The sequence below is a fragment of the Salinivibrio sp. PR919 genome (genome assembly GCF_001995355.1).
Classification (GTDB): domain Bacteria; phylum Pseudomonadota; class Gammaproteobacteria; order Enterobacterales; family Vibrionaceae; genus Salinivibrio; species Salinivibrio proteolyticus.
Genome location: NZ_MUFL01000002.1, coordinates 1 through 57671 on the forward strand (window position 1 = coordinate 1; position 57671 = coordinate 57671).

Sequence of the window (57671 nt, forward strand, 5' to 3'; positions counted from 1 at the left end):
CACTTGGCCCAAACAGTGTTGGTCTTGGCTGCGCACCCCATCGCCGGGTGTGCTCTATGATCGTCAACTTGTTTGGGTATCACTGTTATTGATGGTGATTGGTCTGGTGATGGTGACGTCGGCGTCTATCCCGGTCGCCCTTCGCTTGGCCGATGCCCCATTTTTATTTGCGAAACGGCACGCGATTTATCTCACGGTAGCCGTGATAGCGGCTGTGGTGGTGATGTATATTCCCGTGCGGCTTTGGCAAAAATACAGTGGTTGGATGCTATTGCTGTCATCGGTGTTGCTGTTGGCCGTGTTAGCCATCGGGCGCTCGGTCAACGGCGCAGCGCGCTGGATCTCCATTGCTGGGATCAATGTTCAGCCTGCGGAGATTGCCAAGTTATCTCTATTCGTTTTTTTGGCAGGATACCTCGTCCGTCGTCATGGTGAGGTGCGCGAGCACTTTCGTGGCTTTGCGAAGCCGCTTGCGGTGCTGTTGTTATTTGCAAGCTTACYCCTTGCCCAGCCCGATTTAGGCTCAGTGGTGGTGATGTTTGTGACCACGGTGGGTATGTTGTTTATTGCTGGCGCCAAATTGTGGCAATTTATCGCGCTGCTGGTGGCAGGGCTTACGCTGGTGGGAGGCTTGATCATTGCAGAGCCTTATCGGGTGCGGCGTGTTACCGCTTTCCTTGACCCTTGGCAAGACCCGTTTGGCAGTGGCTATCAGCTCACCCAATCGTTAATGGCGTTTGGACGCGGTGATTGGTTTGGGCAAGGCTTGGGCAACTCGATTCAAAAATTGGAGTACTTGCCAGAAGCGCATACCGACTTTGTTTTCGCCGTGATTGCCGAAGAGCTAGGGCTGGTGGGCGTTAGTGTCATTTTGGTTTTAATTTTCTGCTTGGTCTTTAAAGCCTTATTTATTGGCAGACGTTGCCTTGAACAAGAACAATTGTTTGGTGGCTTTCTCGCCTTTGGTATCGGGATTTGGTTTGCGTTTCRAACCATGGTGAATGTGGGCGCTGCCGCGGGCATGCTACCGACCAAGGGGCTGACGCTGCCTCTGATCAGTTATGGCGGTTCCAGCCTTTTGATCATGGCAATGGCGGTCGCCCTGCTTTTACGCATCGACCATGAGTACCGTTTAGCCACGGCCCAAGCCCATCAAATCAAGCATTATCAGGATAAAATTCAACACGATGAGCAGTAAACGTTTATTGGTAATGGCGGGGGGAACCGGTGGACATGTGTTTCCCGGCCTCGCGGTCGCCAAATATTTAGAGCAACAAGGCTGGCAGATCCGTTGGTTGGGTACTGCGGATCGCATGGAAGCGGATCTGGTTCCCAAACACGGCATTGATATTGAGTTTATTCGTGTCAAAGGCTTGATCGGTTCGGGCCTGATCCGCAAGCTGCGTGCGCCGTGGATGATCCTCAGCGCCATTTGGCAAGCACGCCAAATCATTAAGCGCTACCAACCCGATGCGGTGTTGGGCATGGGCGGATATGTGAGTGGCCCCGGCGGCATCGCTGCTTGGCTCAGTGGTGTACCTGTGGTGCTTCATGAACAGAATGCGGTGGCTGGGTTAACCAACCAATGGTTGGCGAAAGTGGCTAAGCAAGTACTGCAAGCCTTTCCGGGAGCGTTTGAGGGTAAGCCTGTGGTCGGCAATCCGGTGCGCCGTGATGTGTGCACCTTGCCCTCACCGACAGCACGCTTTCGTGACCGCAACRGACCATTGCGTATTCTGGTGATGGGCGGCAGCCAAGGTGCGCGCATCTTAAACCAAACCGTGCCTGTTGCGGTGGCAAAAACGGCGCAGCCGGTCATGGTGCGACACCAAGCCGGGAAAGGAAACGCGCAAAGCACAGAAGCGGCGTATCACGCCGAGGGCGTTACCGATGCGACCGTGACCGAGTTTATTGATGATGTTGCTAGTGCTTATGCTTGGGCCGATGTGGTGATTTGTCGCAGTGGCGCTTTGACGGTCTCGGAACTCGCGGCAGCCGGTGTGGGGGCGATATTTGTGCCCTTTATGCATGCCGACCGTCAGCAAGCACTAAACGGTGATTACTTGGTTGAACGTGATGCGGCACTGATGATTGAACAGCCATCACTGACAGCCGCCACGCTGGCTGAGACAATTGACGGCTTAGACCGAGCGCGCCTCCTTACGATGGCGAACGCCGCGCGTGATGCCGCGATCATTGATGCGGATGCACGTGTGGCACAAGTGATTGCCGAACAAGCAAAATAATAGAGAAAAGATGAATGGGTAAATTGGATAATCAGCAGCTAGAAAAACTTCGCACCATGATCCCGGAAATGCGTCGGGTGAAACGGATCCACTTTGTGGGCATTGGCGGTGCGGGGATGTGTGGTATTGCTGAAGTGCTGATTAACGAAGGTTACCAAATAACCGGCTCGGATCTTGCACAAAATGTGGTCACCGAGCGTTTGGCGTCCATGGGGGCAGAGATCTTTATCGGTCATCAAGCCAGTCACATCGAGAAAGCAAGCGTGGTGGTGGTCTCTACCGCCATCAAGCCCGATAACCCGGAAGTGGTCGCGGCAAAATCTCTCCGCATTCCGGTGGTTCGTCGTGCCGAAATGTTGGCTGAATTGATGCGATATCGGCACGGTATTGCCGTTGCCGGCACCCATGGTAAAACCACGACCACCGCATTAGTGACCCAGATCTATTCGGAAGCCGGTTTAGATCCCACTTTTGTCAATGGTGGATTAGTCAAAAGTGCTGGCACCAACGCGCGTTTGGGGAGTAGCCGATATTTGATTGCGGAAGCGGACGAAAGCGATGCCTCTTTTTTGCATTTACAACCTATGGTCGCCATCGTCACCAATATTGAAGCCGACCATATGGATACCTACGGCGGTAACTTTGAAACGCTAAAGCAAACCTTTATTGATTTTCTTCACAATCTGCCGTTTTACGGGTTAGCGGTGGTGTGTATTGATGACCCTGTGGTGCGCGCCCTGATCCCATCGATTGGTCGTCAAGTGATCACCTATGGCTTTTCTGATGATGCCGATGTGCGTTTGCACGATTATCACCAAAAAGGTCAGCGCGGGATTTTTAAAGTCACCCGTCCGGGACGCGAGACCTTGACCATAGAGCTCAATATTCCGGGACAACACAACGCATTAAACGCCAGTGCCGCGATTGCTGTCGCGACCGAAGACGGTGTGGATGACGCTGCGATTGTGCGTGCGCTTGCCAGTTTTGAAGGAACAGGACGTCGTTTCGACCAACTGGGCGAATTCCCTGTCGAGCAAGGAACGGCGTTATTGATTGACGATTATGGTCACCACCCGAGTGAAGTGGATGTCACCATTAAAGCGGCACGCGCTGGCTGGCAAGATCACCGTTTGGTGATGATCTTTCAGCCGCACCGGTACAGCCGTACCCGCGATCTCTATGATGATTTTGCCAATGTGCTGGAAAACGTGGATGTGCTGTTGATGTTAGATGTCTATTCCGCGGGAGAAACACCGATTGCCGGGGCTGACGGTAGAAGTTTGTGTCGCAGCATTCGGGCGCGAGGCAAGCTCGATCCGATTTTTGTGCCAAATGCCGAGGCGTTACCGGCCGCACTGGCCAATGTGCTGCAAGCGAATGACTTAGTTTTAACACAAGGCGCGGGTGATATTGGTAAAGTAGCGCGAAATTTAGCGGCAATGGCGCTGGATAAAGCAAAAATGGCACAACAAAAAACAAACTGATGTGATAAAAAGCTGTGTCATAATCGGACGATCCGAATAAAAAGACGGCTTTTTTCGCATCACAGAGCAAAATTGCTCGGAACAGATCTCAGCTTATTGATACAAAGCGTCAATCAAGTTGGAGCACGAGGCGCGGGATCGCTATAATCAGTCGGTTTTTTCGCTGGACGTGTCAAGCTTGCTCGACACAAGGCGATAACAAAGGTATGAGCATGGTAAATGCGCTCACACGCATACAAGAAACAGTGAACCTTGAACGTCAGCAATGGGCGGGATTGGTGTTTCTTACCGCAGTCATTCTTTTGATGGTGACCGGCTTTGTGCGAGTGATCGATTGGATGAGCGACGAGCAGCAGCTGCCTTTGTCTCAGTTGGTCATCGAAGGCGATCGGACTCAGGTCAGTGATCAGCAAGTGCGCGATGCAGTGTTGTCGGTCGGCACCCTGAAAAGTTTTATGTTGCAAGATGTGAATAGCATCCAGGCAAATATCGAGGCGCTGCCTTGGGTTAAGCACGTGGCGGTTCGCAAACAGTGGCCGAACACCTTGAAAGTCCATATTACCGAGTACCAAGCGCGGGCTATCTGGAATGGACAGAAGCTGTTAACGCCTGAGGGTGAGATTTTTGATGGCACGCCGGCGGATGTCGCAGGACAGGATCTGGTGTCTTTGCATGGTATACCAGAGAGTGCAAAAGAGGTACTTGCCGCCAGTGAGACTTTGAATGCGCAGCTCAATCGCATTGGCTTGTCGATTCAAGCCTTATCACTGAACGAGCGACGCTCTTGGCGTATCGTGACACGTAGCGGTATACGGATTGAGTTGGGTCGAGAAGCACGCGAAGAGCGCTTAGCGCGGTTCGTGCACCTTTACCCTGAGATACAGCAACAACAAACACCGATCGCTTACGTGGACTTACGCTATGACACAGGTGCTGCCGTAGGTTGGAAAACTGAGACGGAAGAGACGACTAGCCAAGATTAAGAGATGGTGTGAATGAATAAAGCGACAGATAAATCACTGATTGTTGGACTGGATATCGGTACGTCCAAAGTGTCTGCGCTGGTCAGTGAAGTGCTGCCAGACGGCACCATCAACGTATTGGGCGTGGGGACCAGCCCGTCTCGTGGCATGGATAAAGGTGGCGTCAACGACCTAGAATCTGTGGTCAAATCCGTCCAGCGTGCGGTGAATGAAGCAGAAATGATGGCGGATTGCCAAATCAGTTCTGTATATCTTTCTTTGTCAGGAAAGCACATTCACTGCCAGACTGAAAGAGGGATGGGTACGATTTCCGATGAGGAAGTGACCCAAGATGACGTTGACAATGTGATCCACACTGCCAAGTCAGTGAAGATTAGTGATGAGCAACGCGTGCTCCATGTGATCCCACAAGAATATAAAATTGACTATCAAGAAGGGATCAAAAACCCAGTGGGGTTGTCAGGTGTGCGTATGGAAGCCAGTGTGCACCTCATCACATGTCACAATGACACGGCAAAAAATATTGAGAAAGCGGTTGAACGATGTGGTCTTAGAGTTGATCAACTGATTTTCTCCGGCTTGTCAGCAAGCCATGCGGTGATTACACCGGACGAACGTGAGCTGGGTGTCTGCGTTGTCGATATCGGCGGTGGTACCATGGATCTCGCAGTTTGGACGGGAGGCGCGCTGCGCCACGCAGAGGTTATCCCTTATGCGGGGAACGTGATTACCAGCGACATTGCTTACGCGTTCGGAACACCGCTTGCCGACGCAGAAGACATTAAAGTGAAGTACGGCTGCGCACTTAGCGAATTGGTCAGCAAGGATGCCAAAGTCAATGTGCCCAGTGTGGGCGGACGCCCATCACGGACATTGCAGCGCCAGACTCTGGCAGAAGTGATTGAGCCACGCTGCTCTGAGCTGTTGGGATTGGTCAATCAGAAACTGGTTGCCATTCAAGACAAGCTACGCAGCGAAGGCGTGAAGCACCAGTTAGCCGCAGGCATTGTACTGACTGGCGGTGCGGCACAGATGCACGGTTTGGTCGAATGTGCTGAGCGTGTATTTCAGAATCAAGTACGAGTTGGGCAGCCTGTGGGTGTCACCGGATTAACCGACTATGTACAAGCACCATGTTATGCAACAGCGGTTGGGCTTTTGCATTACGGCAAAGAAAACTTGCTGACAGAAACGAGTGAACCAGAGCAAAAGCGGGCTGTTGCCAGTTGGGTAAGCAAGCTGAGTAGCTGGTTTAAGAAAGAATTTTAACCCTGATGCGAACAGGAAGGACGGAGAGAACTCATGTTTGAACCGATGATGGAAATGTCTGACGATGCGGTAATTAAAGTCGTTGGCATTGGCGGTGGCGGCGGTAACGCTGTCGAGCATATGGTACGTGAGTCAATCGAAGGCGTTGACTTCATTAGTATTAACACTGACGCCCAAGCGTTGCGTAAAAGTAGCGTTGGCACCGTCATTCAAATTGGTGGTGACATCACCAAAGGCCTAGGCGCGGGCGCAAACCCTCAAGTAGGTCGAGATTCTGCCCTTGAAGATCGCGATGCGATTAAAGCTGAGCTCGAAGGTGCCGATATGGTATTTATCGCAGCAGGAATGGGCGGCGGTACTGGGACAGGTGCAGCACCTATCATCGCAGAAATTGCGAAAGAAATGGGTATCCTCACCGTTGCAGTGGTCACCAAACCATTTAGCTTCGAAGGTAAGAAGCGACTGGCCTTTGCTGAGCAAGGAATTGAAGAGCTGTCTAAAAATGTTGACTCGCTTATCACGATTCCTAACGAAAAACTGCTCAAAGTACTGGGTCGTGGCATAACCTTACTAGATGCGTTTGCGAAAGCGAATGATGTACTTCGTAACGCGGTGCAGGGTATTGCTGAGCTGATTACCCGTCCGGGCCACATCAACGTCGACTTTGCGGATGTCCGCACTGTGATGTCAGAGATGGGGCACGCCATGATGGGAAGCGGGGTTGCTACGGGAGAAGACCGAGCAGAAGAAGCGGCTGAAATGGCCATTTCTAGCCCGCTACTTGAGGACATCGACTTAGCAGGCGCACGCGGTGTGCTGGTGAACATTACCGCTGGTTTCGATATGCGTCTTGATGAATTCGAGACGGTTGGTAACACGGTTAAAGCGTTCGCCTCTGATAATGCGACTGTCGTGATTGGTACCTCGATGGATCCGGAAATGAGCGACGAGCTGCGAGTGACTGTGGTGGCAACGGGGATTGGCAACGAACGTAAGCCAGATATTACCTTGGTGACCAATGCACAGTCTGGGCAAGCACCGGCCGAGCCGAAAAAGGCACAGCCTTTGCAAGAAAAACCTCAGGCGGCAACGCCTGCGGCAAAAGAGCAGCCAGCTGCGTCGTCGTCAAACGCGGCGCCAAAATCGCAGACCGAGCATGATTATCTCGATATTCCTGCGTTTTTGCGTAAGCAAGCTGACTAGTGCCAGTGCTTGGTTTGTAGCCAGCGATGTGCTATCATCACGCTCCCCTTGTCTAAGGTGACAGGGTAATGAGTGACGCAGAGCACACTTTTTTGAGAAAAAGTTGAGATAAGCCGATGATAAGACAGCGAACATTAAAAAGTATTGTCGAAACGACCGGTGTGGGCCTCCACTCTGGGCGTAAGGTTACGCTTACTCTGCGTCCGGCTCCTGCGAACACCGGCGTGATTTATCGCCGTACCGATATGGAGCCGCCGGTTGACTTTCCGGCTGATCCAGCGGATGTACGCGACACCATGTTGTGTACCGCGCTCGTCAATGATGAAGGCGTGCGTATCTCGACTGTCGAGCACTTAAGTGCCGCGATTGCCGGTATGGGCATCGATAACATTATTATCGAGGTCAATGCGCCAGAAATTCCGATTATGGATGGTAGCTCAAGCCCATTCATCTTCTTGCTGCAATCTGCCGGCATTGAAGTACAAAACGCACCAAAACGATTCATTCGCATCAAAAAACCTGTTCGCATTGAAGACGGCGACAAATGGGCAGAGCTGGTGCCGTATAACGGTTTCCGCCTCGATTTTGCCATCGACTTCAACCATCCTGCGATTGAATCAGAGCAACAAAATTTGGTGATGGACTTCTCGACGCAGTCGTTTATCAAAGATATCAGTCGTGCGCGAACCTTTGGGTTTATGCGCGACATTGAGTACCTGCAATCACAGAACCTATGTTTGGGCGGCAGCTTTGACTGTGCCATTGTTCTGGATGACTACCGCATCTTGAACGAAGAAGGTCTGCGCTTTGATAACGAGCTCGTGAAGCACAAAGTGTTGGATGCAATTGGCGACCTATACATGTGTGGTCATAGCATCATCGGTGAAATGCGCGCCTATAAATCGGGCCATGCACTGAACAACCAGCTGCTGCGTGCGGTATTGGCGGATCAAGAAGCGTGGGAGTGGGTGACGTTTGAAGAAACGGAAAAATCACCGGTTGCGTTTGCTGACCCAGATATGGTGCTTGCATAAGACTTGCACCTAAATAGGGCAGAGTTGCCTCATTGTGGTAAGTTGCTCAGCACCCTGTTAAATAAAGCCAGAGTCACGACTCTGGCTTTTTTGTGTCTGTCGCTAGCTTGGCTAGAGCTTCTAAACGCGCTTTTAACTTCGGCGAGGCACTTTGCCCCAGCTCATGCAGTAACTCACCCGAGGCTTTGCTCAAATGGCGTGCGGGTGTGGTGGCATCTTCTTCTCTATCCACGGCGGCCAAGGCTGGATTAATTTTCACTTCAATGGTGGTGAGACTGGCGAGGCCTTTTTGCCGTAATACAGACAAAAGGTGTTGGCGCTCGTAATTGAGCCGCATAGCCCAAGCAGCGCTGCCAGCTTCAACCACAAGTACGCCCTCACGATAGTTGGCTACCCGGCATGCCTTGGAGGTTTCGCCTGGCAACAAGGCCAAGATCAGCTTATTCAACTTGGCGAGCTCAACTGCGCGTTGAGCGATATTGTTGTTGTCGCTCTCCAAGAGGTGCAACGTAGAGCGGGGTCGGTGATCTCGCATGGCTATTGTCTTTTTTATCGTCAATTCGGTGCGTGAACAGTCGCACAGCGTCTAATTTTTCCTAATTGATCCTATCTGTCCCTGATTATTCATAGGATGTCGGTCCAATTTCCCTTATTATAAGTGACCGAATCATTCACAGGTAAGTGTCGCATGGGTAGAGCGACAGGCATAGTGTTTTCAATGCAGCCTGTTAATTTCACAATCAGCTTCGCGGAAAATAAGTTGTTAAGCGGCACTGTCCGCCCTTGAATTCTTTCCGATTTGGCTCCACCTAATAAAGATGCGCGCATTGGCATCTTCTGTCGAATCGATGAACCATAGCCTATCCGCGTTGAACTGAATGCACACCAGCATCATTGCTGTGCAGCTGCCGCCCATGTGGGAAGACCATTAAAAAGAGTACCGGCAACGCCATGTTATCGAAAATCCTGACTAAAGTTATCGGAAGCCGTAATGACCGCACTTTGCGTCGGCTGCGAAAAGTCGTTGATGAAATCAACAAGCTAGAGCCCCAATTTGAATCCCTCAGTGATGATGCGCTAAAAGCGAAAACCGTCGAATTCCGTGAGCGTCTCGACCAAGGCGCGAGCTTGGACGATCTGCTTCCTGAAGCCTTTGCCACCGTCCGCGAAGCATCTAAGCGTGTGTTTGGTATGCGTCACTTCGATGTTCAGCTGATCGGGGGCATGGTACTGCACAGTGGCCAGATTGCAGAAATGCGCACCGGTGAAGGTAAAACCCTGACCGCGACCTTGCCGTCTTATTTGAATGCACTGACAGGCAAGTCCGTGCACATCGTTACCGTCAACGACTACTTGGCGCAACGTGACGCGGAAACAAACCGCCCGCTATTTGATTTTCTTGGTATGACGGTCGGCGTGAATGTGCCGAACATGCCACCGGAAGCGAAGAAAGCCGCTTACGCGTGTGACATTCTTTACGGTACCAATAACGAATTTGGTTTCGACTACCTGCGCGACAACATGGCGTTCCGTGCGGAAGATCGCGTGCAGCGCGATCGCTACTTCTCAATTGTCGATGAGGTGGACTCCATCTTGATTGATGAGGCGCGTACACCACTGATTATTTCAGGGCCTGCAGAAGATAGCTCAGAAATGTATCAGCGGATCAACGCCTTGATCCCTCAGCTCGAAAAGCAGGACGAAGAAGACTCAGAAGAATACCGTGGCGATGGTCACTACACCGTCGATGAGAAAGCCAAACAGGTCTACATGACCGAAAACGGCCAAGAATTTGTCGAAGAGCTGCTAAAGAAAAACGGCTTGATGGCAGAAGACGATACGCTGTATTCGCCCGCGAACATCAGCTTGTTGCACCATATTAACGCTGCACTCCGTGCCCATGTACTGTTTGAGCGCGACGTCGATTACATTGTTAAAGAAGACGAAGTGATCATCGTTGATGAGCACACCGGCCGCACCATGCCGGGACGTCGTTGGTCTGAAGGATTACACCAAGCGGTGGAAGCCAAAGAAGGGGTGAAAATCCAAAACGAGAACCAGACGCTGGCCTCGATCACCTTCCAGAACTTCTTCCGACTCTATGAAAAGCTGTCAGGGATGACAGGGACCGCGGACACCGAAGCGTTTGAGTTCCAGTCGATTTATGGATTGGATACCGTGGTTATTCCGACCAACCGCCCGATGGTGCGTAAAGATCATGCTGATCAGGTTTATATGACCGAGCGTGAGAAATTCGCCGCGATTATTGAAGACATTAAAACGCGAGCGAAAGCTGGCCAGCCGGTACTTGTCGGAACCGTCTCGATTGAAAAATCAGAGCTTCTTTCTAATGCGCTGAAAAAAGATGGTATCAAGCACCAAGTCCTCAACGCGAAATTCCACGCCCATGAAGCCGAAATCGTCGAACAAGCCGGTTATCCGGGCACCGTGACGATTGCAACCAACATGGCCGGTCGTGGTACGGATATTGTTCTAGGCGGTAGCTGGAAGCAGGTACTGGGTGATATTGACGAGCCAACAGACGCACAAGTCGAAGCGGCGAAAGAGAAATGGCAGCAGCTCCACGACCAAGTGGTTGAGGCGGGTGGCCTGCACATTATTGGTACGGAGCGTCACGAGTCACGCCGTATTGATAACCAGCTTCGTGGCCGTGCCGGTCGTCAAGGTGACCCAGGTTCGACGCGTTTTTATCTGTCGATGGAAGACTCACTGATGCGCATTTTTGCCTCAGAAAAAGTCTCTAACATGATGAAACGCCTCGGGATGGGTGAAGGTGAAGCGATTGAACACCCTTGGGTGAACAAGGCAATTGAAAACGCGCAACGTAAAGTAGAGGGGCGTAACTTCGACATTCGTAAGCAGCTGCTGGAATTCGATGATGTGGCCAACGATCAGCGTAAAGTGGTCTACGAATTGCGCGACGCACTACTGGTTTCTAGCGATATCAGTGAAATGATTGAGCATAACCGTGAAGTGGTGAATGCGCTGGTTAGCCAATATATTCCGCCGCAATCGTTGGAAGAAATGTGGGATATCGCCGGCCTAGAGCAGCGCTTAAAAGCAGACTTTGATATCGAATTGCCTATCCAACAATGGTTGGATGAAGACGACAAGCTGTATGAAGAGTTACTGCGCGAGCGAATTCTGTCATCGCTGATTGATGTCTATAAGAGCAAAGAAGCGGCGGTGGGTGCTGAGACACTGCGCAACTTCGAAAAAGCGGTCATGCTGCAAACGTTGGATACGCTGTGGAAAGAGCATTTGGCGGCGATGGATCACCTGCGCCAAGGCATCCACCTGCGCGGCTATGCGCAAAAGAATCCGAAGCAGGAGTACAAGCGTGAATCGTTCGAGCTGTTTGAAGACATGCTAGAAGCGCTAAAAACCGACGTGATCACCACACTCAGCCGCGTTCGTGTGCAACAGCCTGATGACGTTGAGCGTATGGAAGCGGAGCGTCAAGCACGTGCCGAGCAAGCGGCTCGCCAACAGCAAGTAAACCACGCCAAAGCCGATAATCCACTCAGTGACGGCGAGGCGAATGCTTCAGGCAACGAAACTGTGGTGCGCGATGGCCGAAAAGTTGGCCGTAATGAGCCGTGTCCATGCGGATCAGGGAAGAAATTTAAACAATGTCACGGTAAAATCTAACCCTGACTATGTATGACTAAAAAGGCCGTTTTAGCGGCCTTTTTTTATACCCCAAGACGCGCGTTCGCCGACGTGTTTGTCATCGATATTGACAGACAGTGGATAGCGCGTAGGCGGTAGTAAGTAGGAGTATTCATGAAACGGGTTAATATTGCCGCTGGTGTGATTGTTAATGCCGCGCAAGATAAGATATTTATTACACGTCGCCATGCGGATGTGCACCAAGGCGGAATGTGGGAATTCCCCGGCGGAAAAATTGAAGCCAACGAAACCCCGCGCCAAGCCGTGGTGCGCGAGTTGCGTGAAGAAGTGGGGATTGATGCCACCGACGTCAGCCCCTTTATTTCGCTAGACTTTGATTTTCCAGACAAAGCGTTAAGCTTTGATTTTTTCTTAGTCAGTCGCTTTGAAGGGGAGCCGCAAGGGCAGGAAGGTCAGCATGGTGAGTGGGCACCGATTGCGCGTTTATCCGAGTACACTTTCCCTGAAGCGAATGACGCGGTGCTTGAGAAAATCCGTGCTCGATTTTAAGCACGGATCGTTCGTCTTGGCAGGTGGAGATTACTCCGCCTGTCCTTCTGACCATAGGTCGTCATCAGAGCTGTCTGGTGCGCCGGGAATCGCCTTTTCTTCATTGGCCCATTCCCCTAAATCAATCAACTGACAACGTTTGCTGCAAAACGGGCGATGCGGGCTGATTTCGCCCCAAACAACAGGTTGTTGGCAGGTTGGACATTTCACCACCGCGGGGGTATCACTCACGCTCATCTCCTTAACAGACACTGATAAATACCGGCATATTGTCGGCGACCTCGCGATCATCGTCAAATGGCATAAAACGGATCGCAAAACGGTTTTTGTGTCCTGAAACCAACGGATAAACGCCCAGATCGGGGTTGACCTGAATCCGGATCAGGCACGCGCCATCAGTGTCTTGTTGATAGAAGCCTTGTTTAACCTCGACATGCCCACCTTGTGCGCTTTCTCGGGTCAGTTGCAACCAAAATGCTAAGGCATGACGCAGCGGTGATAGCGTGGCGAGCCAGCCATTAATCGCGTTTTGGCGGGCGGCCAAAGGCTGATGTAACCAATGGTGGAAAATGGGCAAATCAAAACTACAGCTGCCACCGGGAATGGAGAATCGCTGTTTGATGCTGGTCAAGAAGCGATCTTCGCGTAGTGCTTGGCCAAAACGCTTGGCTTGTAAGACCGCACGTTGGTGCTCGGCCAATTGCTCAAGCAGTTGTTGCAGCTGCTGTTGGTCGACTTGGGGCACATTGGCCCATGCGTTGAGCTTTTTCTTGAGCTTATCCAAATCCTTGGCAAGATCCGCTTTTACTTGCACTTGTTCTAATATTTCCAGCAAATCAAACAGACTGCGGAAAAATTGAATATGGTGGCAAGGGGCCGATAATCCGCTCACTTCGTCCAATTGATCGAGCAGGTACTCTAGGCGCAAATAAATTCGCACCTGTTCATTGAGTGGGTGTTCATACAAAGTGAGGCTGGTCATAAATGTTTTGCGATCCTATCCGGTTACTCCCCGGTGTGATGTTGGGCGGCCAAGGTTAAATACGTCTGGTGTAAGGCATCAATCTGGTGTTGGAGTTCCGTCTCTGGTTGATCATTGTTGATGATGTCGTCGGCGACCGCAAGTCGCTGTGCACGGGTTGCTTGGGCTGCCAGAATGGCATCGACTTGCTGGCGGCTCACGCCGTCTCGCTTTAATGTCCGTGCAATTTGGGTTTGCTCATCAACATCGACCACCAAAATACGGTCTGCTAATGCCATGAGGTTATTTTCCACCAATAACGGCACCACAAGCAAACAGTAGGAAGAGCGTGCTTGCGCGCAAGCGCTGATCATCCGGGTGCGGATCATTGGGTGCAGTAAGTCATCTAACCAACGTTTGTCGTCAGGGTGAGAAAAGACCCGCTCTCTGAGCCAAGCGCGATTCAATTGCCCATCGGACTGCAAGGCTGATTCACCAAAGCGCGCGGCGATTGCCGCCAGCCCTTCACTGCCAACCGCCACCACATCGCGTGCAATCACATCAGCATCAATCACCTCAATGCCTTTGGCAGCAAACTGGTTGGCAACCGTGGTTTTGCCGCTACCGATACCGCCAGTCAGCCCGATCACTAATCCCATTAACCTATACTCCCAATACTTGTGAAAGATACCAGTGTAACAGGCCATCACCCCACAGGAGGCAGACCCAGCCGGCGATCGCAATAAAAGGACCAAAGGCAAACGGCTGTTGCAGTCCTTGCTGCTGTCGGCGGAGTACGATCGTGCCAATCACGGCGCCACTCAATGAGGCCAGCAGGATCAATAGCGGCAGTACTTGCCATCCCAGCCAAGCCCCCAAGGCGGCAAAAAGCTTAAAGTCGCCATAGCCCATGCCTTCTTTGCCGGTGATGAGCTTAAAAGCCCAAAAGAGGCTCCAAAGGCTGACATAACCGACCATGGCGCCAATCACACTTTCACTGAGGGTGACTGGGCTGATGCCGATTAGCGCAAGGCCGATGCCGGCCCACATCAAAGGTAAGGTGAGTTGATCGGGCAGCAACAGGGTTTCCCAATCAATCAAGGTTAGGGCTAGCAAGACTAAACTGGCCGCCATCACGGCGATGGCCCATGTCGGGGAGGCGAGAAGCCAAGCGGGGAGCATGCAAAGTATTGCGCTGGTCATCTCCACCAACGGATAGCGTTTACTGATGGGGAGCTGACAATGGCGGCAGCGGCCTTTTAAAGCCAGCCAACTGAGCAGCGGAATATTGTCATACCAGCGAATGGTTTGCTCACAGGCCGGACAGTGAGACGCGGGGAGACACAAATCAAAACGCTGCCCGTCAGGGGCGTCAATATTAGCATCGGGAAACGTGGCCAAGCATTCTTGGCGCCAACGACGCGCCATCATGATTGGCAAACGTGCGATAACCACATTTAAAAAGCTACCGATAATCAGGCCGAATAGGCCGGCAAGAACGATGAATAACGGCGATGAGAATATCAACATGGGACCTTCTGGGTATAAACCTTGTGCGCATCATAGCGCCTTGTGGCGAGAGACTCTATCTTGGCTAGCCAAGAACGGACATCAGATTGAAAATCGGTAAATACATGGCCACCACCAAGCCGCCAATCAATAGTCCCAGCACTAAAATTAACAGGGGCTCGATGATTTTACCGAGGTTGTCCACGGTGTTATCGACTTCGGCTTCATAGATTTGCGCGATGCGGTTGAGCATATTATCGAGTGATCCCGACTCCTCGCCAATCATCACCATTTGCGTCACCATTACAGGGAAGCTGTCGCTGTCACGCAATGCTTGGTGGAGTGGAATACCGGTCGCGGTGTGCTGGTAAACTGCGTTGAGCGCGTGAACATAATAGGCGTTGGTCATGGATTTCGTGGCCGCTTGTAAGCCAGAAAGTAACGGAATGCCGGCACTAAAGGTGGTGGCGAGGGTACGAGAAAACTTGGCAATGCAGGCTTTACTCACCACTTCACCGATGACGGGCAGTCGCAGTAGCCAGCGGTCATAGTAATATTGGTAGGTCGCGTTTTTACGCTGCAGTAGTTGGTGGGCAGCGGCAAGGCCCGCCATTATCAATGTGATGGTCAATGCGTGCTGGCTCACGATGTCGGATAAGGCGAGGACTTGTTGGGTCAGCCAAGGTAGCTCGGCGCCGAAGGAGTCAAAAATATGTTTAAATTTCGGGATCACGAATACCAGCAGATAGGCACTCACTCCCAAGGCCACGCTGATCACGATGGTGGGATAGATCATGGCTTTAATCACTTTACTACGAAGCTGCGCCTGCTTTTCACGATACAAGGTTAACCGGGCAAAGACCTGCGGCAATTGCCCGGTTTGCTCACCTGTTGCGACCAGATCGCAGTAGAAGCGATCAAACAAGGGAGTCGCTTGCGCCAACGCATCACTCAAACTGGTACCGGCTTCGAGTTGCTGGCGAATATGACGCACCAGCAAGCGCATCTCGGCTTTGACCTGATTGAGCGCGATGAGGTTGAGGGCTTGTACAATGGGGATCCCAGACTCAAGCAGGGTGGTGAGATCGCGGGAAAACTGAGTGATATCCGCCGCGTTGGCTTTGTGACGGCGCTGCTGAAAGCTCGATAGCCGACGGCGAATGATGCGTGTGGGCAAGATCGATTGGCTCGCCAACTGTTGGCGAGCATCCTGCTCGGTATAGGCGAACACCTGACCTTTTTTGTCGCCGCCTGCAGCGGCTTGGCGCCAATGAAAGAGAAACAGCGTGGGTTTGGCCATGAAGACTCCTTAGGCAAGCTGAATAACGCGAGTAAGCTCTTGAATGCTGGTGATCCCTTGGTTGAGTTTGGCAATCCCGGATTCGGCTAATCGCCACATCCCTTCCTCCGTCGCCAGTTGGGTCAGTTCGATGGCACTGGCATTGCGGTAAATAGCGCTGGCAATGGTCTCGGTCACAGGAAGCACCTCATACACACCTGTGCGACCTTGATAGCCTTGATAACACTGATAGCAGCCGTGAGGATGGGCTTGGTACAAGGTGTTTGGGGTTAAAGTCGGGTAGAGGTTGGCTAAGTGCTGAAGGTGCGGGTCATCAGCTGGATGCGGCTGTTTACACATCGGACATAAACGGCGGACCAAACGTTGGGCCACCACCAAGGTTAGAGAACTAGCAAGGTTGTAGGGCGCAATGCCCATATGAGATAAACGGGTGATGCTCTCGGCGGCGGAATTGGTATGCAGGGTTGATAACACCAGATGAYCGGTTTGCGCGGCCTTGATCCCGATTTCAGCGGTGTCGAGATCGCGAATTTCCCCCACCATGACCACATCGGGATCTTGACGCAAAAACGCACGGAGTGCGGTGGCAAAATCTAAACCAATGGCCGTATTAACGTTGACTTGGTTGACGCCCTCTAGCTGGATCTCAACCGGATCTTCGACGGTGGCTATATTGCGCTCGGGCTGATTGAGATATTTTAACCCACTGTATAAAGAGACGGTTTTGCCGCTTCCGGTTGGGCCGGTAAACAAAATCATGCCTTGCGGTCTATCCAATGCGTCTTGATAGTGCTGGCGTTGCCACTCGGTTAAGCCTAAATCATGCAAGGTTAATTGCTGTTGGCCATTATCTAGCAGACGAACCACCACTTTCTCACCCCAAATGGTTGGCAAGGTAGAGACGCGCATATCGACGGTGTGATCGGCGGTGAGGGTCAGCTTGATGCGCCCGTCCTGTGGCAAACGTCGTTCAGCAATATTGAGTTGAGCTAAGATTTTGAGCCGGGTCGATAGCCGCCGCGAGACCCCAGCCGGAGGATGGGCATAGGTTTGCAATAAACCGTCTTGGCGAAAGCGAATCTGGTAGTGATGCTCAAAGGGCTCGAAGTGTACGTCGGAGGCTTTTTTGCGCACCGCATCCACCAAGATCTGCTGAATGTAGCGACTGATGGGCGCCTGATCGCTTTGTAGCTCGGCACTGTCCTCTTGTGGGCTATCGGTGACGGTCAGAGCCGCTAAGTCCTGATCACTGATGGTGATGCCATCGCCAGTGCCATCGATATCTGCCCCGTATAAGTGGCGCAACGCAGCATCCAAATCTGGCTGACTGAGCACCACCAACCGGACATTGAGCCCAGTAGAAAAGCGAAAGTCAGCGACAGCTTCTGCGTTATCTGGGTCACTGACCCCCAGTAATAGCTCTTGGCCTTGCTGAGCAAGCGGTAGCACTTGGTGACGCTGAATTAAATCACGCCGGTCGAGGGCATAGCAGGTGTCTTTAAACGGATACTGATGGCTTTCTGCAAATGGAAGATGATGCAGGTTAGCGAGGGTATGGGCGAGCGCGGTGGGGTCAACCCCAGCATCGAGTAAATGCGCAAGACTGAGCGAGGTATGTTCGCCAATGCCCAGCATATCGCGCTGGGCATCAGTCAATAAACCGGCTTGATACAACTGAGCGGTCGGGATCATAAATAACGCTTTTCAATGCTGATAAAACCTAGCACAAGCCTGTGCTAGGTTGCGGATTGATTAGTTAGACTTAGCCTTTGCTTGGATCACCGCCTGTACTACCGTCGTCACTCGGACAGCCATTAACTTCTATGGTTTTCGATGGTTGCGTGCATGTCCACTTGCCTTTCTCGCTCCGTGCGAGTATGACATTATTACCCTCCGGCATCCCCTGCACGGCTATTTTCATGTTTCCTTTAACGCCACTAATCTCAGTGAACTCTACATCACCAGGAATACCAAGATTTTCTTTGGTTTTTTGGTCGTTGTTTGGGAACGCGCCCGTTTCCATTATCTGCGCTTCTACCACGGAGCGCATATTGGTTAATGTGGCAATCGCGGCAGTGACTTTGGCTTTGTCTTGATACTTTTGGTATTGCGGAACGGCGATGGCAGTCAGGGCGCCAATAATGCCTAATACCACCAGTAACTCAATCAAGCTAAACCCTTGTTGCTTTTTCATCCTATTTCTCTCCTCGTAATCATGAGTTGCCGCAAAGTGAGTGGGCAACAATCAGTGCCAGCACTTTACGCTCGTGCGTGTGGCGCAAAAAAGAGGGGGAACATAAGTTTGAGAGTCAAGGATAAAACCTTGATGTAACAGCGGGTTTTTTCTGTTGCAGTGTTCGACAGACTACAAATTTTTTGTCACGAAATTGTTATAAAAAGGCCGCTTGTAAGAAGCGGCCTCATCATCTTGCCAACAGAAGGGTTATTGGAAGCGCATGGATAAGTCGAGCGCAGTAACATGCTTGGTCAGCGCGCCTACGGAAATATAATCCACGCCTGTGGCAGCATAGTCGGCGAGGGTGTCCAAGGTGACGTTTCCAGACACTTCGAGGGCGACACGGCCTTGGTTGAGCGCTACCGCTTCACGCATCATGGGAATGGTGAAGTTATCCAGCATCACCACATCGGCCCCCGCATCAATGGCTTGTTGCAGTTCGGCCAAGGTTTCTGTTTCTACTTCCACTGGCTTATCGGGGTTAAGGCGACGGGCTTCTTGCACGGCATTAGCAATGCCCCCACAGGCAAGAATATGATTTTCTTTAATCAAATATGCATCGAACACCCCAATCCGATGATTATGGCCGCCACCACACGCGACCGCGTACTTCAACGCACTGCGCAGCCCTGGAATGGTTTTGCGGGTGTCGAGTAATTGGGTGTGCGTGCCATTAAGCGCCGCCACATAGGTCGCAACCTTACTGGCGCAGCCTGACAAGGTTTGAATGAAATTCATCGCATTACGCTCGCCGGTCAAAATAATCCGCGAGGGGCCGTGCAGGGTACACAGGGTTTGGTTTGGCGTCACTTTGTCGCCATCTTTGACATGCCAAGTGAGTGACACGGTACCGCCGAGTTGACGAAACACCTCATCGGCAAACGCCTGACCACAAAATACCCCAGCTTCTCGGGTGATCAAAGTAGCGGTGGAGACCGAGTCGGCAGAGATTAAGCTTGCGGTAATGTCCTGACTGGGATCAATCTCTCCTCCCAAGTCTTCTCGAAGTGTCTCAGAAACTAGACGTTTTACGTCCGCATCAAGGTGCGAGGTGAGATAAGCAAAGCGGCTATCGCTATCGTGTACCGCGCGAAATGGAGAAGTTGTCGACGTCATCTTGGCTCACTGGTGCAGTCAAAAGTTGCCGAAATGATAACCTCACTGGTGATGAAATGCAGCTACTGCCGCGGTAAACTTTTTTGTCGTCTTGTTTTTTGTACATAGCCTGTCTAAACCTTGACTATACTTGGTGTCAGCACACACTTATGAGGCGCAACAATGAAACGACTATTGGCATTATGTGCCATGTTAGCCATCGCAATACTGGGATATTGGGTATGGCAAGGGGTGCGTGCGCCAGTTACCAACAGTGGGCCGACTATGACGATCGCGGTATCGCTCACCCCGCTTGCCGCTCCAATCATTATTGCGAAGAAAAAAGGCTTTTTTGAACAACAAGGTATAGGGGTTACGTTAAGGCCTGTCCATGGTGGAGTAAAAAGCTTCAATTCGCTAATGGCGGGGGAGGCCGATCTCGCGACGGTCTCCGAAACAGTGGCGATGTTTAATAGTTTTCAACGCGATGACTTTAATATCCTCGCCAGCTTTGTAGAGTCCAATAACGACGTTAAGCTCTGGTCATTGACGTTGCCGATTCACCAATCTTTAGATGTGCTGGCGAATGCGCGTGTTGGCGTGGTGCAATCGAGTGCCAGCGAGTTCTTCTTAGACTTAATGCTGAATTTGAATGGTCTATCTGAGTTACCGATACGAAAGGCCTACTACTCTCCAGACCAACTTCCCGGCGCATTATTACGTGGGGAGGTGGATGCGATTTCTATTTGGGAGCCTTACGGCTATCACATCATGCAAGAGGCGCAGCAGCGTGTATCGCAATTTAACAGTAAAGGGCTGCACAACCTCTCTTTTTTATTGGCGAGCCGAAGCCCATTAAACATTCATCAACACCAGCATATGCGCCAAGTGATTGCAGGGCTCGATGACGCGATTGATTATATTCATCTTTATCCTAATGAATCAAAAGCAGTCGTGGCCGACTACTTATCGATTCCCGACAACCAGCTGGCATGGCTGTGGCAAGATTATCTTTTTCGGCTATCCCTGAGCGACGCTTTACTCCTTAGCTTGAAAAATCAAGCTATGTGGGCGCGAGAAGCTGGACTAGTGGCAGGGACGGAACCGAGCTTTCGTCGTTTGCTAAATCCTGGCCCTTTAACGGAGGCGACGCATAAGGCGAGCTTATTAAAATGAAGATAGGACAACAGTTAAGTGTCGTGGTGTATGCTTGTGCTGCGCTCACCATGATCACCTTACTTATCACCGTCGAGTTATTTTATAAACAAACTCAGGTCCAACATCGTCTCGATGCCATCGTCTCTTTACATTCACAAATTGATGCGGTGCGGGGAAGGCTTTGGTTATATCAGCAGTACCATAGCGCGGAAACACGCCAAGATGCGTATCATGCCAACCAAACCTTACTGCAACGCCTTCGTGAAAAAAACAGTGAATTGCCGTTACAGTCTATCCAAGTGATTCGCCAAGCGGCACAGAGTATCGATACTTTACTTGTCTTATCAGCGCGACGTCATAGCGAGATCAATACTACGGATACCTCGCGATTGATGGTGTTTTCTCGCTATAACATGCTATTGCAAACCATGAGTGAGGCGGCCTTCTCCATGCGTCAAGAAGCGATGCACTCAGCTGGGCAGCAACAAAAAGCCTTGCTTCTCCTCCATGGCGGTGTGCTGATCTTACTGGCGCTGTTAGTGACCGCGTTAGCCACTAACACACGGCGACGTTTCTTCCAGCGGTTAGAAGAACTGCATGACGATGTGGCGAAAATAAAGCAAGGGGATTTAACCACTCAGCTTTCACTCGAAACCTCTGACGAGATGTCTGATCTTGCCGCCCACGTTAACGAGATGAAACGTACCTTGAAAAATACTATGGTGCGCAAAGAGCAGCTTGCCGAAGAGATTGCCCAACAAACTCAGCAACTGCGAGAGCAACAGCAACAGCTAATGTATTTAGCCGAGCATGATGAACTCACGCGATTGTTTAATCGCCGCGCGTTTGAGTCACATGTGGAGGTGGCCTTGATGCGTGCTTCACGCGCGCAAACTAAAGCCGCGTTGCTGTTTATCGATGTAAACCGATTTAAAGAAGTGAATGATACCTATGGTCACGGGGTGGGGGATGAATTGCTAAAAGTCGTTAGCCAGCGGTTAAAGCTTGCGGTGCGACGCTCTGATTTAGTCGGGCGTTTAGGCGGCGATGAGTTTATTGTTTGGCTCGATTTATTGGCGGATAAACAGGCACTGCACGAGGTGATTGAGCGCATTATGCAAGAAATGCGCGCGCCCATGGTGACCAATGGTGCAGAGCTAGAGCTTTCTCTGAGTATCGGGGTGAGCTGTTTCCCCACCGATGGGCTGGAATTGCAACAATTGATGAATCAAGCTGATGCGGCCATGTATCACGCCAAAGCGAATCCAAGCGCGGGTTGCTGCTTCTATTCCAATCTGAACACCCGCGAGATAGAGTAATCGTCCAGTCCAACCATGGATAGCGGCATGTCTTTTTCAAACATCAACGATCATTGGCTGGTGGGCGCGCGCGCTTGCCCATCTCCCCACTACAACCAACGACCCGATGGGGAAGAGATTTCCTTACTGGTCATCCACAATATTAGCCTCCCGCCAGGACAGTTTGATGGACCCTATATTGAACAGTTTTTTCAAGGTCAGCTCGACGCGAGTGAGCACCCTTATTTTGCTGAGATCGCCGATCTTCGCGTCTCCGCGCACCTACTGATCCGACGAGATGGAAGTGTGATCCAGTTTGTACCATTCAACGAGCGTGCGTGGCATGCTGGCGCTTCGTGTTTTGACGGACGCGAGCAATGCAATGACTTTTCGATCGGTATCGAGCTCGAGGGCACGGATGACCTACCTTATACCGATCCGCAGTACCAAGCTTTAGCGACRATCACCCGTACGCTGATGCAGTATTATCCAGCCATTACCTGTGATCGTATTACCGGCCATGAACATATTGCGCCGGGAAGAAAAACCGATCCGGGCCCTGCATTTGATTGGCCCTACTATAATTCGCTGATCGTCAAATAGTGTGGCGGCATCACGCGCTTGTTTAGGCTCGTGGGGCTGTAAAAAAGCGACTTGTTAATAAAGTGTTTATTGGTCAGACCAATTTTTGCGAGCCAGAGTGTGCCGACTGTCACCTTAAAGATACAGTCGTTTCCATGATGTCAATCAAASTTCWGGTGGACACAATATCTGCTGTCTGGTAACTTTAAAGGATTATAAAAAATTGGTATTACCAATTGACAACCAGTCAGTTTCTGTCGAAGGCAGTGAAAGCTGCTAAGACGGATGGTCAACAAAAACAATGGCATATCAAAGAATTCGTCAACCCAAACTCTCAGACGTTATCGAGAAAGAGCTCGAAGGTTTAATTCTGGAAGGCACTTTATCGCCGGGCCAGAAGTTACCGCCTGAGCGGGAGTTGGCAAAACAATTTGATGTGTCGCGTCCGTCAGTGCGTGAAGCGATCCAGCGACTTGAAGCTAAAAAGTTGCTGACGCGTAAACAAGGTGGCGGCACTTTTGTCAGTGAACGACTGTGGCAGCGATTCTCTGAACCCCTGCTAGAGTTATTGGCGGACCATCCTGAAACCCAACTTGATTTGCTGGAGTCACGTCATGCGCTGGAAGGCATCTCTTCTTACTTTGCCGCCCTTCGCGGCACGAAAGAAGACTTCAAGCGGATATGTGACTGCCATGATGCAATTCGTCATGCGCAGCAACAAGGGGACTTAGAGGCAGAAGCCTCGGCTGTCATGCAGTATTTAGTTGCAGTAACGGAAGCGGCACACAATGTGGTGCTGCTTTATATTATGCGCAGTCTTGCGCCGCTGCTGGAGCAGAATATTCTGCAAAACTTTGAGCTACTTTACCGCCGCCAAGAAACGGTGGAAAACGTCAGCCGACACCGGGCTGAGATCGTGGATGCGATTACTGCTGGCGAACCAGAAAAAGCCAGACAGGCGTCACATGCACACTTAGCTTACATTGAGGAAACTCTGTTGGATCTTGGCCGTGAAGAAAGCCGTCGAGAACGGTCTCTGCGTCGAATTCAACAACGCAAGGACGAGTTGGAATAATACCGGATTCGCCCAAAAGAAAGGGCAAGCGGTGTCTCCAGCTGCGACAACGTTTGTTTTGTATGAGTCAATCAACGAAAGGATAGATCGCCATGTCTGAAGTCATGAAACATGACGTGGACGCACTTGAGACTCAAGAGTGGCTACAAGCCCTCGAGTCAGTCGTTCGTGAAGAAGGTGTAGAACGTGCCCAGTTCCTTCTGGAGCAAGTACTGGGACAAGCACGTTTAGACGGTGTTGACATGCCAACTGGCGTGACCACCAACTATGTAAATACCATTCCTGCCGATCAAGAACCTGCTTACCCAGGTGATGTGAATCTGGAACGTCGTATCCGTTCTATCATTCGTTGGAACGCAATCATGATCGTGTTGCGTGCGTCCAAGAAAGATTTAGAGCTGGGTGGCCACATGGCATCATTCCAGTCATCGGCTGCTTTCTACGAGACCTGTTTCAACCACTTCTTCCGTGCGCCGAATGAAAAAGACGGCGGCGATTTGGTGTATTATCAAGGTCACATCTCTCCAGGTATCTACGCGCGTGCGTTTGTTGAAGGTCGTCTCACTGCTGAGCAGCTCGACAACTTCCGCCAAGAAGTAGACGGTAAAGGTATTTCTTCTTACCCACACCCGAAACTGATGCCTGAATTCTGGCAATTCCCTACCGTTTCTATGGGTCTGGGTCCTATTGCGTCTATCTACCAAGCGCGTTTCCTCAAGTATCTGCACGGTCGCGGTCTGAAAGACACCTCAGAGCAACGCGTTTATGCGTTCTTGGGTGATGGTGAGATGGATGAGCCAGAATCACGTGGTGCGCTGTCGTTCGCGGCCCGTGAAAAACTGGACAACCTATGCTTCCTGATCAACTGTAACCTGCAGCGCCTTGATGGCCCTGTAATGGGTAACGGTAAGATCATCCAAGAGCTAGAAGGCCTATTCAAAGGTGCTGGCTGGAACGTGATCAAAGTGGTTTGGGGTTCTGGCTGGGATAAACTGCTGGCGAAAGATACCTCAGGTAAACTGCTGCAGTTGATGAACGAAACCATCGACGGCGATTACCAAACCTTCAAGTCAAAAGATGGCGCCTACGTGCGTGAGCACTTCTTCGGTAAGTATCCAGAAACAGCGGCTTTGGTTGCTGATATGACCGACGAAGAAATCTTTGCACTGAAGCGTGGTGGTCATGAGCCATCAAAACTGTTTGCTGCGTTCAAAGCGGCACAAGAGTGCAATGACCGTCCAACCGTTATCCTAGCGAAAACCGTTAAAGGTTACGGCATGGGTGAAGCGGCAGAAGGTAAGAACATCGCGCACCAAGTGAAGAAAATGGACATGACCCACGTCATTGCCATGCGTGATCGTCTTGGCCTGCAAGACTTGCTGTCTGATGAAGACGTACAAAACCTGCCTTACCTACAGTTGGAAGAAGGTTCAGCGGAGTATGAGTACCTGCACGCGCGCCGTAAAGCGCTGCACGGTTACACCCCGCAACGTCTGCCTAACTTTACTAAAGAGCTAACACTGCCAAAACTGGATGATTTCTCAGCCCTGCTGTCTGAGCAGAAGCGTGATATCTCCACCACCATGGCCTTTGTACGCTCTTTGAATGTATTGCTGAAAGACAAAAACATCGGCAAAAACATTGTACCTATCATTGCTGACGAAGCGCGTACTTTCGGTATGGAAGGCCTGTTCCGTCAAGTAGGTATCTACAACCCACATGGTCAGACATACACCCCTGAAGACCGTGGTGTGGTGTCTTACTACAAAGAAGACCAAGGCGGTCAAGTACTGCAAGAAGGGATCAACGAGCTAGGCGCGATGTCATCGTGGGTAGCGGCGGCGACCTCTTACAGCACCAACGATCTGCCAATGATCCCATTCTACATCTACTACTCAATGTTCGGCTTCCAACGTGTTGGCGACATGGCGTGGATGGCAGGTGACCAACAAGCACGTGGTTTCCTATTGGGTGCTACTGCCGGTCGTACTACCCTGAACGGTGAAGGTCTGCAGCACGAAGACGGTCACAGCCATATTCTGGCGAGCACTGTGCCTAACTGTGTTTCTTACGACCCAACCTTCGCGTACGAAGTGGCAGTGATCATGCAAGACGGTATCCGTCGCATGTACGGTCCTGACCAAGAAAACATCTACTACTACCTGACGCTGATGAACGAAAACTATCATCAGCCAGCCATGCCTGAGGGCGCGGAAGAAGGTATCCGTAAAGGTATCTACAAGCTAGAAACCTACACGGGCGACAAAGCGAAAGTTCAGCTAATGGGCTCTGGCACCATCATGACTGAAGTGCGCAAAGCGGCGAAACTGCTTAGCGATGAGTACGGTGTAGCGTCTGACGTATACAGCGTGACTTCGTTCAACGAGTTGGCACGTGACGGCCAAGATGCAGAGCGCTTCAACATGTTGCACCCAGATGCAGACGCACAAGTTCCTTACATCCAAACTGTAATGGGAACTGAGCCTGCGATTGCTGCGACTGACTACATGAAGAACTACGCTGACCAAGTTCGCGCGTTTATCCCAGCGGAATCTTACAAAGTTCTGGGTACTGACGGCTTTGGTCGTTCTGACAGCCGCGAAAACCTACGTCGTCACTTCGAAGTGAACGCAGGCTATGTGGTTGTTGCGGCGCTTAACGAGCTGGCTAAGCGTGGCGATGTTGACAAGAAACTGGTAGCGGACGCTATCAAGAAATTCGACATCGATACCAACAAAGTAAACCCGCTGTTCGCGTAAGAGGCTGAAATAATGTCAATCGAGATTAATGTACCTGACATCGGTGCTGATGAAGTAGAAGTGACTGAGATCCTTGTTAGCGTTGGCGACAAGGTCGAAGAAGAACAGTCGTTAATCACCGTTGAAGGTGATAAAGCATCCATGGAAGTGCCTGCATCACAAGCGGGCGTGGTCAAGGAAATCAAAATTGCTGAGGGTGACAAAGTTACCACTGGCTCTTTGATTATGATCTTCGAAGCCGATGCGCCAGCGCAAAGCGCACCAGCTCAAGAGGCGGCACCAGCCGCCCCTGCTGCTCCAGCGGCTGCGTCAGAAATCAAAGAAGTGCACGTGCCTGATATCGGTGGTGACGAAGTCGAAGTCACCGAGATCATGGTTGCGGTTGGCGATACCATTGAAGAAGAGCAGTCACTGATCACTGTTGAAGGCGATAAAGCCTCAATGGAAGTGCCTGCACCGTTTGCGGGTACCGTTAAAGAAATCAAGATCGCGGCGGGTGACAAGGTGTCAACTGGCTCACTGATCATGATGTTCGAAGTGGGTGGTAGCGCGCCAGCGCAAGCGCCTGCAGCCGCCGAGGCACCAGCAGCGCCTGCAGCAGCACAAGCCAAAGACGTTCACGTCCCTGATATCGGTGGCGATGAAGTTGAAGTGACTGAAATCATGGTGGCGGTAGGCGACACCATCGAAGAAGAGCAGTCACTGATCACCGTTGAAGGCGACAAAGCGTCAATGGAAGTCCCTGCACCGTTTGCGGGTACAGTGAAAGAAATCAAAGTGGCCGCGGGCGATAAAGTCTCGACGGGTTCGTTGATCATGGTCTTCGAAGTTGCCGGTAGCGCACCAGCAGCGCCTGCACCTGCAGCGGCACCTGCTGCTGAGAAGGCGGCACCCGCTCCTGCAGCCAAAGCTRACGCCCCAGCGGCTAAAGCTGACGCTGGCAAAGACGAGTTTGTAGAGAACAAAGAATACGCGCATGCGTCTCCTGTTGTTCGTCGTCTGGCCCGTGAATTTGGCGTGAACCTTGCGAAGGTAAAAGGTAGTGGCCGTAAAGGACGCGTACTGAAAGAAGACGTTCAGAGCTTTGTAAAAGAAGCGCTGAAACGCCTTGAATCGGGTGCAGCATCGGGTTCAGGCGACGGTAGCGCACTGGGTCTGCTCCCTTGGCCAAAAGTGGACTTCAGCAAATTCGGTGAAACCGAAGTTAAACCACTGTCTCGCATTAAGAAAATCTCTGGTGCGAACCTAGCACGTAACTGGGTGATGATCCCGCACGTGACGCAGTGGGACAACGCTGATATCACTGAAGTGGAAGCGTTCCGTAAAGAACAAAATGCGATCGAGAAGAAGAAAGAGTCTGGCATGAAGATCACCCCATTGGTGTTCATCATGAAAGCGGCTGCGAAAGCGCTAGAAGCTTTCCCTTCGTTCAACTCGTCGCTATCTGAAGACGGTGAAAGCCTGATCCTTAAGAAGTATGTCAACATCGGTATCGCCGTTGACACGCCAAACGGTCTGGTTGTGCCTGTGTTCAAAGACGTGAACAAAAAAGGCATCTACGAGTTATCTGAAGAGCTGATGGCGGTTTCTAAGAAAGCTCGTGCAGGCAAGCTCACTGCCTCTGATATGCAGGGTGGTTGCTTTACCATCTCGAGCCTAGGTGGCCTAGGCGGTACGGCATTTACGCCAATCGTCAATGCACCAGAAGTGTCTATCTTGGGTGTGTCTAAGTCAGAAATGAAACCAGTATGGAACGGTAAGGACTTTGAACCTCGCCTAATGCTGCCATTGTCTCTGTCTTACGATCACCGTGTGATTGACGGTGCCGAAGGCGCGCGCTTTATTACTTACCTCAACGGCTTGTTGTCAGACATCCGCCGTTTGGTACTGTAATCGCGTCACCGACAACACCCTCCGGCCCGTTATGGGCCGGTTGGGAATTGTTGTGCAGCTCACAGGCTATGGGTTTTTATTTTTCAGCCCATTAACATGGCTGTAAACTGTGGCTTCCAAACTCCCACAACAATAAAAAATTACCGCTCTTAGCCTGTCAGGGAATAAGACTACAACGAGGTCAGAATGAGTAAAGAAATCAAAGCGCAAGTCGTCGTCCTTGGCGCTGGTCCTGCTGGATACTCCGCCGCCTTCCGCTGTGCCGACCTAGGTTTGGAAACAGTATTGGTTGAACGTTACAACACCCTAGGTGGTGTATGTCTAAACGTTGGTTGTATCCCTTCTAAAGCCCTACTTCACGTTGCCAAAGTGATCGAAGAAGCCAAAGCCATGGCGGATCACGGTGTGGTTTTCGGCGAGCCACAAACCGATATCGACAAAATTCGCACTTGGAAAGATAAGGTTATCGGTCAGCTGACCGGTGGTCTGGGTGGCATGGCCAAGCAGCGTAAAGTGACTGTTGTTAACGGTAAAGGCCGTTTCACTGGCGCGAACACCCTAGTAGTTGAAGGTGATGAAACCACCACTATCAATTTTGATAATGCCATCATTGCGGCGGGCTCTCGTCCAATCGAACTGCCATTTATCCCGCATGAAGACCCACGTATTTGGGACTCAACGGACGCGCTTGAGCTCAAAGAAGTACCAGAGAAATTGCTGGTAATGGGCGGTGGTATCATCGGTCTAGAAATGGGTACGGTTTATCACTCGCTAGGTTCACAAATCGACGTTGTTGAAATGTTCGATCAAGTGATCCCTGCTGCGGATAAAGACGTGGTGAAGGTCTTCACCAAGCGTATCAGCAAGAAATTTAACCTGATGCTAGAAACCAAGGTGACCGCGGTAGAAGCCAAAGAAGACGGCATCTACGTCACCATGGAAGGCAAAAAAGCGCCAGCAGAGCCTGTACGCTATGATGCCGTTCTGGTTGCCATCGGCCGTACACCAAACGGTAAGCTACTTGACGCTGGCCAAGCGGGCGTTGAAGTTGATGACCGTGGCTTTATCCGTGTTGATAAGCAAATGCGTACTAACGTGCCACATATCTATGCAATTGGCGATATCGTTGGTCAGCCAATGCTTGCGCATAAAGGTGTGCATGAAGGCCACGTTGCCGCAGAAGTCATTGCTGGTAAGAAGCACTACTTCGATCCTAAAGTGATCCCATCGATTGCTTACACTGAGCCAGAAGTGGCATGGGTCGGTAAGACCGAGAAAGAGTGTAAGGAAGAGGGCATTAACTACGAAGTGGCTACCTTCCCATGGGCCGCGTCTGGTCGTGCGATCGCGTCTGATTGTGCCGACGGTATGACTAAGATGATCTTCGATAAAGACACTCATCGCGTGATCGGTGGTGCGGTTGTTGGTACTAACGGTGGTGAACTGTTAGGCGAGATTGGCCTTGCTATCGAGATGGGTTGTGATGCCGAAGATGTCGCATTGACAGTACACGCTCACCCAACTTTGCATGAGTCTGTTGGTCTTGCCGCAGAAGTGTTTGAAGGCTCAATCACTGACCTGCCAAATCCAAAAGCAAAGAAAAAGAAATAAACCGCGCGTTTATCGTTTTCTGATTAAGCCCCGCCATGCGGGGCTTTTTTATATCTGTTAGGTACCGCTTAAGAATAAAAAAAGCGGGCCAAAGCCCGCTTCGTGCGTCAGAAGATAGCGTTTAAAGCTTAAAGCTCCCAACCAAGGTATCAAGACGTTTAGAAAGATCGCGCAGTGACTCACTGGCTTCTGCCATGGTGTTGGCGGTATCAGCGGTTTGCTGCGAGCTGTGATTAATCTCTTCAATATTTTGGTTAATGTCATTCACCACGGTGGACTGCTCCTCGGTAGCCGTCGCCACTTGGGTGTTCATATCCGAGATTTGGACAATTTGCTCGTTGATCAAATTGAGTGCTTGTGACGCCTCGTCGGAAGCATTGACCCCTTCGGCCGTCATCGCTCGGCTTTGCTCCATGGCTTGCACCGCATTGCTCGCTTCTTGTTGGAGGCGATCGATCATGGTTTGAATTTCATCGGTAGAGTCAGATGTACGACTTGCCAAACTGCGCACCTCGTCGGCAACAACCGCAAATCCGCGTCCTTGTTCGCCCGCTCGTGCCGCTTCAATCGCCGCATTGAGTGCCAGTAAATTCGTTTGCTCGGAGATACCGCGGATCACATCCAAAATGCCGCCAATCGAGTCAGTATTCTCTGCTAATGCACTGACGACCTTGGACATGTTCTCCATGTCATCGGCTAGGCGTGCAATCGTATCTCGCGCTTGGGTAACGACTTGTTGGCCACTGGCTGCACCATCAGAGGCTTGATTCGCAGCGCTGGCGGCATTGGCCGCATTCCCAGCAATCTCATTGACGGTAGCGCCCATCTCGTTAATCGCGGTCACCACCTGAACGGTACGATCTCGCTGATGTTCACTTTGCGATTGCGTGGCGCTGGCTTGTGCTGAGACCTGTTCGGCAGCGCTTCTTAGCTCACCACCCGTGGCGGCCACATCTGAGACTAGGCGGTGGATTTTTTCYACAAAGCTATTGAAACCAGACGCGAGTTGGCCAATTTCATCTTGGCTGTTGATGTCCACACGTTGGCGCAGATCGCCTTCACCTTCACCTATTTCACGGAATACATTGGCGACATATTGGATAGGCTTGGTAATGGTCGCAGCAAGCCAGATGGCGACAACAACGAACAATAGGCCGACGACGACAGAGACCATTAAAATTTGGTTGCGCGTTTGATTCAGCGGGGCATAGACTTCGTCTGCTGGGACGTCTGCGATCACAAACCAATCCATGGAAGGCACATAGCTAGAGGCGAGTAAAAGTTCATCACCATTCACTTTGGTGTCGAGTAAATTGAAGTCACCTTTGTTAAGCAGGCTACGTGCTTGAGCACCATATAAGTCGGTAAGGTTCTTCTCTCCCATTAGGCTGGTGTCGCGATGGAGCTGAACTTCGCCCTGCGCATTGACGAGAAAAACAAAGCCGGATTGCTCAATCTTGAATTGATTCAGAAATTGCGTCATGTCATCCAGTGAGCGTGAAAACCCAGCCAGGCCTGTCCCGTTAAGTTGCTGGAAGTTCACGAACAGTTTGAGATCCCCATTATCCTCTTGGAACACTTGCGCCATGGTGGCATTGCCACTGTCTAGGAAGTTATAGAACCACCCATCTTTATCGCGGGTCAGGACCCGCAAGAAGCCATTCTGATTCCAGTACTGCCCCGTCTTACGGTTCGCAATACTGGCGTCATTCAGTCCATATTGTGCTCGCAATATATTGAGTTGCTCGATGACACGCGCTTCTTCATTAGCTGTCATGTCGCTACTGATCATATCGAGCATTACAGGGTTTGAGGCTAACTGGCGTGCGGCGGATTGTAGCTGGTTGACTTCACTATCAATCGAATCGCGAAATTGGGTGAGGGTGGTTGGCAGCTCGTTCTCCAACAGCCGCTTTTCCATAATATCTCGAGCTTGGCTTAAGCTCATGTAGCTGATAATCGCCGTGGAGGCGATAACGGCTGACACAAAGGCCAAGATGAGTTTTTGTTTAATAGTGAGTTGGTTTAGCTTCATGCCCTTCTCTCTACAAGTCAATGAATACAGGGTTTGCCACGCAATAGGGTGACAAAAACTAGGATATTTTTATGGTACTAATGTCTAAGTTAGCAGAAGTGTGTGAATGGTTAACGACGTATCGGCGAGAACCCCACAAACTTAACGGAACAGTTCGGTTTTATTGATAAAAATAATACCTATTGCGCAGTTTCAACAGCAAAGGGGAATAATACCTTTCTACCGCGGATGTGAAGCTGTGAACTWGATAACATACTGATTACTGCGTCGTGGAAAAAAGCGGTGTAGAATCAGTCACAACCGCGACACATGCTGTGAGTAGTGTGAGAAGAATAGGGATTAGCGCGCTGCGTCACTAAGACCTAAGTCGTATGTTTCATAAAAGGGGTAGATTTTAATTTTAAGTTAAAAATGCTATCCTCACGCAGCGGTTACGTGCTCGAACCCTCGTCTTGCTGGAAAATTTTAATAAACTTCGCCGGATAAGCGTGATACGAGTACTAACACTTTCCAAGGATGTTGGATCACACGATCTGACCGAGAAAAGAGGAAATAGTCGTGCTTGAAGCCTACCGTAAACACGTCGAAGAACGTGCCGCTCAGGGCATTGTGCCTAAACCGCTGAACGCTGAGCAAACCGCCAGTCTGATAGAACTGTTGAAAAACCCGCCCGCTGGCGAAGAAGAAACACTGGTCTACCTACTTGAAAATCGAATTCCGCCCGGCGTGGACGAAGCGGCTTATGTGAAAGCTGGCTTTCTTGCCGCGCTCGCGAAGGGAGAAGCAAGCTCTCCGCTCATTAGTCGTGAACGCGCTACTGAGCTATTAGGGACCATGCAAGGCGGTTATAACATCGAACCGCTTATCGCACTGCTTGATGATGCCACGTTGGCACCGATTGCGGCAARGGCCTTGTCTCAGACTCTGCTAATGTTCGACGCGTTTTATGACGTTGAAGATAAAGTGAAAGCAGGGAATACCTACGCCAAGCAAGTGATGGAATCTTGGGCTAACGCCGAGTGGTTCTTAAACAAGCCGCAAATCCCTGAAAAAGTGACGTTGACGGTGTTCAAAGTATCAGGTGAAACCAACACCGATGACTTATCGCCCGCACCCGATGCTTGGTCGCGCCCTGATATTCCGCTCCACGCGCTGGCCATGTTAAAGAACGAGCGCGAGGGCATTCAGCCGGATAAGCCCGGTGAGATTGGTCCGATTGCGCAAATGAAAGCGCTGGAAGAAAAAGGTCATCCACTGGTTTACGTGGGTGATGTAGTCGGTACGGGTTCGTCACGGAAATCAGCGACCAACTCTGTGCTGTGGTTTATGGGCAAAGATATTCCTAATGTGCCGAACAAGCGCTTTGGTGGTTTTTGTTTAGGTGGAAAAATCGCGCCGATTTTCTTCAATACCATGGAAGATGCGGGTGCGTTGCCGATTGAGCTAGATGTTAGCAAGCTCAACATGGGTGATGTGATTGACTTGTATCCGGCCGACGGCAAGGTATGTAAGCATGGCACCGACGAGGTCTTGTCTACTTTCCAACTGAAAACCGATATCTTATACGATGAAGTGCGCGCCGGGGGCCGTATTCCTCTCATCATCGGCCGTGGTTTGACCGACAAAGCGCGTGAGAGTTTAGGCCTTGAGCCTTCGGACGTATTCCGTCGTCCGCGTCCTGTTGCGGACTCTACCAAAGGGTTTACGTTGGCACAGAAAATGGTCGGTAAAGCCTGTGGTGTCGAGGGTGTCCGCCCCGGTACCTATTGCGAGCCAAAAATGACCACCGTGGGTTCACAAGATACCACGGGTCCGATGACGCGTGATGAGCTAAAAGATTTAGCCTGTTTGGGCTTCACCGCTGATCTCACTATGCAGTCATTCTGCCACACATCCGCTTATCCAAAACCTGTGGATGTCGAAACCCACCACACACTGCCGGACTTCATTATGAACCGTGGTGGTGTGTCATTGCGTCCGGGTGATGGTGTCATCCACTCATGGCTCAACCGAATGCTGCTGCCCGATACCGTGGGAACCGGCGGTGATTCACACACCCGTTTCCCGCTGGGGATCTCGTTCCCTGCCGGTTCAGGTTTGGTGGCCTTTGCGGCTGCAACCGGCGTGATGCCACTGGATATGCCAGAGTCAGTTCTGGTGCGCTTTAAAGGCGAAATGCAGCCTGGGGTCACCTTACGTGACTTAGTGCATGCCATTCCATATTTTGGTATTAAGCAAGGTCTCCTGACGGTTGAGAAATCTGGCAAAATCAACGAATTCTCAGGCCGTGTTTTGGAAATTGAAGGGGTGGAGCACCTGACTGTTGAGCAAGCCTTTGAGCTGTCGGATGCATCCGCAGAGCGTTCAGCGGCTGGCTGTACGGTCAAGCTGTCACAAGAGTCAGTGGCAGAGTACCTTGAGTCGAACATCGTGATGTTGAAGTGGATGATCGCCGAAGGCTATGGCGACCGTCGTACCATCGAACGTCGTATCCAAGCGATGGAGCAATGGCTCGCTAACCCTAGTTTGATGGAAGCGGATAAAGATGCCGAGTACGCGCATGTGCTCGAAATCGATCTGGCAGACATCAAAGAGCCGATTCTGTGCGCGCCGAACGACCCAGATGATGCCCGCACCTTGTCGGATGTTGCTGGCGATAGCGTCGATGAAGTCTTTATCGGTAGCTGTATGACCAACATTGGTCACTTCCGTGCAGCCGGTAAACTGCTGGATAAATTCGGTGGCAGTTTATCGACCCGTATGTGGGTAGCACCACCGACGAAGATGGATAGAGATCAGCTAACAGCAGAAGGCTATTACGGTATTTATGGCCGTGCTGGGGTGCGGATTGAAACGCCAGGGTGTTCATTGTGTATGGGGAACCAAGCGCGTGTGGCAGAGAAATCGACCGTATTGTCGACCTCGACCCGTAACTTCCCGAACCGTTTGGGAACCGGCGCCAATGTGTATCTTGCCTCAGCGGAGCTTTCGGCGGTAGGTGCGATCCTAGGACGTATTCCCACCAAAGAGGAATACCTCGAATACGCCGAGCAAATTAATGCCACTGCAGCAGATACCTATCGCTATCTGAACTTCCACCGTATGGACGAATACACGCAAAAAGCGGATAACGTCATTATCAAAGCCGCGGTCTAGCCGGCTTTATCTAACGCCCTCTTCGGAGGGCGTTTTTTTATCCTGATGATGCTGTTGGTCTGAATGGCTTATTGTTCACTTTGCGTGGCAATCAGGCGGGCGATATTCTCCGCTGTGCGGCGCAGATTCTCCGCCGTGTGTGCAAAAGCATGTTGTAAATCACAGGGACCTGATTGAATCGGCAAGATAGTGGTAACTCCGCGTTCGTATAAGGCTTCGCAATCGTCGCCAACGCGGCCTGCGAGTACTATCACAGGAACATCAAACTGCTTCGCGACCTGTGCCAAGGCGGCGGGCACCTTACCATGCAGCGTTTGACCATCGACTTTTCCTTCGCCGGTTACCAACCAATTGGCTTGTGCTATGTAAGGGGTGGCTTGGCTGCGTTCTAGCAAGAGCGCCACACCGGGGACCAATTGCGCTCCGAGTAAGCCCCCCAAAGTGGCACCAATTCCACCGGCCGCGCCGGCGCCTGCAAATTGTGCAATCGATTTGCCGAGCTGATAGCGACAGAGGCTGGCAAAACGATGCAGGTGTTGCTCCAGTTGACGAACCTGATCCGGTGACGCGCCTTTTTGGGGCGCAAATACAGTTGCCGCACCTTGTGGACCACATAGCGGATTATCCACATCACATGCAGCCGTTAATCGGACGCGTTTAAGTCGGGGATCGAGCTGGCTCAGATCAAGGTGCGCGAGCTTACCTAAGCCATCACCGGTTGGCGGAATGGGCGCATCCTGGCTATCGAGCAATTTTGCCCCCAAGGCGACCAAGATACCTGCGCCCGCATCTGTGGTGGCGCTGCCGCCTAAGCCGATAATAATTTCATCGACATCATGTGCGAGGGCGGCACGAATAAGCTCTCCAGTCCCTAGGCTGGTGGTGTGTAGTGGGTTGCGTTGATGGTGAGCGAGCAGGGGCAAGCCAGATGCGCTGGCCACGTCGATGATCGCGAGTCGCTGCGAAGGGACGATAACATAGCTGGCGGTGAGCGATGAAAAATCGGGACCAGTCACTCGGCAAGTGTGAAAATCGCCGCCTAATTGCTGGGCAAAACTTTGCGCCGTCCCTTCACCGCCATCGGCCATGGGAAGCAAGGTAAAATGCGCCTTGGGTAGTATACGCGCCATGCCGTCATGGATGGCTTGCGCAGCCTCGCCAGCTGAAAGGCTTTCTTTGAACGAATCAGGGGCTATCACTATATGCATCGGCTACTCCTTTCCAGACGCGACCACGTTGATGAGGCTGATATATCCTTCCTACTTGAAGCCGCAGCGGTGTTGGCTACGTTCGTTCACTCCAATCACATAGTCTATCTATGCTCATGGGGACTCACTCACTGGCTACCTACCTGCAACGCCAAGTTGTCTGGATATAGTATTTAAGTATGGCGAAGGTGGCAGTTTGATGACAGTCTCGAGTTGGCAATTGATAGAAAAACTCGGACAATAGCCGCTCATTTTGGAGGTGGATGTGGATTACGAATTTTCCCGCAATAGTTTTGATGACAGCTATCGCATTGTGTTCTCTATGGGGCATGAGGCCATGGGACGTTGGTTGCTTGATGAGTTGGGTACCGACCTGAGTGAGGTGGATGCGTGGTTAGCCACCTTTACCCAGTTGCGTCAAGAGCAGCAATGGCGAGGACACACCTTCACGCTGACGGCCAGTCCTGAAGAAGTGGTGGTGATGGCCAATGCGATGTTACAAACGCCCTCTGACGAGGCGACGGATACGTTGAGTGCTCAAGACCYACAGTTTTACGATCAAGAAAGCAGTGCTGCTTGTGGTTATGAAGACTTTCTGGCCATGCTCGAAGCGTATCGTGATTTTATTGCGCGCTACGGACGCCGTACGCGATAACCTGCCGGCGAGTGACGCTGACACTCGCCTCCTTCCTATAAGACATCCGCACGTGGCTCGCTTTGGTGCATCGTCCTCCTCGTGATGAATCTATGCGTCGAGATGGTGAATAGTTTGCACTAAAAAAGTGCAAATGTGCGCCTTCCCCCAGTTAGTTTCTGTAATGTCCTGATTTTTATCTAATTAATAGTTGGCATATCTCTTGATACTTATTGACTGATGCAAACATAAGGACTCAGGAGAAGGATATGAAACTGATTAGCGCCATTATCAAGCCTTTTAAGCTTGATGACGTCCGTGAAGCACTATCCGACGTCGGCATTGACGGCATGACAGTGTCAGAAGTGAAAGGATTTGGCCGCCAAAAAGGGCACACCGAACTGTATCGCGGCGCCGAATACCAAGTCGATTTTTTGCCGAAGGTGAAACTCGAAATCGCCGTCCAGAGCGATAGTGTTGATGCCGTGGTGGAAGCGATTTCCAAGGCGGCACAAACCGGCAAAATCGGCGACGGTAAGATTTTTGTCTTTGACCTCCAGCAAGCCGTGCGGATCCGCACTGGCGAAATGGATCTGGAAGCAATTTAATCACAGGGAGTAATCACAATGGAATTGGTCAATACGGTTACTGAGTTACGTTACGCACTCGACACCTTCTTTTTCCTTCTATCCGGTGCGTTGGTGATGTGGATGGCGGCTGGGTTTGCCATGTTAGAGGCAGGGCTAGTTCGCTCGAAAAACACCACTGAGATCCTCACCAAAAATATTTGCTTGTATGCGATTGCTTGCACCATGTATCTGTTGGTGGGCTACAACATCATGTATGTCGATAACAGTGCGGGTGGCTTTATGCCCTCGTTTGGTTCGCTGATTGGAACGCAAGCGGCCGATGCAGATCACTCTCTTGAATCGGACTTCTTTTTCCAAGTGGTGTTTGTTGCTACTGCAATGTCTGTGGTCTCGGGCGCCGTGGCAGAGCGTATGAAGCTGTGGGTATTCTTGCTGTTTTCTGTGGTGCTCACCGCGGTCATCTATCCGGTAGAGGGTTACTGGACATGGGGTGGTGGCTTCTTATCCGAAGCAGGCTTTAGCGATTTTGCTGGCTCAGGTATCGTGCATATGGCGGGCGCGTCAGCTGCATTAGCGGGGGTAATCTTACTGGGGGCACGCAAAGGAAAATACGGCAAAAACGGTCAAGTGAATCCGATTCCTGGCTCGAACCTGCCTCTAGCGACCTTGGGTACCTTTATCCTATGGTTCGGTTGGTTCGGCTTTAACGGTGGTTCACAGCTGATGGTGTCAGACTTTGAAAACGCCACGGCGGTAGGACAAATTTTCTTGAACACCAATGCGGCGGCGGCAGCCGGTGCGATTGCTGCCTTACTGGTGTGTAAAACACTATGGGGCAAAGCCGATTTGACAATGATCTTAAACGGTGCATTGGCCGGTTTGGTCGCCATTACCGCTGATCCCTTATCCCCCACGCCAGTCGCTTCGCTTATTATCGGTGCGGTATCGGGCGGCATTGTGGTGTTTAGCATCGTCGGCCTCGATAAAATTAAAATCGACGATCCAGTGGGTGCGATTTCGGTGCACGGTGTGTGTGGTTTCTTTGGCTTGATGGTCGTGCCGCTGAGCAACGCAGACGCAAGCTTTGGTGCACAATTGCTGGGGGCGGCCGTGATCTTCGCTTGGGTCTTTGGTGCGAGCTTTGTGGTGTGGTTGGTACTGAAGAAAACCATGGGCATTCGTGTTACCGAAGAAGAAGAGATGTCAGGCATGGATTTGCATGACTGCGGTATTGATGCATATCCCGAATTCGTTAGCGTGAAATAGTCACTCGTACGGCACTTAGTTAAACTCTGAAACGAAACCTTACATTTTTGATGTTGGGTTTCGTTTTTTTTTGCGTGGCAGAATATTGAGCCCAAAATCATTAGCTGTATACTAACGAAACTGAGAAACGTTATCATTTATCGTCTAATTTAAGGACTGTTACGATGAAAAAACTGCTAATCGCCTCTGCTGTTACGGCTAGCTTATTAGGAACGAGCGCCGCCTTTGCCGCTGAAGAAGTGAACGTCTACTCGTATCGTCAACCTTTTTTGATTGAGCCTATGTTCGATGCGTTTACTGAAGAGACGGGCATCAAAGTCAACGTGAAGTTTGCTAAACAAGGTATGGCGGAGAAGGTGAAGCAGGAAGGCGAATACAGTCCTGCAGATGTATTGCTGACCGTCGATATTTCTCGCCTCAAAGACTTGGTTAATCACGATGTGGTTCAGCCAGTGCAAAGCGATGTGATCGATCAAAACGTTCCTGAGCAATTCCGTGACAGTGAAGATAAGTGGGTTGCGTTAACTACTCGTGCTCGCGCCGTTTACTCATCGCGTGAGCGGGTCGGTAAACTGGGTGATGATTTTGATTATCTCGACTTGGCAAAACCTGAATGGAAAGGCAAGATTTGCACCCGTTCAGGCAAACACCCTTACAATGTGTCTTTGGTGTCTGCCATCATCGAAAATCACGGTGAAACTACCGCTAAAGAATGGCTGAAAGGGGTGAAAGCTAACTTGGCGCGTAAACCTCAAGGTAATGATCGTGCACAAGTCAAAGCGATTAAAGAAGGCTTGTGTGACGTTTCTTTGGGGARCAGCTACTACCTTGGTAAGATGCTGAACGACGAAGAACAAAAAGCGTGGGCGGAAGCGGTATATATTAACTATCCTGGCCAAAATGCGCACGGCACCCAAGTGAATGTGAGCGGCATGGCGATGGCGAAGTATGCGCCGAATAAAGAAAACGCTCTTAAACTCATGGAATTCCTAACGTCAGACAAAGCGCAGCACATGTATGCTGAAGTGAACTTTGAAGAGCCAGTGAAACCTGGCGTAGAAAAGTCTGAGCTAGTGGCATCGTGGGGCGAGTATAAGCACGATCCTATGCCGCTAGAGGCCATTGCTGATAACTACAGCAAATCAGTGAAGCTACTGGATGAAGTCCAGTTCGATCTGTAAGCCTCTACACGGGGTGCGTGGCACCCCGGTTGTCTTTCTCTGACGCCTGAATGTTGTAGGCTATGCAAGACAGATTACCCGTTATTAAAACCAGCAGTTGGGGCCTAGCCCTGCTGCTGGTTTTGCCGATCTTGGCAATCTTCTACACCGCAATCGGTGATACAGATGATATTTTCTCCCATCTGTTTGAGACCGTTTTGCCGACGTATACGCTCAATACCAGCTTATTGGTGGTGGGGGTCGTGGTTATTGCGATTGCATTAGGCGTGCCGACGGCTTGGATGCTTGCCATGTATCAAGTGCCGGGCAGCCGACATTTGCAATGGGCGATGGTACTGCCATTAGCCATGCCGGGTTATATCATCGGTTACATCTACACCGATTGGTTTGATTACGCGGGGCCGTTACAGCGCCTGCTGCGCCATTGGTTTGAGTGGCAAAGTGTCAATGATTACTGGTTTCCAGATATGCGGACCTTACCGGGGGCGTGTTTTGTGCTGGCATTGGTGCTGTACCCATATATCTACCTGCTGACTCGCGCCGCATTTATGGAGCAAAGTGTCACCTTGACGCATTCTGCGCGTCTGTTGGGATGCTCGCCACTGCAAAGTTTTCGCCGTATCTCCCTGCCTTTGGCTCGTCCAGCCATTGCCGTCGGGGCATCGCTGGTGGCAATGGAAGCGCTGGGAGATTTTGGTACGGTTAACTATTTTGCCGTGAGTACATTAACCACCGCGGTATATGATACTTGGTTGGGTTACTCAAGTTTAACGGCGGCGGCTAAGATTTCTGCCATTATGCTGGTGGCCATTTTTGTATTGATCAGTGCCGAGCGCTATGGACGACGTAAGCAAGCGCAATTTACGCCGTCATCCAGCAGTGATGCGATAGAGAAAACCCCTCTGTTCGGTTGGAAGAAAGTGGGCGTGGTTGTCTGGTGTTGGGGCTTGCTATCGCTGGCGTTTATATTGCCGCTGCTTCAACTGATCATTTATGCGTGGCACTACTATGCGCAAAATGCCATCGACGATTTTCTCACCTTTAGCTACAACAGCTTTTATACCTCCAGCCTTGCGGCTGTGGTTGCGGTCGGCATTGCATGGACCGTCAATGTGTATCGCCGCTTACGCGGTCATGGTTTGAGTGTCGCGCCCATGCGTCTCGCTTCTATGGGGTATGCGGTGCCGGGCACGGTGTTAGCGATTGGGGTGATGCTGGTATTAACTCGAGGCGATCACCTGATCAATGACATCGCCAAGGCGTATGACTGGGGACGCCCCGGTTTGGTGCTTTCTGGCACCATGTTTGCCYTGCTCACTGCCTTTGTGGTGCGTTTCAGTGCGGTCGCGATCGGCAGTATTGAGTCTAGCATGGCAAAAATACCGCCATCACTCGACATGGCGGCGCGTACTATGGGATGCACGACCAGCGGCGTGATTCGTCGTGTTCATCTCCCCTTAATTCGTCGGGGGACTTTAATTGCGATGCTGTTGGTCTTTATCGAGTCGATGAAAGAGTTGAATGCGGCGATTTTACTGCGTCCGTTTAACTTCGAAACCCTTGCTACCTACGTGTACAACTTTACCTCGGATGAGCACCTCGAATATGCGGCCTTACCTGCCATTTTGCTGGTGGCGGTAGGGCTGATACCGCTTATTTTGATTAACCGTTCGCTGGAGCAGAAATACCAATGAAGTGCGCCCTGTCGATAGAAAACCTGACCTGCAGTTATAACGGCACGCCAGTGCTCAAAGATCTGTCTTTGCAAGTCGCGCCGGGTGAGATTGTGTGTTTGCTCGGCGCCAGCGGCTGTGGCAAAACCACCTTGCTAAAAGCCATGGCTGGGTTAATCCCTCTGAGCGCGGGCACGCTGTCGATTGGGTGTAACATCATGGAAGATGGCCAGTATTCGGTGCCGCCTGAGCAGCGCAATATTGGTATGATTTTTCAAGATTATGCGTTGTTTCCACACTTGACCGTCGCTGAGAATATCGGTTTTGGTCTCACCTCACTAGTCGCGTCTGTGCGTAATGAAAAAGTGGCTGATATGCTCAAGCTCGTGCGCCTTGAAGGACTGGGCGAGCGCTATCCGCACCAGTTATCCGGTGGTCAACAACAACGAGTTGCGATTGCGCGTGCGCTGGCTTATGAGCCTGATCTATTGCTGTTGGACGAGCCGTTTTCCAATATTGATACTCAAGTGCGTCATGACTTGATTGAAGAGATCCGCCGGATCTTTAAATCACAGGGTGTGACGGCGATTTTGGTCACGCATAGTCGGGAGGAAGCCTTTGCGTTTGCGGACAAATTAGCGGTGATGAACCAAGGGATTATCGAGCAATTTGGGGATACGACTGAGGTGTATTACCAGCCGAAAAGCCGATTTGTGGCCGATTTCTTGGGACAAGGCTCTTATGTTCCAGTGACTGTGTCGGCGCAAGATCAAATGCAGACGCCGCTGGGACCTTGGCCGCGGCCAGTGCATTGTCACCCCGGTCCACATTGGTGGTTGCTTCGCCCGCAATTTTTGAGTATCCGAGCGGATGCGCAAGGCGAGGGGCAGGTATTGTCTCAGCAATTTATGGGTGACAGCAGCCGTTACACCATTGATATTCACGGTCAAAAATTGTCGGTGCATGCACGAGAGCCATTATCGGTGGGGGATACGGTAAGTCTCACTATTCGCCCTCATGAGCCGGTGTTATTTAACGATGGACCCAGCTTTATTGATGCTTAAACGAAAAAAGCCAACCGTGAGGTTGGCTTTTCGTCATCGGCGCGCAATTTAAGCGCCTTGCTGACACAGTACATCGATGTACTTTTGTGCCATTTCGCTCAATGCTGCTTTATCGGGTTGCTGGTGCGCTTGTAAAAACAACACATAGCAAATCCCTGCAAGCATGCTCGCCAGCTCGCGAGGTTGGTGACGGTGAGTGAGTTCACCTTGCGCCATGCCTCGCTCAAACACGTGCACAAATTGCTCGACGGCATCGCGGCTGCCTTTTACAAAGCGTGGCCAAATGTCTTCGCGAATCGATGTACTCCATTCAAACCAGACTTTCATCCATGCTTTGTCTTCCAATGCGGTATCGATAATCTGCGAGGTAATGCAGTTAAGCGATGCACGCATTGATTGGCTATCGCGGGTGCAATCATTGATTAACGCAATGAAATGCTTTTCTGTTTGGGCCAAAATTTCCTCGACCAGATCTTCACGGGTCGGGAAGTAATTGAAGACGGTTGCCACAGAGACATTCGCCATATCAGCAATATCAGCGTGACCGGCACGACCGATTCCCCGTTTTGCAAACACATCCAAACCACAAGTTAACAACTGCTCTTTGCGTCTCTCTGGTGACAGTCGCGTCCTTGTTCTTTCATTTGATTGAGCCATCCTAAAACCTGCCAACTTATATTTAGTTTGTACAAATTAATTATTGTTTGTGCTAATAATTTTCTTAATTAGCGGGTTGAGTTTATACCAGCTTTCTGTGGCGTGACAACGGCTGGAAGGCCGATCTGGGCCGTAAATCGGTAATTTTGTCTGCAAAAAAAGTCATCTATTAATAAAAACACAGGCAGGGATTATTTTTTCTTATCAATCAGTGTGATAGTTAACTAGTGTAAGGGTACAAGCTAAGGTCAATCGGTGGAATTGGGATCCGCAATCGATTTAGTGCTAGACTATGCCACCTTTGTTATTGACCCCCGCAAACGTGGGGACAAACCATCGGGGCAGATATGAAACACACCGTTGAAGTGATGATTTCAGAACAGGACGTACAGGCGCGAGTAAAAGCCCTGGGCGCCGAGATCAACGAGCATTATAAAGACTCAAAAGACCTAGTATTGGTTGGATTGTTGCGAGGCTCGTTCGTCTTTATGGCTGACTTATGTCGTGCCATTGACTTGCCACACTCGGTCGATTTTATGACCGCATCAAGTTATGGCAATAGCATGGAAAGCACACGTGACGTGCGCATCCTCAAAGACTTAGATGATGATATCAAAGGAAAAGACATTCTTTTGGTAGAAGACATCATTGATACGGGTAATACGCTTAGCAAAGTGTGCGAAATTCTATCGCTAAGAGAGCCCAATTCCGTGCGTATTTGTACCCTACTTGATAAGCCAGAACGTCGTGAAGTGGATGTGAAAGTCGATTGGCTTGGCTTTACTATCCCAGACGAGTTTGTGGTTGGCGTAGGGATTGATTACGCGCAGAAATACCGCCACTTGCCATTTATCGGTAAAGTGGTACCGCTCGATTAATCGTGACGGTATTCTCTGAGCGCTGAGCCTCTTTGGCTGTCAGGCGATGATAAGCCATAAAAAACCGAGCAGACGCTCGGTTTTTTTGTCTCCATAGCGAGTTAATAGGCACCTTCTCGCTCGGGGGCCGGCGCGCGCTGATAATGCGCGGGAGACAATCCCAGCATTTCTTGTAGACAAGATGCCACCGCGACCGATGACCAAGTGCCAGTGAGTACGCCAACAAAGAGCGTCAGCGCAAAGCCGTACAAGGCATCGCCACCTAATACCAACAAACATCCGRTGGTAAATAGTGTGGTGCCGGCGGTGATCAAGGTGCGCGAGAAAGTCTCACAGACCGCAATATTGGTGCTGATATACACACATTGATTTGGTTTAGCTCTGAGCACATCGCGCAGCCGATCGCCGATCACAATCGAGTCATTGAGCGAGTAACCAATAACGGCGAGAAGGCCGGCAATAACATTGAGATCCATCGGCACAGCCAGTATCGCTAGCAGGCCCAAGGTGAGGATCACATCGTGCACCAACGCCCCTACTGCCGCCAAGGCAAGGCGCCATTCAAAACGAATAGCCAAGTAAAGCATGATAGCCAACGAAGCAACCAGCAGAGCCAATCCCCCTTGTTCAAATAGCACCTGACCCACTTGAGGGCCGACGACGTTCGCTTGAACCAAGTTAACGGGCATGGCGAGCGCGCTGCTGATTTGTGCGATGACCTGTTGCGGATCTTGCCATTGAGACGCATGAGGTAAAATGAGCTGCCACTGGCCATGAGTGGTGCTTGGCGTGAGTGTTGCCAACTCGCCAAATTGATTGTGCAGGGCAGCGATCAGCGTATCACTGCCAGCTAAGCTGGGTAGGGCGAAATCAATCACGATACCGCCAGTAAAGTCGATGCCCAAGTTTAGGCCATAATACGCGATCGCCCAGAGACTGATCACGGTGAGCAATCCCGAGAGCGCGAAGCTGGTATAGCGGACTTGTGTAAGTTTCATGACTGTAGCTCCTTAAATAGTCACGGCGCGGCGGCGGTCGCGTCCCCAAATTGGGTTGATGATAGCTCGCGTGCCGACAATGCCGCTGATCATACTGGCGCATAATCCCAGAATTAGCGTGGTGGCAAACCCTTGTAATGGACCTGAGCCGACCGCATACAAACAGACCGCTGAAATTAAGGTGGTGATATTGGCGTCAAAGATGGTGCTAAAGGCCGCTCGATAACCTGTATCAATGGCATTGGCTAGGCTTGCGCCAGCACGTAAGCGATCGCGAATACGCTCAAAGATAAGCACATTAGTATCGACCGCCATGCCCACGGTTAACACTAAGCCAGCGATGCCCGGTAGGGTCAACACGGCGCCGGGCAGCAGCGCGAGTAGGCCGACTTGCATCATCAAGTTGGCAACCAGTGAGACAATCGCGACCCAGCCGAAGCGGCGATACCAAAGCATCATAAAGATAGCCATACCTATCATGCCAACGGCCAGTGCAGAAAATCCTGCCTTGATATTATCGGCGCCCAAGGTCGGACCAATCGCGCGTTCTTCGACGATTTTAATTGGCGCGGTGAGTGCGCCAGCGCGCAGCAACATCGAGAGGTTACGGGCTTCTTCTGGGCTCGACAGGCCCGTGATCCGGAATCGATCGCTGAGCGCACTTTGAATTGTCGCGACGTTGATCACCCGTTCATTGGCAACCAGATCACCCTGCTCATTGGCTTGATACTCACGGTACACAGTGGCCATGGGATCGCCCAAGTGACGTCGGGTAAAGGCCAACATGGTCTCGCCACCGGGGCCATCCAAGCGAATATCAACTTGTGGACGACGCATTTCATCAACGCTGGTACGCGCATCAATAATGTGTTCCCCGCCCAAAATGGCGTGACGTGCTAACGGCACCACATTGTGCTGCGCGTCATACAGGCGTTTCGGGCTTGTGGCATCGAGGGCATAGAACGCGAGTGAGGCTGTCGCGCCAATGACATTTTTGGCTTGCTTAGGATCGTGCACCCCGGGCAGTTCGATACGAATATAGTCTTTACCCTGACGTTGTACACTCGCCTCAGCCACGCCTAAGGCGTCGATACGTTTGCGCAGAATATCGATATTCTGACGCACAGCTTGATGGCTCATCGCGTCTTGCTCGGTATCTGTCATCTGCCAGCCATTTGCGGCGCTATTGAATCGCCATTGCGGATAATGCTCGGTAAACCAAGCGCTGGCTTTGCTGCGATCGCTGGCACTGAGCATCGGCAATTGCACCGTGGTGTTATCTTTGGTGTTGACCGTGGCGTTAGCGGGTAAGTGCTGACTGTCTAACCAAAGGTTGAGGCCTTGCACTAACGCCTCGGCTTGATGAGCGAGTGCTTGGTCGGTATCAACCCAAAGTAACAACTGTACACCGCCACGCAGATCGAGCCCTAGTTTTACCGGCTCGGCGCCGAGGCGCGACAGCCATGTGGGTGCTGCGGATAAATAATCGAGGGTGATTTCCGCGTCGGGTCCTAGAGTGCCTTTTAATTGCTGTTGTACGTTCTGTTGCTGGCTAATATCGGGCGTGATTAAGGTAACCGTCCCTTGCGAGTCATAACGCACTTCACTCACGGCCTCAGGATGGGCTTTAAGCCAGTTTTGTAGTCCCTGATGCGAGTGATGCGACACGCTCACCACTGGGTGGTCGCCAAAAAAGCTTGGTAACGCCTGCACGGTCAGGACGATCAACATCAGGACTAATGCGGCGTAGTGCCATAAAGAATAGCGATTAACGGGGGATAATTTATTCATTCGTTCTCCTTGGCTGTGCATCACGCACAGCAAAACCTAATACCAAGCGCCAGCTCGATATTGTGATTGGGGGAAAGGCGCGACGGCCTTTAGGAAAGCGAACGATTAACGCGAATGAATAAAGCGATATTGCAGGTTGTGTTCTCGCCAGCCACCAAGACGGGGGAGCGAAAAAGCAAGATACTGGCGTGGCAGGCACACCCCAAGTGCGCACAAAAAGGCAATCAGGTGCCAAGCAAGGCGAATGTGCGGGGGAGGAAGAATCGCGACTAAATGTGGCGGTTGGGTATCGTCATCAGGCAATGCCGCAGGCAAGGCAACACTGGCTCTCGCGGTAGAAACGAGCGCCGGAGTTTGCTGAAGGGCATGGACTTGGCTGCTGGAGCGAAACGGTGAAACCTGTGCTTGCGCTGCCACATTGACCAGCACCGCAAACAGCATCATGCCCGCCATCAGCCACATGGTGAGCGGAGAGCGGTGCATTGTTGATGATGAAGCGTGCGCGATCGGAGTCATGGCGGTGTTGTACGACGATTAAGTCGCGATCACAAGTGTGACTGTGTCAGCACTGTGTCAATTCTCACAACAAACCGGCGCGGCAGAGTCGGGCACTAGATGACTCATCGCCGCTTGGTAGTTCACTTCCAGCGACTCGCGGCTATCTGCGGTCATGCCTAAATCGCGCAAAATACCGTCGGTGGTGTTGTAGAACCAACCATGTACTTTCACGTCTTGGCCGCGCTCCCAGGCCGCACGCAAAATGGTGGAATTGCCCAAATGATACACTTGCTCAGCCACATTAATTTCGCACAGGCGATTACCGCGTTCTTGGGGTGGCAGGCTGCCGAGATAATGTTTGTGTTTGAGGTACAAATCGCGAATATGGAGTAACCAGTTATTGATCAGACCAAGCTCTGGGTTATCAATAGCCGCGTGGACACCGCCACATCCATAATGCCCACAGACAATAATGTGCTTGATCTGTAGGACATCGACGGCGTACTGCACCACGGATAAACAATTGAGATCGGTGTGAATCACTTGATTGGCGACATTGCGGTGAACAAACAACTCACCCGAGTCTAATCCTGTCAGGCGCTCGGCGGGTACGCGGCTATCAGCACAGCCAATCCAGAGGTATTCAGGATGTTGTTCTTGGGCCAAGTTGGCAAAAAACTGGGGGTTACTGTCGCGAATATCTTGCGACCATGCTTTGTTGTTAGCAAATAAAGCTTTGATTTTGGCCATGGGCAACGTGTCTTTTGGCAAACATATCAATTGCCACTATACCTCACTGTTACGCCGTGAAATATACTGAGATCAATATTCACATCTTTTTACATTTATGACGCTCGAGGGATCACGCTGTTAACGGTGCGATCGACTGCTCGGATAGGTTAATGCGAGAAAATTCGTATACTGTCCGCTCCATGATGATCTTAACCGCAGTAGAGGTAGTGCGTGTTTGATAAAGGACGATTTGCACAACTGTCATTAAAGGGCGATCTATTCGGCGGCGTGACGACTGCTATTATTTCATTGCCTTTGGCGTTAGCCTTTGGTGTCGCCTCAGGCGCCGGTGCAGAAGCTGGACTTTGGGGAGCCATCTTAGTTGGGCTTTTTGCATCGCTGTTTGGTGGCTCGTCCACCCTGATCTCAGAGCCGACCGGCCCGATGACGGTGATCATGACGGCGGTATTAACTGCCATGATGGCGCGCTACCCGGAAGGCGGCTTGGCAATGGGCTTTACCGTGGTGATGATGGCCGGCGCGTTCCAAGTACTGATTGGCAGTTTGCGCTTGGGTAAGTACGTGACCTTAATGCCCTACAGTGTTGTTTCTGGGTTTATGTCGGGTATTGGCGTGATATTGATTCTGCTCCAACTTGCGCCGTTATTAGGGCAAGCTGCGCCATCGGGTGGTGTCCTCGGTACCTTAAAAGCCTTGCCGGATTTACTGGTTAATGCCGACATTAAAGAAGTCTTTCTCGGCGCGCTCACGCTGGGGATTTTGTTTTACTTTCCCGCTAAGTACCGCCGTTTCATTCCCGCGCAACTGGTGGCACTTGTCAGTATTACCTTGGTGTCGGTGGTACTCTTTGATACGGACAGCATTCGTCGAATTGGTGAGATCCCAACCGGCCTGCCGTCGCTCGTGATCCCTCATATCACCCCCGAGCATTTTACCGCTATGGTCATTGATGCACTGGTACTCGGGACGCTCGGCTGTATTGATACCCTGTTAACCGCCGTGATTGCGGACTCGCTGACCAGACAAGAGCATGACTCGGATCGTGAGCTGCGCGGACAAGGCATTGCCAATATGATCGCAGGGCTATTTGGCGCCTTGCCCGGCGCAGGGGCTACCATGGGCACTGTAGTCAATGTCCAAGTGGGGGCGCGTTCGCCGCTATCGGGCATTTTGCGGGCGCTTATTCTGGCTGCGGTGGTRTTGGTSGCCGGYGCGYTGACCGCGCCCATCCCGATGGCAGTATTGGCGGGCATCGCCTTGTAYGTTGGYTTTAATATCYTMGATTGGAGCTTTYTKCATCGCGCCCACAAAATCAGTTTGCAGCAGACGGGGATCATGTATGGCGTGATGGCACTGACTGTGTTCGTTGACTTAATCGTGGCGGTGGGATTAGGGGTCTTTATCGCTAACTTACTGGTAATAGAACGACTCAGTCGCGAGCAAGCGAAACAAGTGCGCGCAATCAGTGATGCCGAGGATGACGAGGTACCGCTGAATGATGAGGAGCGTGCCCTTTTAGATGCCAGTAATGGACAAGTACTGTTCTTCTATTTATCCGGGCCCATGATTTTCAGCGTCTCTAAAGCCATTGCGCGTCAACATGCGCATATCAATGAGTTCCGTGTGATGATTTTGGACTTAAGTGATGTGCCTATGCTGGATATGACCGTTGGGCTGGCGCTCGAAAACGCGATTAAAGATGCACGAGAAGCGAACTGTACGGTGTTTTTACTGTGCCCGCATGACGAAACGCGTGAGCAATTGCAGCGCTTACACATAGGTGATTGGGTCCGTGATGCACACATTTTCACCACACGTAAGCCGGCGCTTGAAGCGGCCAACCGATTAGTTGAAGTGATGCCATAACCTTATAGCGCGACGTGACCTTGCGGGTGATGTCGCGCTTTTCGCTCTTTTTTAGCGTTGCTAAGTTTTTGGCAAACCTTATTTTACAACGCTTTTATTTTAAATTTGCCACATTTCTACGCATTTCGAATCATTTGCTTGAAACTTGACCACGTGTTTTCCTACCTGATTTGATCTTACACACATTCCTATATACTGGCGCCCGCGCACCGGGTGAGTCCCGTGCCAGTGAGTAAAGCCGTCATGGCCGTGAAACTGCATACGACTTGAAAGGATCAAAGGTTTTGAAATTCGAACGATTCAAAAACTGGACCCTCAAAGGGGACCTGTTTGGGGGCGTCACCACGGCGGTTATCTCTTTGCCCCTCTCGCTGGCGTTCGGGGTAGCGTCAGGGGCGGGGGCGGAAGCCGGAATGTGGGGCGCCATTTTAGTGGGCTTGTTTGCTGCTTTATTTGGTGGCTCTTCAACGCTTATCTCTGAGCCAACTGGGCCGATGACGGTGATTATGACCGCGGTGCTCACTACCATGGTGTCGCGCTATCCTGAGGGCGGCATGGCAATGGGCTTTACCGTGGTGATGATGGCGGGCCTGTTCCAAGTGATATTGGGAACGCTCAAGCTGGGCAAGTACGTGACCTTAATGCCCTACAGCGTGATCTCCGGTTTTATGTCGGGGATTGGCGTTATCCTGATTATTCTCCAACTGCCACCCTTACTGGGCCAAGCCACGCCTGATGGCGGGGTGTTAGGCACGCTCAAAAGTCTTCCCGATCTGATCGCTCACACTCAGCAAAGCGAATTACTGTTGGGACTGGTGACATTGGGTATTTTGTTCTCCTTTCCACAGCGTTATCGGCGCTATATGCCGGTGCAGCTGGTTGCGCTCGTTGTGGTCACCTTACTGTCGATTGCATGGTTTGATTTGGCGGCGATTCGCCGGATTGGTGAGATCCCAACCGGGCTGCCAACCTTGGTGTTGCCTCAATTTAACAGTGAAATGCTCACCACCATGATGGTCGATGCCTTGGTTCTCGGGACCTTAGGCTGTATTGATACCTTATTGTCAGCGGTGATTGCCGATTCACTCACTCGCGAGGAACATGACTCGGACAAAGAGTTACGCGGCCAAGGGTTAGCGAATATGGTTGCTGGGTTATTCGGCGCGTTACCAGGGGCTGGCGGTACCATGGGGACGGTCGTCAATGTGCAGGTCGGGGGACGCTCACCGTTGTCGGCCATTATCCGTGCACTCTTGCTCGCGGCGGTCATCTTAGTCGCCGGCTTTCTGACTGAGCCCATTCCGATGGCGGTATTGGCGGGTATCGCTATTTATGTCGGTTTTAATATTCTTGACCGCACCTTCATCCAACGTGCGCATAAAGTCAGTTTGCATCAAACCGTGATCATGTATGGTGTGATGGTGCTGACCGTACTGGTGGACTTGATTGTCGCAGTCGGCGTTGGGGTGTTTATCGCCAATATTATCGCGATTGAACACCTGAGCCGGGAGCAAGAAAAGCAAGTGAAAGCGATCAGTGATGCTGATGAGGACGATGTGCCGCTTAACGATATGGAGCGTGCCTTATTAGACAGCGCGAACGGAAAAGTGTTGTTTTTCTACCTCTCAGGCCCAATGATATTCAGTGTCTCAAAAGCGATTGCACGTCAACATAGCAAAATTGAGGAATTTGATGTCATGATCCTCGACCTTAGCGACGTGCCCATGATTGATATGACTGTCGGTCTCGCGCTGGAAAATGCCATCAAAGATGCGTTAGACGTCAATTGCCAAGTCTTTTTGCTCTGTCCCCACCAAAAAACGCGGGACCAATTGGAGCGCTTGCATGTAAAAAATTGGCTCACTGACGATCACACCTTTGATAGCCGTTATGACGCATTACGCGCCGCGCACAAAGTGACCGAAGTTATGGCTTAAACGTAACGGGAGCTTATGAAAGCAATCGAAATTAAGGACCTGGTGAAAACGTACGGGTCCAATGTCAAGGCGCTTAAAGGGGTATCGCTCTCCGTGGAGGAGGGCGATTTTTATGCGCTATTGGGGCCTAATGGGGCGGGAAAATCGACCACCATTGGCATCTTGAGCTCACTGGTCAACAAGACCCAAGGTCAGGTGAGCATTTTTGGCTACGACTTAGACACGCAAAAGGTGGAAGCCAAAAAGCAAATTGGCCTTGTGCCGCAAGAGTTTAACTTTAACCAGTTTGAAAAAGTGCAGCAGATTGTGGTGAACCAAGCTGGATACTACGGTGTGCCGCGTGCTCAGGCCAAAGAGCGTGCGAAAAAATACCTCTCTCAGCTCGACTTGTGGGATAAACGCCATGAGCCGGCACGGAACTTATCGGGTGGGATGAAGCGTCGTTTGATGATCGCCCGCGCGTTAATGCACGAGCCTCGCCTATTGATCTTGGACGAGCCGACAGCTGGGGTGGATATCGAACTGCGTCGCTCGATGTGGGACTTTCTCAGTGAGATAAACCGCCAAGGGATCACCATTATTTTGACCACCCACTATCTCGAAGAAGCGGAGATGCTGTGTCGAAACATCGGTATCATCAATCGGGGTGAGCTGGTGGAAGACACGTCCATGAAAGCACTGCTTGCCAAGTTGGACGCGGAAACCTTCATTCTTGATTTGCAGCCTGGACATAAGCTCAGCACCTTAGAGGGCGTGAATTGGCAAAAAACCGACACTAACACCCTTGAAGTGGAGGTGAATAAATCAGTCGGGCTGACGCCGGTATTTGAACAGTTGTCGCAACAAGGTGTGCAAGTGCTGTCGATGCGAAACAAGGCGAATCGTCTTGAGGAGTTGTTTGTCACCTTGATTCAGCAAAATGGGGAGGGCCACGCATGAATGCCTTGTATTGGGTCGCTTTTCGTACCCTGATCCACAAAGAAGTGGTCCGCTTTACGCGTATTTGGGTACAGACCTTGGTGCCACCAGCGATTACCATGAGCCTCTATTTTATTATTTTCGGTAACCTGATTGGCTCTCGAATTGGTGAAATGGAAGGTTTCACCTACATGGAGTACATCGTGCCCGGGCTTATCATGATGTCGGTGATCACCAACTCTTACTCGAATGTGGCATCGTCCTTCTTTAGTGCCAAGTTCCAACATAATATTGAGGAGTTGTTGGTCGCGCCGATTCCAAACTACGTGATCATTGCCGGCTACATTGGTGGTGGCATGTGTCGCGGCTTGGCTGTGGGGGCCTTGGTGACCATGACGTCGCTCTTTTTTGTCGACTTGCAAATCGCGCACCCTCTGATTGTTATTACGACCGTGGTGCTGACGTCGGCGGTGTTTGCGCTGGGGGGATTAATCAATGCTATCTTCGCCAAAACCTTCGACGATATAAGCTTGATCCCAACCTTTGTCCTCACGCCATTGACCTATTTAGGCGGGGTCTTTTACTCGCTATCACTGTTACCAGAGTTTTGGCAGGGCGTGTCCAAACTGAACCCTATTGTGTATATGGTTAACGCCTTCCGTTACGGCTTTTTGGGTGTCTCGGATGTGGGAATTACCACCTCGTTTGGCGTCTTACTGCTGTTTATTGCGGGGCTGTATGCCTTGGCATGGGGATTAATTTCTCGAGGCACCGGATTGCGCAGCTAAGCGAGGGTTAATCCATGGCTAAGATGAAGCTATCTGATTGATCGTTAAAAAAGCCCCAGCAATCCAAGCTGGGGCTTTTAGGTTTTGTCAGTTAAACAAGCCTTTCAGCCATCCGACTGGGTCTGGTTTATCACACCGTTTCGCCAACTCACCATTCGGATCCCACATAGGGAGTTTTTGGTTACCGTAACAGTCCAGTTGATAGCGACTCGCGTTATGTTGCACCGTGACGGTGGTGACTTGTGCAGGCCACGCGACGCTGAGGTTGCTCGCACCGCGGCGCGTGAGGTAATCGTCATAGACACGCAACGCCCCTGATGCACCGGTCAGTCCCGTTGATTGGTTGTCATCGCGGCCCAACCAAATAGTGGTGACTTCCTTATCATCCATGCCAACAAACCAGCTATCACGGTTGTCGTCGGTTGTACCTGTCTTACCGGCGAGCGCAAACTGGCCATGATGTTGCTGCAAGTAGCGGCCCGTTCCTTGTTGAACGACTTGTTTCATCGCATATAAGGTTAACCAACCGGCTTGCTCTGGTACCACACGCTCTGCTTTGGGCCAGTTGCGATAAAGACTATGGCCTTCTTTGGTGGTCACAGCCCGCAGTGCGGTGAGAGGCGCGCGCTGACCAGCACTGCCGAGGGTTTGATACATCTGAGTAACGTCAAACGGACTCATGCTAAATGTACCAAGCAGCACGGATGGCACGCGTGGAATGGCATCAGTATTCGCACCCAGCTTGCCGAAGGTGTCAATCACTTCACCTAAGCCCAGTTGCATGCCGAGATTCACCGTGGGCACGTTATACGACTTGGCCAGTGCCGTGAGCAAAGACACACTGCCTCGGTATTGACGGTCATAGTTCCGCGGTTGCCAACTGCTGCCTTGACTGCCCTCAAGACGAATGGGTTTGTCGTCAATGTCGCTGGTAAGCTGAAAACGGGTCGGATGGCTTAATGCCGCAAGATACACCGCCGGTTTGGCCAATGACCCAATTGGGCGTTTTGCGTTCAGGGCGCGGTTAAATCCGGCGAAACCGGGCTTTGCGCCGCCGACCATGGCGCGAACYTCGCCACTGCGACGGTCGGCAATCACTGCTGCGGCTTCCAGTTGGTTACCGGCCCGTCCTTTTAATGCTTTGACCTTAGTGGTCACCGCGCGTTCGATGGCCTGTTGAGAGACAGGATCGAGGGTGGTGAATATGCGCAGGCCAGCACCAGCAGCGTATTTGTCGCCGACCTTTTGACGAATTTCTTCTTTGAGCTGATCAAAGTAAGCCGGTTGGGGGCGTGCCAGCGAGGGCGTGTTTTGAATATCTAGCGGGCGGCTGGCGGCCGCATCATAGTCTGAGCTGGTGAGTAGGTTTTGCTCCATCATTAACCGTAAAACGAGATCGCGACGAGTTTTCGCGCGCTCAGGATGACGGAAGGGGTTGTAATAAGACGGCCCCTTGACCATGCCAACCAACAACGCAAGTTGGTCAACGCGCAGCTCGTTGATGGGACGTCCAAAGTAGAGTCTGGCGCCCAATGGAAATCCATGCACAGGTTCACCGCGGTTTTGACCGAGATACACTTCATTGAGGTAAGCCTCGAGGATTTTGTCTTTGCTGTAGCGAAAATCGAGCAACAGTGCCATGTAGGCCTCTTGGACTTTTCGCCACAAGGTGCGGTCACGGGTTAGGAACAGGTTTTTGGCGAGCTGTTGGGTGAGGGTTGAGCCACCTTGTACAGTGCGACCTGCACGAATATTGGCCACCAAGGCTCGCAATATCCCCGTTGGAGAGACCCCCTCGTGGTGGTAAAAGTCGCGGTCTTCGGTTGTGATCAGGGCTTCTACCAGAAATTCAGGAAAGCGCTCCCGGGGTAAAAATAAACGCTGTTCGTGGATCCCAGACTCCATCATCCCCAATAACTTGGGTTCGATACGCAACAGCCCTAGCGGTTGGTTGCTGCTTACCTCGGTGATTTTGGTCACTTGGTTGCCGTTAAAGCTTAGCATGGCGTGCCGAGCGGTGGCCGGACCGTCTTCAAAGTCGAACGGACGGCGGATGATTTCTAACCGTGTCTGCGACGCTGAGTATTCACCGGGGCGCTTGGGGGTACGCACTTTTTGGTAGTTGAGTGCATCTAGCTGCTGGCGCAACTGAACCAAGGAAAAATCGCTCCCCGGTGACAGGCTAATCACACGGCCATAGACAACGCCCGGGAGCTGCCAAATTTGACCACTAAATTTGTCTTGGATTTTGCCATCTAAGTAAATACCGAGGATAACGATAGCCGCTATACCGACCAAACTGCATTTAAAGCCGAAGGTAAGCAAGCGCTTGGTCCAGCTTGGCTTGGCGGTCGCTTTTTTCGTCCGACGGGTCGGCGCGGTGCGTTTCTTAGTGCTTGTGCGTGTTTTTTTATTAGCCATACAATCGGTTAACTCTGGTTAAAATGGCGTTTCGTTTTGCGTGTGGGCACATGATTGGCTGGGTCATCCGGCCAAAGGTGTTTAGGGTAGCGTCCCTTCATTTCTTTTTGCACCTCTTTATAGGCCCCTTGCCAAAAGCCCGCTAAGTCTTGGGTTATTTGTAACGGTCGCCCGGCAGGGGACAAGAGTTCTAGCTGGACCGCTACCTTACCATTGGCAAGCGTCGGTGTTTGCGCTTGTCCGTACATCTCTTGCATCTTCACCGCCAAAACCGGTGCCTTGTTAGGCTCGTAGCGTRATCGATAGCGAGAGCCAGTCGGCACCGTTAGGTGAGTGGGTAGGGCGGCGTTAAGCTGTTGCGTCGTCTCATACCCAAACCAAGCTTCGAGTACTGGTTTTAGATCTAACTGTTTAAGTGCTTGCCAACGCGATAGGCCGTGCATAAACGGCGCAAGCCATGTATCGAGGGTGTTAAGCAAGTCCGCATCGCTTAAAGGCGGTAACCTAATGTCGAGTCCCCACGCCTGTGCGCAGCGCGCCCGTGTGAGTAAGGACTGACTTTCTGGCTGCCAATTCAATGCCTGAAGGCCTTTTTGACGAACCGCATCAAGTAACCCTTGCACTTTCTGCTCCGCGGTAAGCGTATCAAGCGGTTGGCGGCTAAACACCAGCTCTCCCAAACACTGCTGTTTTTCTGCACGTAGCGTGCCACGCTGTTCATCCCACGCGATCACTTCTCGGTGTGTAAACAGATCGGGACGAGCCTCACTCAAGGTCGTCAGGGATAACGCAATGGCGCAGTAGGCCCGGCTATCGCTACGCTCACTGGCCATTACATCACAGATCACCAGCGTGTCGGCATGGCTCAGGGGATCCTGGCTGTCGAGTGTGACGCCGTGACCATTTGCCATCACAAAGCGCCCCGATTGCCCACGTGATTGCGCAATGCGATCGGGCCAAACGAAAGCGGCCAATAACGGCAATGCCTGCTCATCGAGTGTATGGGTCAAACGGATGCCAAGTACGTGAGCCAGCGACTTGGCCCGTGACTGGTGCTCTCGCGATGACATCGCGGCGCGCACCTGATCGATAAGCGATAATGATCCGTTTCCTCTGACCGGTTTATCCACCCAAGCGGCTAACCAGCAAGCGGTCGATTGCACTGATGTGGCGGCCGTTTCCACGCGTGCGAGCATTGCTGCAGCGCGAGGTTGGGCGGCCAATTGGCTAGCCCGTTGCCCGAGCGCGGTGAATGTCTGTCGTGTATCCGTCAGGCCTAATTGTGTCAGTCTTTGGCAGGCAGCTTGCCAATGTTTCGCGGGGGGCGCGTCAAGYCAGTGTAAATCTTGGACGTCACAGCCCCATTGGATCACATTCAGGGCCAAGTCGGTTAAGTCTTCACGCAGAATCGGTGCATCAGGGGCCGCAGGCAGGCGCTGGAATTGCTCCTCACTATAAAG

General features: G+C 51.4%; 46 protein-coding genes (1 of these 46 running past the window's edge). 28 read left to right on the top strand and 18 right to left on the bottom strand.

The features are described 5' to 3' along the window. Positions 1 to 28: 28 nt before the first annotated feature. The 7 genes from ftsW to lpxC all read left to right on the top strand — a co-directional run bounded on the left by ftsW (position 29) and on the right by lpxC (position 8219). A complete protein-coding gene (ftsW, locus tag BZG83_RS00425) occupies positions 29 to 1198 on the top strand; it encodes a cell division protein FtsW (protein WP_077478994.1) in 1170 nt (389 codons plus the stop codon). Then, complete coding sequence (gene murG / locus BZG83_RS00430) at positions 1188 to 2246, top strand: undecaprenyldiphospho-muramoylpentapeptide beta-N-acetylglucosaminyltransferase (protein WP_077478942.1); 1059 nt, start codon at positions 1188 to 1190, stop codon at positions 2244 to 2246. Before ftsW ends, murG begins: the two co-directional genes overlap by 11 nt. A gap of 14 nt (positions 2247 to 2260) precedes the next feature. Continuing rightward, positions 2261 to 3730 (top strand): UDP-N-acetylmuramate--L-alanine ligase, encoded by a 1470-nt coding sequence (gene murC, locus BZG83_RS00435; protein ID WP_077478943.1) that lies wholly within the window; start codon positions 2261 to 2263, stop codon positions 3728 to 3730. A gap of 212 nt (positions 3731 to 3942) precedes the next feature. Beyond that, positions 3943 to 4713 (top strand): cell division protein FtsQ/DivIB, encoded by a 771-nt coding sequence (locus BZG83_RS00440; RefSeq protein ID WP_108743589.1) that lies wholly within the window; start codon positions 3943 to 3945, stop codon positions 4711 to 4713. A 12-nt stretch (positions 4714 to 4725) separates the two neighbouring features. Further along, on the top strand, positions 4726 to 5982 hold the full coding sequence (ftsA, locus tag BZG83_RS00445; protein WP_069586602.1) for a cell division protein FtsA: 1257 nt from the start codon (positions 4726 to 4728) through the stop codon (positions 5980 to 5982). Between the two features lie 33 nt (positions 5983 to 6015). After that, positions 6016 to 7185 (top strand): cell division protein FtsZ, encoded by a 1170-nt coding sequence (gene ftsZ, locus BZG83_RS00450; protein ID WP_077455359.1) that lies wholly within the window; start codon positions 6016 to 6018, stop codon positions 7183 to 7185. 116 nt (positions 7186 to 7301) lie between these two features. Then, complete coding sequence (gene lpxC / locus BZG83_RS00455; protein ID WP_069586604.1) at positions 7302 to 8219, top strand: UDP-3-O-acyl-N-acetylglucosamine deacetylase; 918 nt, start codon at positions 7302 to 7304, stop codon at positions 8217 to 8219. A 73-nt stretch (positions 8220 to 8292) separates the two neighbouring features. On the opposite strand, the gene BZG83_RS00460 is transcribed toward lpxC, so the two are convergent. After that, entirely contained in the window at positions 8293 to 8754 is a 462-nt protein-coding gene (locus BZG83_RS00460) for a DUF721 domain-containing protein (RefSeq protein ID WP_096630796.1), read from the bottom strand. A 416-nt stretch (positions 8755 to 9170) separates the two neighbouring features. Here BZG83_RS00460 and secA point away from each other — a divergent pair, with 416 nt between their 5' ends. Together secA and mutT are read left to right on the top strand one after the other, a co-directional pair. Beyond that, on the top strand, positions 9171 to 11891 hold the full coding sequence (gene secA, locus BZG83_RS00465) for a preprotein translocase subunit SecA (protein WP_077478945.1): 2721 nt from the start codon (positions 9171 to 9173) through the stop codon (positions 11889 to 11891). Between the two features lie 135 nt (positions 11892 to 12026). Then, complete coding sequence (gene mutT, locus BZG83_RS00470; protein WP_077478946.1) at positions 12027 to 12422, top strand: 8-oxo-dGTP diphosphatase MutT; 396 nt, start codon at positions 12027 to 12029, stop codon at positions 12420 to 12422. A 30-nt stretch (positions 12423 to 12452) separates the two neighbouring features. Here the strand turns inward: mutT and yacG are convergent, their stop codons facing one another. The 8 genes from yacG to nadC all read right to left on the bottom strand — a co-directional run bounded on the left by yacG (position 12453) and on the right by nadC (position 19544). Further along, a complete protein-coding gene (yacG, locus tag BZG83_RS00475; protein ID WP_069586608.1) occupies positions 12453 to 12659 on the bottom strand; it encodes a DNA gyrase inhibitor YacG in 207 nt (68 codons plus the stop codon). 4 nt (positions 12660 to 12663) lie between these two features. After that, positions 12664 to 13404, bottom strand: coding sequence for a cell division protein ZapD (gene zapD / locus BZG83_RS00480; protein ID WP_077478947.1), 741 nt, complete (start codon positions 13402 to 13404; stop codon positions 12664 to 12666). Between the two features lie 23 nt (positions 13405 to 13427). Further along, a complete protein-coding gene (coaE, locus tag BZG83_RS00485; RefSeq protein ID WP_077478948.1) occupies positions 13428 to 14042 on the bottom strand; it encodes a dephospho-CoA kinase in 615 nt (204 codons plus the stop codon). A gap of 4 nt (positions 14043 to 14046) precedes the next feature. Further along, on the bottom strand, positions 14047 to 14913 hold the full coding sequence (locus tag BZG83_RS00490; RefSeq protein ID WP_077478949.1) for a prepilin peptidase: 867 nt from the start codon (positions 14911 to 14913) through the stop codon (positions 14047 to 14049). 64 nt (positions 14914 to 14977) lie between these two features. Then, a complete protein-coding gene (locus tag BZG83_RS00495; protein ID WP_077478950.1) occupies positions 14978 to 16192 on the bottom strand; it encodes a type II secretion system F family protein in 1215 nt (404 codons plus the stop codon). A 9-nt stretch (positions 16193 to 16201) separates the two neighbouring features. After that, positions 16202 to 17884, bottom strand: a complete 1683-nt coding sequence (gene pilB, locus BZG83_RS00500) for a type IV-A pilus assembly ATPase PilB (RefSeq protein WP_077478951.1) — start codon at positions 17882 to 17884, stop codon at positions 16202 to 16204. Between the two features lie 70 nt (positions 17885 to 17954). After that, a complete protein-coding gene (locus BZG83_RS00505) occupies positions 17955 to 18386 on the bottom strand; it encodes a pilin (RefSeq protein ID WP_077478952.1) in 432 nt (143 codons plus the stop codon). A gap of 249 nt (positions 18387 to 18635) precedes the next feature. Beyond that, the gene (gene nadC / locus BZG83_RS00510; protein ID WP_077478953.1) at positions 18636 to 19544 is read right to left on the bottom strand and encodes a carboxylating nicotinate-nucleotide diphosphorylase; all 909 of its coding nucleotides are present in this window, start codon (positions 19542 to 19544) and stop codon (positions 18636 to 18638) included. Between the two features lie 162 nt (positions 19545 to 19706). Here nadC and BZG83_RS00515 point away from each other — a divergent pair, with 162 nt between their 5' ends. From BZG83_RS00515 to lpdA, 7 genes are all read left to right on the top strand, one after another. After that, complete coding sequence (locus BZG83_RS00515) at positions 19707 to 20699, top strand: ABC transporter substrate-binding protein (protein ID WP_077478954.1); 993 nt, start codon at positions 19707 to 19709, stop codon at positions 20697 to 20699. Beyond that, positions 20696 to 22000 carry a diguanylate cyclase domain-containing protein gene (locus tag BZG83_RS00520; RefSeq protein WP_077478955.1) on the top strand — a complete coding sequence of 435 codons (1305 nt, stop codon included), beginning with the start codon at positions 20696 to 20698 and terminating at the stop codon, positions 21998 to 22000. The genes BZG83_RS00515 and BZG83_RS00520 overlap by 4 nt, the downstream gene beginning before the upstream one ends. 27 nt (positions 22001 to 22027) lie before the next feature. Further along, positions 22028 to 22582, top strand: coding sequence for a 1,6-anhydro-N-acetylmuramyl-L-alanine amidase AmpD (gene ampD, locus BZG83_RS00525; protein ID WP_077478956.1), 555 nt, complete (start codon positions 22028 to 22030; stop codon positions 22580 to 22582). Positions 22583 to 22862: 280 nt separating this feature from the next. After that, a complete protein-coding gene (pdhR, locus tag BZG83_RS00530) occupies positions 22863 to 23636 on the top strand; it encodes a pyruvate dehydrogenase complex transcriptional repressor PdhR (RefSeq protein ID WP_069586617.1) in 774 nt (257 codons plus the stop codon). Between the two features lie 92 nt (positions 23637 to 23728). Next, entirely contained in the window at positions 23729 to 26395 is a 2667-nt protein-coding gene (gene aceE / locus BZG83_RS00535; protein ID WP_077478957.1) for a pyruvate dehydrogenase (acetyl-transferring), homodimeric type, read from the top strand. Between the two features lie 12 nt (positions 26396 to 26407). Beyond that, the gene (gene aceF, locus BZG83_RS00540) at positions 26408 to 28288 is read left to right on the top strand and encodes a pyruvate dehydrogenase complex dihydrolipoyllysine-residue acetyltransferase (RefSeq protein ID WP_077478958.1); all 1881 of its coding nucleotides are present in this window, start codon (positions 26408 to 26410) and stop codon (positions 28286 to 28288) included. Between the two features lie 186 nt (positions 28289 to 28474). Continuing rightward, a complete protein-coding gene (lpdA, locus tag BZG83_RS00545) occupies positions 28475 to 29899 on the top strand; it encodes a dihydrolipoyl dehydrogenase (protein WP_069586620.1) in 1425 nt (474 codons plus the stop codon). A gap of 121 nt (positions 29900 to 30020) precedes the next feature. Here lpdA and BZG83_RS00550 read toward each other — a convergent pair whose 3' ends face one another. Further along, positions 30021 to 31934: a methyl-accepting chemotaxis protein gene (locus tag BZG83_RS00550; RefSeq protein ID WP_077478959.1), complete on the bottom strand. Its 1914-nt coding sequence runs from the start codon at positions 31932 to 31934 to the stop codon at positions 30021 to 30023. Positions 31935 to 32492: 558 nt separating this feature from the next. Here BZG83_RS00550 and acnB point away from each other — a divergent pair. Beyond that, complete coding sequence (gene acnB / locus BZG83_RS00555) at positions 32493 to 35090, top strand: bifunctional aconitate hydratase 2/2-methylisocitrate dehydratase (protein ID WP_077478960.1); 2598 nt, start codon at positions 32493 to 32495, stop codon at positions 35088 to 35090. Between the two features lie 68 nt (positions 35091 to 35158). Here the strand turns inward: acnB and BZG83_RS00560 are convergent, their stop codons facing one another. Continuing rightward, complete coding sequence (locus tag BZG83_RS00560) at positions 35159 to 36298, bottom strand: glycerate kinase (protein ID WP_077478961.1); 1140 nt, start codon at positions 36296 to 36298, stop codon at positions 35159 to 35161. Between the two features lie 265 nt (positions 36299 to 36563). On the opposite strand from BZG83_RS00560, the gene BZG83_RS00570 reads away from it, so the two are divergent. The 6 genes from BZG83_RS00570 (at position 36564) to BZG83_RS00595 (ending at position 42706) form a co-directional block, all read left to right on the top strand. Next, entirely contained in the window at positions 36564 to 36953 is a 390-nt protein-coding gene (locus BZG83_RS00570) for a YacL family protein (RefSeq protein WP_158074927.1), read from the top strand. Between the two features lie 248 nt (positions 36954 to 37201). Beyond that, positions 37202 to 37540: a P-II family nitrogen regulator gene (gene glnK, locus BZG83_RS00575; protein WP_069586419.1), complete on the top strand. Its 339-nt coding sequence runs from the start codon at positions 37202 to 37204 to the stop codon at positions 37538 to 37540. Between the two features lie 18 nt (positions 37541 to 37558). Next, a complete protein-coding gene (locus BZG83_RS00580; RefSeq protein WP_077478964.1) occupies positions 37559 to 38788 on the top strand; it encodes an ammonium transporter in 1230 nt (409 codons plus the stop codon). Between the two features lie 164 nt (positions 38789 to 38952). Further along, on the top strand, positions 38953 to 39969 hold the full coding sequence (locus tag BZG83_RS00585; protein ID WP_077478965.1) for a Fe(3+) ABC transporter substrate-binding protein: 1017 nt from the start codon (positions 38953 to 38955) through the stop codon (positions 39967 to 39969). 62 nt (positions 39970 to 40031) lie between these two features. Then, positions 40032 to 41663 (top strand): ABC transporter permease, encoded by a 1632-nt coding sequence (locus BZG83_RS00590; protein ID WP_077478966.1) that lies wholly within the window; start codon positions 40032 to 40034, stop codon positions 41661 to 41663. Continuing rightward, a complete protein-coding gene (locus BZG83_RS00595; protein WP_077478967.1) occupies positions 41660 to 42706 on the top strand; it encodes an ABC transporter ATP-binding protein in 1047 nt (348 codons plus the stop codon). Before BZG83_RS00590 ends, BZG83_RS00595 begins: the two co-directional genes overlap by 4 nt. A 48-nt stretch (positions 42707 to 42754) precedes the next feature. Here the strand turns inward: BZG83_RS00595 and BZG83_RS00600 are convergent, their stop codons facing one another. Continuing rightward, on the bottom strand, positions 42755 to 43363 hold the full coding sequence (locus tag BZG83_RS00600) for a TetR/AcrR family transcriptional regulator (RefSeq protein ID WP_069586424.1): 609 nt from the start codon (positions 43361 to 43363) through the stop codon (positions 42755 to 42757). Positions 43364 to 43710: 347 nt separating this feature from the next. Between BZG83_RS00600 and hpt the strand changes: the two genes are divergently transcribed. Then, positions 43711 to 44241: a hypoxanthine phosphoribosyltransferase gene (gene hpt / locus BZG83_RS00605; RefSeq protein WP_069586425.1), complete on the top strand. Its 531-nt coding sequence runs from the start codon at positions 43711 to 43713 to the stop codon at positions 44239 to 44241. Between the two features lie 101 nt (positions 44242 to 44342). Here the strand turns inward: hpt and secF are convergent, their stop codons facing one another. The 4 genes from secF to can all read right to left on the bottom strand — a co-directional run bounded on the left by secF (position 44343) and on the right by can (position 48278). After that, entirely contained in the window at positions 44343 to 45239 is an 897-nt protein-coding gene (gene secF / locus BZG83_RS00610) for a protein translocase subunit SecF (RefSeq protein WP_077478968.1), read from the bottom strand. Positions 45240 to 45251: 12 nt separating this feature from the next. After that, a complete protein-coding gene (gene secD / locus BZG83_RS00615; protein WP_108742939.1) occupies positions 45252 to 47030 on the bottom strand; it encodes a protein translocase subunit SecD in 1779 nt (592 codons plus the stop codon). Positions 47031 to 47135: 105 nt separating this feature from the next. After that, positions 47136 to 47513, bottom strand: a complete 378-nt coding sequence (locus BZG83_RS00620; protein WP_077478970.1) for a hypothetical protein — start codon at positions 47511 to 47513, stop codon at positions 47136 to 47138. Positions 47514 to 47603: 90 nt separating this feature from the next. Further along, on the bottom strand, positions 47604 to 48278 hold the full coding sequence (gene can / locus BZG83_RS00625; RefSeq protein ID WP_077478971.1) for a carbonate dehydratase: 675 nt from the start codon (positions 48276 to 48278) through the stop codon (positions 47604 to 47606). 213 nt (positions 48279 to 48491) lie between these two features. On the opposite strand from can, the gene BZG83_RS00630 reads away from it, so the two are divergent. The 4 genes from BZG83_RS00630 (at position 48492) to BZG83_RS00645 (ending at position 53790) form a co-directional block, all read left to right on the top strand. Further along, positions 48492 to 50147 carry a SulP family inorganic anion transporter gene (locus BZG83_RS00630; RefSeq protein WP_077478972.1) on the top strand — a complete coding sequence of 552 codons (1656 nt, stop codon included), beginning with the start codon at positions 48492 to 48494 and terminating at the stop codon, positions 50145 to 50147. Between the two features lie 284 nt (positions 50148 to 50431). Continuing rightward, positions 50432 to 52084, top strand: a complete 1653-nt coding sequence (locus tag BZG83_RS00635; RefSeq protein ID WP_069586431.1) for a SulP family inorganic anion transporter — start codon at positions 50432 to 50434, stop codon at positions 52082 to 52084. A gap of 15 nt (positions 52085 to 52099) precedes the next feature. After that, on the top strand, positions 52100 to 53023 hold the full coding sequence (locus BZG83_RS00640) for an ABC transporter ATP-binding protein (protein ID WP_069586432.1): 924 nt from the start codon (positions 52100 to 52102) through the stop codon (positions 53021 to 53023). Continuing rightward, the gene (locus BZG83_RS00645; RefSeq protein WP_069586433.1) at positions 53020 to 53790 is read left to right on the top strand and encodes an ABC transporter permease; all 771 of its coding nucleotides are present in this window, start codon (positions 53020 to 53022) and stop codon (positions 53788 to 53790) included. Before BZG83_RS00640 ends, BZG83_RS00645 begins: the two co-directional genes overlap by 4 nt. 87 nt (positions 53791 to 53877) lie before the next feature. Here the strand turns inward: BZG83_RS00645 and mrcB are convergent, their stop codons facing one another. After that, the gene (gene mrcB / locus BZG83_RS00650) at positions 53878 to 56211 is read right to left on the bottom strand and encodes a penicillin-binding protein 1B (protein ID WP_077478973.1); all 2334 of its coding nucleotides are present in this window, start codon (positions 56209 to 56211) and stop codon (positions 53878 to 53880) included. An 8-nt stretch (positions 56212 to 56219) separates the two neighbouring features. Continuing rightward, positions 56220 to 57671, bottom strand: partial view of an ATP-dependent helicase HrpB gene (gene hrpB, locus BZG83_RS00655; protein ID WP_077478974.1) — the 3' portion only. 1002 nt of this gene lie beyond the right edge of the window; only the last 1452 of its 2454 coding nucleotides appear in the window; the start codon falls outside the window, past its right edge — the gene reads right to left on this strand; the stop codon is at positions 56220 to 56222.

What these genes read in the sequence shown, in the direction of transcription:
- BZG83_RS00460 (WP_096630796.1), bottom strand. Translation starts at nt 8,754, where the DNA reads ATGCGAGATCACCGACCCCGCTCTACGTTGCACCTCTTGGAGAGCGAC.
- BZG83_RS00490 (WP_077478949.1), bottom strand. Translation starts at nt 14,913, where the DNA reads ATGTTGATATTCTCATCGCCGTTATTCATCGTTCTTGCCGGCCTATTC.
- BZG83_RS00640 (WP_069586432.1), top strand. Translation starts at nt 52,100, where the DNA reads ATGAAAGCAATCGAAATTAAGGACCTGGTGAAAACGTACGGGTCCAAT.
- can (WP_077478971.1), bottom strand. Translation starts at nt 48,278, where the DNA reads ATGGCCAAAATCAAAGCTTTATTTGCTAACAACAAAGCATGGTCGCAA.
- murC (WP_077478943.1), top strand. Translation starts at nt 2,261, where the DNA reads ATGGGTAAATTGGATAATCAGCAGCTAGAAAAACTTCGCACCATGATC.
- BZG83_RS00505 (WP_077478952.1), bottom strand. Translation starts at nt 18,386, where the DNA reads ATGAAAAAGCAACAAGGGTTTAGCTTGATTGAGTTACTGGTGGTATTA.
- yacG (WP_069586608.1), bottom strand. Translation starts at nt 12,659, where the DNA reads ATGAGCGTGAGTGATACCCCCGCGGTGGTGAAATGTCCAACCTGCCAA.
- secD (WP_108742939.1), bottom strand. Translation starts at nt 47,030, where the DNA reads ATGAATAAATTATCCCCCGTTAATCGCTATTCTTTATGGCACTACGCC.
- aceE (WP_077478957.1), top strand. Translation starts at nt 23,729, where the DNA reads ATGTCTGAAGTCATGAAACATGACGTGGACGCACTTGAGACTCAAGAG.
- BZG83_RS00600 (WP_069586424.1), bottom strand. Translation starts at nt 43,363, where the DNA reads ATGGCTCAATCAAATGAAAGAACAAGGACGCGACTGTCACCAGAGAGA.
- BZG83_RS00595 (WP_077478967.1), top strand. Translation starts at nt 41,660, where the DNA reads ATGAAGTGCGCCCTGTCGATAGAAAACCTGACCTGCAGTTATAACGGC.
- BZG83_RS00440 (WP_108743589.1), top strand. Translation starts at nt 3,943, where the DNA reads ATGGTAAATGCGCTCACACGCATACAAGAAACAGTGAACCTTGAACGT.
- BZG83_RS00620 (WP_077478970.1), bottom strand. Translation starts at nt 47,513, where the DNA reads ATGCACCGCTCTCCGCTCACCATGTGGCTGATGGCGGGCATGATGCTG.
- secA (WP_077478945.1), top strand. Translation starts at nt 9,171, where the DNA reads ATGTTATCGAAAATCCTGACTAAAGTTATCGGAAGCCGTAATGACCGC.
- BZG83_RS00560 (WP_077478961.1), bottom strand. Translation starts at nt 36,298, where the DNA reads ATGCATATAGTGATAGCCCCTGATTCGTTCAAAGAAAGCCTTTCAGCT.
- ftsZ (WP_077455359.1), top strand. Translation starts at nt 6,016, where the DNA reads ATGTTTGAACCGATGATGGAAATGTCTGACGATGCGGTAATTAAAGTC.
- nadC (WP_077478953.1), bottom strand. Translation starts at nt 19,544, where the DNA reads ATGACGTCGACAACTTCTCCATTTCGCGCGGTACACGATAGCGATAGC.
- mutT (WP_077478946.1), top strand. Translation starts at nt 12,027, where the DNA reads ATGAAACGGGTTAATATTGCCGCTGGTGTGATTGTTAATGCCGCGCAA.
- ftsA (WP_069586602.1), top strand. Translation starts at nt 4,726, where the DNA reads ATGAATAAAGCGACAGATAAATCACTGATTGTTGGACTGGATATCGGT.
- zapD (WP_077478947.1), bottom strand. Translation starts at nt 13,404, where the DNA reads ATGACCAGCCTCACTTTGTATGAACACCCACTCAATGAACAGGTGCGA.
- lpdA (WP_069586620.1), top strand. Translation starts at nt 28,475, where the DNA reads ATGAGTAAAGAAATCAAAGCGCAAGTCGTCGTCCTTGGCGCTGGTCCT.
- lpxC (WP_069586604.1), top strand. Translation starts at nt 7,302, where the DNA reads ATGATAAGACAGCGAACATTAAAAAGTATTGTCGAAACGACCGGTGTG.
- glnK (WP_069586419.1), top strand. Translation starts at nt 37,202, where the DNA reads ATGAAACTGATTAGCGCCATTATCAAGCCTTTTAAGCTTGATGACGTC.
- BZG83_RS00515 (WP_077478954.1), top strand. Translation starts at nt 19,707, where the DNA reads ATGAAACGACTATTGGCATTATGTGCCATGTTAGCCATCGCAATACTG.
- hpt (WP_069586425.1), top strand. Translation starts at nt 43,711, where the DNA reads ATGAAACACACCGTTGAAGTGATGATTTCAGAACAGGACGTACAGGCG.
- BZG83_RS00495 (WP_077478950.1), bottom strand. Translation starts at nt 16,192, where the DNA reads ATGGCCAAACCCACGCTGTTTCTCTTTCATTGGCGCCAAGCCGCTGCA.
- BZG83_RS00645 (WP_069586433.1), top strand. Translation starts at nt 53,020, where the DNA reads ATGAATGCCTTGTATTGGGTCGCTTTTCGTACCCTGATCCACAAAGAA.
- coaE (WP_077478948.1), bottom strand. Translation starts at nt 14,042, where the DNA reads ATGGGATTAGTGATCGGGCTGACTGGCGGTATCGGTAGCGGCAAAACC.
- pdhR (WP_069586617.1), top strand. Translation starts at nt 22,863, where the DNA reads ATGGCATATCAAAGAATTCGTCAACCCAAACTCTCAGACGTTATCGAG.
- BZG83_RS00580 (WP_077478964.1), top strand. Translation starts at nt 37,559, where the DNA reads ATGGAATTGGTCAATACGGTTACTGAGTTACGTTACGCACTCGACACC.
- BZG83_RS00520 (WP_077478955.1), top strand. Translation starts at nt 20,696, where the DNA reads ATGAAGATAGGACAACAGTTAAGTGTCGTGGTGTATGCTTGTGCTGCG.